Here is a 55,721-nt window from a genome sequence, read left to right as displayed (position 1 = left end):
ACCCCTGCCAGTTCGAGGGAAGTAATCAAAAATTCGTCACCTGCGAGCAATTCGACCGCGTGCTCCGTGGAGGTAGCGCAGTGCAGCAACGGCGCGGAGAGAACCTGCTCGCGACCGCAATCGCCGCAGCGGATTTTGGCTGACACCCGCTCGATCCGCAACTCGGTCCCGGCCAGTTCAGAGCCCTCGGTGACCAGTGACCAGCAATAGGCCAAGGTGTCGGGGACAATTTGTCGCAGCTGGCCGATCCGCACGTGCACGGTCCGGACCTGGCGGCCGACGGCGTGGTGTCGCACAATGGCCAGCATCGAGTTGCAGATCGAAAGCTCGTGCATCGTCAGCCTCCTGGATTCAGTCGACGACGATACCTCCTGGCCGCGTCACCGGCGCAGGGTTTCCGAGGGAGCTACTCCCCACCGCTTCCGGTACTCCGCGGCGAAGCTGCCAAGGTGATTGAATCCCCACCGGGTGGCTACTTCGGTGACCGTCACACCGTCGCCGGGCATCGCGTCGGCAAGCTCCTCGTGAACCCGCTCGAGCCGCCGGTCGCGCAGATACGTCATCGGGGAGAGGCCTAACTCGTCGCGAAAGCCCTGCTGGATCGATCGGATGCTCATGTGGACGTTGCGCGCGATCGATTCCATCGTGATGGGCTCCGCCAGGTGATTCTCGATGTAGTCGATTGCGGCCTGGACCACGCGGCGGCCGGGTTTTTTGGCCGGGCGAACAAGTTCGTCATGGTAGTTGGACGGCTGCACATGCAGCAGGCTGTTCATCAGCAGCTCCTCGATGCCGCTGATGCCGTGACCGGACTGCACCAGCGATCCGGTCTGATACACCTCCGTGTGCAGCAGTTGCACGGCCGCGTGCCAGCGGACCGCCACATCGGTCGTCAGGTCGAACTCGGGATGAAAGACCAGCGGCCGCGCTAGCCGCCGACCGCGCAGCCGGGTCAGATACTCGACCAGGGCCTGCTCCTCGATGCGGATCAGCAGCTGCGGGGAATCTTCCTCGAAATCCATGGAAAGCGGGGCTTTCGGGCTGGTCACCAACGCGCGGACGGTGTTCGCCACGAACTCGTGGCCATTGTGGCGGCATCGGGAGTACCCGTTCGTGGGCATGTGCACGCCGAAGTAGTGCCCGAGGGCGGGGACCTCGAACGTGGCGCGAATGCGCAAGTCCAGATACAGCATGCTGACGTTACGCAATCGAACACCGTGCATGGCGGCCGCGAACTCAGGCTGATTGTCCTTCAGGGTGATGCGCACCGGCGCCAGCACCTTGCCGATCAGCGAAGCCGCCTCGCGGACGTTTTCGGTGTAGAAGATCTCGCAGTCGGCCAAGGCGGGCGGAACCCCGCGGGAGCGAATCTTTCGGCGCACCGGGTTGCCGGTGCGCCGCGTGTCGATGAACCCCAGCCTTGTCAACCGGGACATCCGCGCCACCAACGACAAGCCATCATGCCCAGTTGAGATTTCGTTGAATATTTCGCGGCGATCATTCAATAGTCCTCGCTGTTTCACGCGCATCCGCGCGCATAAGTCTGCGCAATTCTGACAGCGATTGCGCGAAAGCGCTAGGCCGAACACTCACCCGCCGTTAACGTGTGTGACCACTGACACACAGGCGCAGGAGGATCGGGTGATCGCGGACACTTCGCTTATCGGGCCGTATGACATCGACGGCGTGGTAGCGCCGTCGCCGGGCGACGACCTGATCCAGCGGCTCGACGACCCGCGCATCGCATCGTCGCTGTCGGCGATCCTTGACCATGCCGATTTGCTGGCGACCATCATCGCCAGCCTCGACGGCCTGCTGAGGCGCGCCGAGGTGATCAGCGACTCGGTGGTGTGCGGTGTCGCCGAGTTGCGAGAGGCGACCGCATCGGCCAATGGGCAGCGGGCATGGCCCAGCGTGGACATCGCGGCGATCAGCGACAGCGTGACGCGCCTGTCATCGGCGTTCATCGCCTGCACCCCGGCGGTGGAACGGGTGCTGCGCTCCCCACTGGCCGATCCCCAAACCGCAGAGGTGCTCGCCCAGGTCGGCGAGGCCCTATCGGAGGGCCGGGAGGCCATCGCCGCGGACCCCCGTGGACCCAAGGGGGTCTTTGCGCTCATGCGCGCGATGAAAGACCCCGACGTGTCGCGTGGTCTCGGCTTCATGATTCACATCGCCCGAGCGTTCGGCCAGAAGCTGGCGCCGGAGGCGCCGAAGAGGCGTGCTCCCAAGCACTCCGCGGAATAACTGATCACACGAGATAACCGGATTTGCGCAATCACAACTCTTGAGAGGAGTTTTCATGGCGTCCGTGCTCTGGCTTCAAGGCGGCGCGTGCAGTGGCAACACGATGTCGTTTCTGAACGCCGACGAACCCAACGTCGTCGATCTGATCGTCGACTTCGGGCTGGACGTGCTTTGGCATCCGTCTTTGGGCCTGGAACTCGGTGATAACGCTCAAAAAATCTTCTGGGACTGCGCGCGAGGCGAGCGCCCCCTGGACATCTTCGTATTCGAGGGCACCGTGATCGAGGCGCCCAACGGCACCGGTCGGATGGACATGTTCGCCGACCGCCCGATGAAAGACTGGGTCAGCGACCTGTGCGCCGCGGCTCAGATCGTCGTGGCGATCGGTGACTGCGCGTGCTGGGGCGGGATCCCGGCAACCGAACCCAACCCGTCGGCATCGACCGGACTGCAGTTCCACAAGCGCAAAAAGGGTGGGTTCCTCGGGCCGGATTTCCGCTCGAAAATGGGCCTGCCGGTGATCAACATCCCGGGCTGTCCCGCGCACCCCGACTGGATCACCCAGATCATCGTCGCGCTGGCCACCGGCCGGGCCGGCGATATCACGCTCGACGAATTGCACCGGCCGGAGACATTTTTCAAGACCTTCACCCAAACCGGGTGCACTCGTGTGCAGTTCTTCGAATACAAGCAGTCCACGTTGTCGTTCGGCGAGGGCACCCGCACGGGCTGCCTGTTCTACGAGTTTGGTTGCCGCGGCCCGATGACCCACTCGCCGTGCAACCGGATCTTGTGGAATCGCCAGTCTTCCAAAACCCGCGCGGGCATGCCGTGCATCGGGTGCACCGAACCGGAATTCCCGCACTTCGACCTGGCCCCCGGCACGGTGTTCAAGACGCAGAAGGTCAGTGGCATGATCCCCAAGGAAGTCCCCGAAGGAAGCGACCACCTCACCTATATGGCGCACGCCGCCGCCGCGCGGATCGCAGCGCCGCAGTGGTCCAAAGAAGACATGTTCGTCGTCTAGCCCACGTCTAGCCCAGCCCCTACTTCCCGCACCGCCTGCGAAAGGACTTACCAGTGACCGCATTGGACTCGAGCACCAAATTAGACCTGTTCGTCAGCCCGCTCGGCCGCGTCGAGGGCGACCTCGACGTGCGGGTGACCATCGAGGACGGCGTCGTCACCTCGGCGTGGACCCAGGCCGCGATGTTCCGCGGTTTCGAGATCATCCTGCGTGGAAAAGATCCCCAGGCGGGCCTGGTGGTCACACCGCGGATCTGCGGCATCTGCGGCGGCAGCCACCTCTACAAGTCGGCCTATGCTCTAGACACCGCGTGGCGCACCCACGTCCCGCCCAATGCCACGCTGGTGCGTAACATCTGCCAGGCAGCTGAGACGTTGCAGTCGATTCCCCGCTATTTCTACGCGCTTTTCGCGATCGACCTCACCAACAAGAACTACGCGAAGTCCAAGCTCTACGCCGAATCGGTGCGCAGATTCGCGCCCTACGTGGGCACCAGTTACCAGCCGGGCGTGGTGCTGTCAGCGAAACCCGTTGAGGTGTATGCGATCTTCGGTGGGCAGTGGCCGCACTCCAGTTTCATGGTGCCCGGTGGGGTGATGTGCGCCCCCACCCTGGCCGATGTGACCCGGTCGATCTCCATTCTCGAACACTGGAAAGACGAGTGGCTGGAAAAACAGTGGCTGGGCTGCTCGGTAGACCGCTGGCTGGCCAACAAGACCTGGGACGACGTGCTGGCCTGGGTCGACGAGAACGAATCCCAGCACAACAGCGACTGCGGGTTTTTCATCCGCTACTGTCTTGACGTCGGGCTGGACAAATACGGCCAGGGCGTCGGCAACTACCTGGCGACCGGCACCTACTTCGAGCCGTCGCTGTATGAGAACCCCACCATCGAGGGCCGCAACGCCGCCCTGATCGGCCGCTCTGGGGTCTTTGCCGGCGGCAAGTGGCACGAGTTCGACCAGGCCCGGGTGCGTGAGGACGTCACCCACTCGTTCTACGAGGGCACCGGCGCGCTGCACCCGTTCGAGGGTGAGACCATCCCGGTGGATCCCGAAGAGGGCCGCAAGCAAGGCAAGTACAGCTGGGCCAAGGCGCCCCGCTATAACGTGCCAAAGCTGGGCCACATTCCGCTGGAGGCCGGCCCACTGGCCCGGCGGATCGCCGCCGGCGGGCCCAATGCCGCCCCGCACCAAGACGACGACCCGCTGTTCGTCGACATCTACAACAAGATCGGCCCGAGCGTGTTCGTGCGTCAATTGGCGCGCATGCATGAGGCGCCCAAGTACTACAGCTGGGTGCGGGAGTGGCTTGGCCGGCTCGAGCTCAAAGAAAGCTTCTACACCAAGCCCACCGAGCACGCCGAGGGCATGGGATTCGGCTCGACCGAGGCGGCCCGCGGGGCGCTGTCGGACTGGATCGTCATCGAGGACAGCAAGATCAAGAATTACCAAGTGGTCACGCCGACCGCGTGGAACATCGGTCCCCGCGATGGCACCGAGGCGCTGGGGCCGATCGAACGGGCAATGGTGGGATCCCCGATCATCGACCCGGAAGACCCGGTGGAGCTGGGGCACGTGGCGCGCAGCTTCGACTCTTGCCTGGTGTGCACGGTGCACGCCTACGACGGCAAGACCGGGCGTGAGCTGTCGCAGTTCGTGATCAACGGAATGGTGTGATTATCACGTCGAGTTCCTCGGACGAGGCCGCCCGGCCCGCCGCGTCAGACACACCAGTCCGGCCGCCGGGCTGCGGGGTTTTGATCATCGGCTGCGGCAACCTGTTACGCGGGGACGACGGGGTGGGGCCGGTCACGGTGCGCCACCTGTGGGAGCGTGGCATGCCCGACGGCGTCCGGCTGGTCGACGGGGGCACTGCCGGCATGGACGTCGCGTTCCAGATGCGTGGCGCGCAGCGGGTCGTCATCATCGACGCGTCGGTCACCGGCGCGGCGCCGGGCACGATCTATCGACTACCCGGCGACGAGCTGGCAGAACTCCCGCCGCTGCAGGGTCTGCACACCCATGCGTTTCGGTGGGACCACGCGATCGCGTTCGCCCGCTGGGCGTTGGCCGGTGAATGCCCAACCGATGTCACCGTGTTTCTCATCGAAGCCGGTGATGTCGCTTTCGGCGCCGAGCTCTCGGCGCCGGTAGCCGCCGCCATGGAGAAGGTGATGAACATGATCGAGGCCGTCTACGTCACTCCGCTGCGACCACCGAAGCCGACGTCGCCGAGCGAGCTGACGGTCGAATTCACCGCCGACGGCTATCTCCGGCTGGGCGCGGCGCTGTCGGCGGCACACTTTCCCGCCCACGTCGCCGCCGGCGCTCTTCGTGACGGACAACTGTGGTTGCTGCCGCTGCGCGGGCCGAGCAGCGGTGGGCTGCTGCTCAAACAACGCAACGCGGCGGGTGACCGGGCCGTGCTGGTGCGGGAAGTGCTCGGCGACAACATCCCCACCGGCGTGCGCCACGCCTACTGGGATGCCGCTCAGGGCGCACTGCGCATCCCGTTAGAGCAGCAGGCGTGATGATCGTGACCGAGGAGCCGCATACCGGCGGGCATCACCCGGCGCGTCGGGCGGCTAGCCCAGCCCCCGACGCTCTGGACGTGCAGACCGTGGTGGTCGAGGAGCGGGGCCGGTGGGCCGTGGACATCGTCGTCGTGTTCGCCGACGGCGTGCTGCGCAAACGGATTGAGACCTACTACTACACCCGGGCCCGCGCAGAGCTATCGGCCCGGCTGATCAAACGAGCCGCCGAACGTGACCTACGAGGACCACTGCATGGCTGAGGCAGACATCACCTCCACTTCGGCCGCGGCCTCGCCGAGCCCGCCGGTTCGGCCGCAGCCGCTGGGCTTGTTCCCGCTCCCGCTGGGCTACCTGCTGATCCCCGCCGGTGCAGACACCGAGGCGGTCCGCCGGGAGATGCTGGCCGGCCGGCTCCCCCAAACCTGGCCGCCGGCCCTGCACGCCCACGCGCTCGCCCTCGGCGGGCAGCGAGAGGCCGCGATCGCGGCGCTGAGGTCAGGCGCCGACGACCCAGTGACGCGGTACAACCGCTTCGTTCTCGACCCCGCCGGCGAAGATCCCGACAGCCTGCGTGGCGCTCTCGGCGAGTTCGCGGTCCTGGTGGACATCGTGCTGTTCATGCTCGGGCGGAGCGAGCTGCCACCCGAATGCGGCGCCGCAGATGGCGAATTGGCCGCGGCCGTGTTGGCGGCCCAGGCAACGCGCGCGCTCGACGACGGCGAGAGCGAGACCGCGATCGGGCTGCTCGATCGGGCGATCGAGGCTGCCCTCCCCGCCTGCGCACCGCTGGCCGGCGTCCTGCTCGGCGCCGCGGCGGCGATCTGCCGCGACACCGCCGACCCCAGCTGCGAGGCAAGGCTGCGCCGCGCGCTGCGGGCACTCGACGGCGCCGACGGCCTGCACACCGCCCGTGCCGAGATCCACCTATGCCTGGCCACCGTGCTGCACGAGCAGGCGCAGTCCAATCCGGCGCTGCTGGCAAAGGCGATCCCGCACTATCATTCGGCGCTGCAGCTGATCACCCGGGACGACGCGCCGCTGGTATGGGCGGCGGCGCATGCCGGGCTGGCGGCGGCGTATCTGACCATGCCGATGGTCGAGGCGTCCAGCCAGCTGCGACTGGGCGTGGCCGCGCAGTCGCTGCGATCGGCGCTGACCGTCTACACCCGCGACCAGCATCCGCGGGAATGGGCCAGCGTTCAGCTGAACCTGGCGAACTCCCTGGTGTACACGCCCTCGCGGCACCACGCCGACAACCTGGTCGAAGCGGTCGAACTATACGAGGGGGTGCTAGCAACCCGGGACCGCGCGACCGATCCGCTCGGCCGCGCCAGAGTGCTGGCCAATCAGGGCAACGTGCTGGCGCATCTGGGGGTGTTCGACGACGCCAAAGCCAAACTCTACGAAGCCCGGTTCTTGTTCGAAGAACTCGGCGACAACGAGTCGGTACGCGCTGTGCGCGGCGTGCTCGATGAAATCGCGCGCCAGACAATGCTTTCCAAAACGAACGGCAACGGGAGGGCATCATGACAACAGAGATAGCCGAAATGTCGCGGGCCCCAGCGACAACCCCGCCGGAACCCGGCTTCGAGGAGCTGGCCAAACGGGTCGATGACGCCATCGCCGCGGTGCGGCAGCTCGACCCGTCGTCACGTGCGGTCGCCGAAAACCTGAAAGCCGCGATCGAAGCCATTCACCGGGCGGGGCTGGTCACGATCGTGCGACGCCTGCGGGCCGATGACGCTGCCCGCGCGGTGTTGTTCGAGCTGGTGGACGACCCCGTGGTGCGCCTGCTGTTTTCGTTGCACGAGATCGTGCGGCCCGACCCGATGACGCAGGCCGGCCGGGTGCTGCAGTCGGTGCGCCCGCAGCTGCAGGGCCACGGCGGCGACGTGACCCTGGTGCGCATCGAGGACGGCACCGCGTACGTGCGGCTGCAGGGCGCCTGCAACGGCTGCTCGATGTCGTCGGTGACGCTGCGCAACATGGTGGAAACCGCACTGGTCGAGGGTGTCCCGGGGATCACCAGGGTGCAGGTGCTGCCGGATGAGCCGGAGCCCACGCTGGTCCCGGTGAGTGCGCTGTTCGCCACTCGCCACCCGGCCGAAGACGGCTGGGTCGACGCGGGCGCGGCGACAGAGATCCCCGAGGGAGATCTCGCCGCGGTGTCGTTGACCACTCCGGTGTCCGGGAGGCAGATCTCGGTTCTCGTGGTCAACATCGACGGCAGGCTGACCGCCTACGTCAACGAATGTGCCCACCAGGCGATGCCGTTGGACAACGCGGTGCTCGACGTCGACAACGGCACCCTGACCTGCCCGTGGCATGGCTTCTGCTACGACGCCGCGTCCGGCGAATGCCTCAGCGCACCCGAGGCGCAGCTCGAGCAGCTACCCCTGCGCGTCGACGGCGGCCGATTGTGGATACGGGTGGGCGCGTGACGTCGCTGACCGCTCGGATCACCCCCACAGAACCGGTGTCGGGAACCGCCGGCGCTGCGGGCGCGGATCTATGCGGCGGCTGGTCGCCGCTGGTGTGGCTGGGCGCCCCCGCCCCCGGCGGGCTGGCGCTGCCGGCCGCCACACCATCCATGGCGTGGCTGTATTCCCCGCGCGGCGTTTTCATCGACGAACGCCGCCTGGTGGTTGCCGACTCGGGCAACCACCGGGTGCTCATCTGGCATGAGCTGCCGACAGCAGACGAGCAGCCCGCCGACGTCGTGCTCGGCCAGCCCGATGGCGCCACGGAGGGCCGTGCCGCCGCGGGCCGCGGTCCCGAGAACGGGATGAACCTGCCCACCGGAGTGCTCGTGCACGACGGGCGCCTGCTCGTCGCCGACGCGTGGCATCACCGCATCTTGATCTGGAACGACATCCCTCAAACCAGCTCCACCCCGCCCGACCTTGTTCTTGGTCAACCGGACACCGGGACGGTCGAGCCCAACGCGGGCGCTGCCTGCTCGGCGTCCTCGCTGTACTGGCCTTTCGGAATCGCCGTCGTGGCCTCCCGGTTCTGGGTCGCCGACACCGGTAACCGGCGGGTTCTCGGCTGGGACGGCGGGATTCCGGAGCCGGGACGGCCGGCGGACATCGTTCTCGGTCAGCCCGACCCGGCCAGCCGCGGGGAAAACCGCGGCGATCAGGTGGGCCCGGCCAGCTTCCGGTGGCCGCACGACATCGCCGGCCGAAACGACCTGCTGCTGGTCGCCGACGCCGGCAACCACCGGGTGCTGGGCTGGTCCCCGCCTCCGGCCCACGACCGTGATGCCGATCTGCTGATCGGCCAGCCCGACTTCGCCACCGCGCGGGAATGGCCCTACGGCCCGCAGTGCGGGAACCGGTTTCGCTTCCCCTACGCGCTGAGCCTGGACACCCAAGGTGACGTCGATCGGCTGGCGGTGGCGGACACCGCCAACAACCGGATCCTGTTGTGGGACGGCGTCCCGCTCGACGGGCGCGGCGCCGATTTCGTGCTGGCGCAGCCGAATTTCGGCGCCAACGGCGAAAACCGCTGGAGTCGCGTCACCTCCGACACATTGTGCTGGCCCTATGGGCTGTGGTTGCGGGGCGATCGGCTGGCGGTGGCCGACTCCGGCAACAATCGGGTGGTTATCTGGGGGCGCGGGCCCTCCCGGGAGTGCGCTGCGCGGCACCACGATGGCTGACTTCCCGATGTGGCAGCGCTGGACCCCGGCCGGGTCGACCCGCAGCGCCGCGGAGCCACCGGCCGCCGGGCGGTGGGCGTTCTGCCACGCACCGAAGCCGACGAAAGGATAGGGATCACGCGATGTGTTTAGCCATACCGGGCAGGATCACCGAGATCTGGGATGCCGCCGACGGCGGGCGGTTCGCCAAGGTCCGGTTTCCCGGCGAGGTGAGGACCGCCTGTCTGGCGTACCTTCCGGACCTTCAGGTCGGCGACTACACCATCGTGCACGCCGGGTTCGCCCTGACTCGCATCGACGAGACCGCGGCGCTGCAAACACTGGTCACCATGCGTGAGTATGGTGTGTTTGGTGATCGGCCGACGGCATGAGGGCGCCCGTGCGGATCGAAGAGGGCCCGTCCGCTGATTTCGCCTGCGCGCCCCTGGCTTTGGCGCCATGATGTTTCGGTGGTGCGACGGGGTGGTCGACGGCGCGGCCGCGATACCCGCGGCGCTTTGCAGTGCTCGCGCATCCGGTGACTGTTGGCAAGGGCGCGTTACCGGCGCAGTGAACGCTCCGGATTTAGGCACGGTCTGCCTCGAGCGCCCCGGCCTCTCGAGCCGAACGGCCGCGCGCACGGGCGCGGCGCGGGTTCCAGACGGTGATGGGCACCCGCCACCGGCGGCTGTGGGTGGGCCGGCCGCATCGGTTCAGACCAGGGCCGGCGAGAGTGCGTGCTCTGGCGGCGGTTCGTTTGGCACCGGCACCGGCATCGATGCGCGTGGTGTGGGCGGGTTCGCAGGGTGCGCATCGCATGAGGCGGCGCCGGCACTGCCGGCGCTGCCGGCGCCTCAACCAGGGGCGAGTGTTGACGATGGATAAGGCGATCGGCCACTACAAGGCGTCGGGCCCGGGATTCGATGAGAGTCAGGTGATCGAGCGGATCGAGTCGTTTCGCCGGCGCCGTCCGCGCCTGCTTGATGAGCATGTGACCTTGGCGCACGGTGCTGGTGGCAAGGCTTCGGCGGCTTTGGTGGATGCGGTGTTTGTGGAGGCGTTTCGTAACCCGCTGCTGGAGTCGCTGGGTGATAGCGCGGTCCTGGGGTTGCCGAGTGGTGAGCGCGTGGCGATCTCCACTGATTCATTTGTGGTGCAGCCCAGGTGGTTTCCGGGCGGTTCGATCGGCGAGTTGGCCGTGTGTGGCACGGCCAACGACCTCGCGGTGGCCGGGGCGGTGCCGCAGTGGATCTCGGCGGCGTTTGTGCTCGAGGAGGGTTTTGCGATCGCGGAGCTGAAAGACATCGTGGCCGACATGGCGGCGGCGGCCGCGCAAACCGGTGTGCAGATCGTCACCGGGGACACCAAGGTGGTTCCTAGGGGCGCGGCCGATGGGGTGTTTATCACCACCACGGGCGCCGGTGTTATTCCCGAGGGTCGGCGGCTGTCCGCGGGGTCGGTGCGCGCGGGTGATAAGGTGCTGCTCTCCGGGTCGATGGGTGATCACGGGATGGCGGTGATGCTGGCCCGCGGGGATTTGGCTTTGGAGGCCGATATCCGCTCTGATACCGCCTCGGTGAGCCCGCTGGTGGAGTTGCTGCTGGCGGCGGCGCCGTCGACGCGCTGGCTGCGTGACCCCACCCGTGGGGGGGTGGGCACGGTGTGCAATGAGCTGGCGCGGGCGTGCGGCTTGGGGGTGGTGCTCGAGGAGGAGCGCTTGCCGGTGCGCCCGATGGTCGCCGGCGCGTGTGAGCTGCTGGGTATCGACCCGCTGTATGTCGCCAACGAGGGCAAGGTCCTGGCGGTGGTGGCGCCGGGGGAGGCCGAAGCCGCGCTGGGGGCGTTGCGCTCGCATCCGCTGGGCGCGGATGCGGCCGAGATCGGGCAGATCGTCGCAGAGCCCGCGGACACCGTGGTGGTGCGCACCGGGTTTGGGGGTACCCGCATCGTGGACATGCTCGTTGGTGACCCGCTGCCGCGGATCTGTTGAGAGGACGTGACGCGCATGTGTTTGGGGATTCCGGGGCGGATCGTGCAGATCAGCGATCCGGAAAACTATTTGGCGACGGTGGATGTCAGTGGTGTGCGGCGCACGATTAGCGTGCGGCTGCTGGAAGGCGACATGCCCCAACCCGACGACTGGGTGCTGGTGCATGTCGGCTTCGCGATGGCCAAGATCGACGAGACCGAGGCGTTGCTCACGCTGGCGGCGGTCCAAAAGCTCGGGGATGCCTATAGCTCCGAGGTGGCGGCCTTTGACTCCTCGGCGATCGTGTAGCCGGGAAGGGGCAGATATGAAATTCGTTGACGAGTTCCGGGATCCGGCGGCGGCGCGCAAACTGCTGGTGGCCATCGAGCATTTGGCCGGCGATGGGGGTGAGCGTTTCAAGTTCATGGAGGTGTGCGGCGGGCACACCCACACCATCTACCGGCACGGCATCGAGCATCTGCTGCCCGAGAACGTGGAGCTGGTGCACGGCCCGGGTTGCCCGGTGTGCGTGATCCCGATGGGCCGCATCGATGACGCCATGTGGCTGGCCGGGCAACCCGGCATGGTCTTCACCTGCTTCGGCGACATGATGCGGGTACCCGGCTCCACCGGGAACCTGCTGGACGCCAAGGCCCGCGGCGCCGATGTGCGGTTTGTCTACTCGCCGCTGGACGCGCTGAAGATCGCGCTGGATAACCCGGGCAAGCAGGTGGTGTTTTTCGCGGTCGGTTTCGAGACCACCGCGCCGTCGACCGCGGTGACGCTGGTGCGGGCCCGTGAGCTGGGTGTGACCAATTTCAGCGTGTTTTGCAACCACGTCACGATCATTCCGCCGATCAAGGCCATCCTGGATTCACCGGATTTGCGGCTGTCGGGGTTTATCGGGCCCGGGCATGTCTCCACGGTGGTCGGTGTGCGACCGTATCGGTTCGTGCCCGAGGTCTACGGAAAGCCGCTGGTGGTGTCCGGCTTTGAGCCGCTGGACATCCTGGCGTCGGTGGCGATGCTGCTGCGCCAGATCCGCGAGGGCCGCTGCCAGGTGGAAAACCAGTACCAGCGGGTGGTGCCCGAAAACGGCAACCCGGCGGCGCTGGCGCTGATGGGCACGGTGTTTGCGCTGCGCCCGCACTTCGAATGGCGGGGATTGGGGTTTATTTCGCAAAGCGCGCTGCGCCTGCGTGACGACTTCGCCGGCTTTGACGCCGAGCTGCGTTACCAGATGCCCGGTGTGCGGGTCGCCGACCCGAAGGCCTGCCAGTGCGGTGAGGTGCTCAAGGGTGTCCTCAAGCCTTGGGAATGCAAGGTTTTCGGAACCGCATGCACCCCGGAGACCCCGATCGGCACGTGCATGGTCTCACCGGAGGGCGCTTGCGCGGCCTACTACAACTTCGGCCGGATGCACCGCGACGCCGCCAAGCTGGTGGGATCACCAAGGCGGGCGTGACGGTGGCGGCGCCGACCGTGGACCGGTGGGCTAGCCGGGGGGCGGAGATGTTCGCCCGCTACGCCTATGCCCCCAACGCGCTGGGCTATTGCGGCCCGCCGCTGGGGGCGACGTTGCGCGACGGGTCGGTCCAAGACGTGCGAAGCGCGGCGGCGAGGTTTTCCGGCGCCTGGCCCTACCTGCAGGTGCTTTCCCGCATGACCGGTATCGCCGACCCGCTGGACTACCGGCTCGTCGAGTCCTACTGGCTCGGCGGGGGCGTCGGGGCGAGCCTCGACCGGCGCGCGTTTACCGCCGAGTTGCTCGCCATCATCGGCCCCCAGGCCGGCCACTACTGGGCGCATCTGACCCCCGAGCTGGCATGCGAGGCGGCCGCCAACCACTGCTTTCACGTCTTCGGGGTCTATCCCTGGACCAGGCTGCTGGGCCGCGGCATCGACGAGCACCCACTCAACGTGCTCGACAACTGCCGAATCACCTGGGGAAAGGTGCTGTCTGTCGACGCTACGACCGTTACGGTCCATTCTCGCCGATTATCCTGGAACGGCAGCGAACTAGGGTTGACGGCACCGATCGCCCGTGACATCGGGATCGGCGGCGACGACGACAGCGGTCTGCCTCGCCTGGCCCCCCGTCAACATGTCGCCATACACTGGGGCAGGATATGCGATGTCCTTACGCCCCAGCAGGTTGACAAGCTGGCACAGAGCACACACCGTCAGATCCGGGTCACCAACCGGCGCCTGGCAAGGCAGCGACCGTGAGACCCCGAATCGTTCAGCGTGACGGCCAGATCGGCTTCTACTGGGTGACACCGGACAACAAGCCCACCTCGTTGCCGAAGCTGGTCCTGGACGATGACGAGCCGGATCGGCTGGTGGCCACCCATCTTGAGGCCCTTGATGACGCATTGATCATCGCCGCCGCACGGTTCGGGGAATTGCTCGGCGGTGGTAAACATCCGGACGACCACGAACGTGAAGCACTAATTATCCTGTATCGCAGGCTTGATCACCTCTGTCGTGACTTTGCGCGAGCGCTCGAATCGACTGAAATAGCCGCCGATCTGCGGGCGGGGCAAATTATCGGCACGGCAGCACTGTTCTCGATCCGCGCTCGCCAGCCCCTGGGCCTTCTCGGCCCGGCCCCTTTGGACGGCCAGCTCGACGACCCGGAGATCGGAATCGCCAGCGGATTCGCGCGGATGCGTTACAGTGACCCAGCGCACCCATGGAAGGGCGGCCGATGGGTTTTAGAATGCGAGTCAGGACAACGCTTTCCGCTCACATTGTCGATGATTCTTTTCGACAGTTCCGGCGTCAACAAGGATGCCGCCCGCCGCGAGCACCGCGAGGCTATCGAATCCTGCATCGCCGCGGCAACTGCGCCCGACGTTGACAACGTTGTGTTGGCCTCTGCCCTGGACTGGCTGCTCTACGACTGGCTGATGGCCCACCGCGAAGACCCCGACAGCGCAGCGATTCGGATCCCAAAAGGCCACGCTTCGGACGCGGCGCTGATCGTTGCCGCAGCGGCCGCATCGGTCAACGCTCGATCGCAATTCGACCCGGGCCTGGCCGAGCCGGCGCGAGAAGATCTCTAAGCACGTTTTCCGGTCTCGGCCGTTGCCGGCATCGGCGCTCAAAGTGGATACAATTCCGGCACATTGACCACAATGGCCTCCTGGGTGCTGCGCGCGATCACCACCTCCGCGGGCATCGTGGGGTCGGGGTTCTCTTCCCGGTGCGGCAGGTACGGCGGGACGAAGATGTAATCCCCGGGCCGGGCCGAGATGCGAACCTCGTCGGTGCCGTCGTGAAACACAAACTCCGGGTGACCGCTTCGCACGTAGATCGCCGTCTCCGAGTCGCCATGGTGATGGTTGGCCGACACCGTGTTCGGGGCGACATGCGTCTCGCCCATCCACAGCTTCCGCGCGCCCACGGAGCGACCGCTGAGAGCGGCGAAACGCCGCATGCCGTCGCTTTGCGCCGTATCAGAATCGATCTCCGACGCCTTGACGTGATGCACACGGGGACGATTGCCCGCGGCATGCGCTGCGTCGAAGTCGAGGTGGAATCCGTCTTGGGTTCCCATGGACACTCCTAAAGATCAGGCTACGGTGTGACAACTAGTTCTTTATAAATCGGCGCTTCGCATGGTGTCTGTATGGTAGGTGCTCCTATTTTTAGGTGACGTTGTCGGAGTATGCGGCCCGGAACGGGATCAAATAGCGTGCTGCCTGGAACCGCTAGAGGGCGGGCAAGATTGCGGGCGCGTGCCTCGATGACTCGGGGCATGTGGTGGTGCCTGACCGGCAGCACGCCCTGGTCGGGAAAGCCGCTGTGTATGCCCGGGTTTCCACCCATAAGCAGCGCGAGGATCTGGCTCGTCAGGCGCAGCGGATGACCGCGTTCGCGAATGCGGCGGGATTGTCGGTGGTGGCTGTTATCAAGGAAGTCGCGTGCGGGGTGAATGACACCTGGCCGAAGGTGACTGCGGGCGCCTCGCCCCCGTCGTCGATCACCGCCGCCAGGAAGATGGCAGCGGAAGTCAGGGGCACCAGGATGGGTTGCGGTCGCGCGGGGGACACAACCACGACCCTAGCGTTCCCGCGCCCGCCGCGGTGCTAAACATGGGTGCATGGCGGCCACGGCATCGGGCCTGTGTGAATTCATCGACGCATCCCCGTCGCCGTTTCATGTCTGCGCCACCGTGGCCGGCCGGCTGCGCGCGGCCGGGTACACCGAGCTCGATGAGGTAGAGCGCTGGCCCGACCGGCGGGGCCGATTTTTCACCGTGCGTGCCGGCTCGCTGGTGGCCTGGAACACCGATGGCCCGGACGGTCCCTTCCGCATCGTCGGCGCTCACACCGATAGCCCCAATTTGCGACTCAAACAGCATCACGACCGCCAGGTCGCGGGTTGGCAGGTGGTGGCGCTGGCGCCTTACGGGGCGGCCTGGCTGAGCTCCTGGCTGGACCGCGATCTGGGGGTCAGCGGACGGGTGTCGGTGCGCGACGGCGACCGGATAGCCCACCGGCTCGTCCGGATAGACGACCCGATCCTGCGGGTGCCGCAGCTGGCCATCCACCTGGCCGAGGACCGCAACTCCCTCACCCTGGATCCGCAACGCCACGTCAACGCCGTGTGGGGAGTCGGCGAGGACAACCGCCCGTTTCTTCGCTATGTCGCCAAGCGCGCCGGCGTCCACGCCGATGACGTGCTCGGCTCCGACCTGATGACCCACGACCTGGCCCCGTCGGCGGTGATCGGCGGCGACGCCAGCCTGGTGAGCGCGCCTCGGCTTGATAACCAGGCCAGCTGCTATGCGGGGCTGGAGGCGCTGCTGGCGGCCCAGCCGCGCGGCTACCTGCCGGTGCTGGCCCTCTTCGACCACGAGGAGGTCGGCTCCATCTCTGCCCACGGCGCGCAGTCCAACCTGCTGATCAGCGTGCTGGAACGGATCGTGGTGGCCGCCGGGGGCTCTCGGGAGGATTTCTTGCGACGGCTGCCGGGATCGATGCTGGCCTCGGCCGATATGGCGCACGCCACCCACCCCAACTACCCGGAGCGCCACGAGCCCGGTCACCTCATCGAGGTGAACGCGGGCCCGGTGCTCAAGGTGCAGCCCAACCTGCGCTACGCCACCGATAGCCGCACGGCCGCCGCGTTCGCGCTGGCCTGCCGCCAGGCCGGCGTCCCGTTGCAGCGTTACGAACACCGCGCCGATCTGCCCTGCGGCACGACCATCGGCCCGATCACCTCGGCGCGGACTGGCATCCCGACCGTCGATGTCGGCGCCCCGCAGCTGGCGATGCACTCGGCGCGGGAACTGATGGGCGCCCACGACGTCGGGGCCTACGCGGCGGCGCTGCAGGCGTTTTTGTCGCCCGGCTGACACGCGCGCGCCGGGCCTGCGCCGACGCGGAATCTAGACTGTCTGTGTGACGTCCGGGCTCACCCACGCGGTCGATACCGTAGAGCGGGCCGCGGCGACGCCCGAGCATCCGCAGCCGTTTCGCGAGCTGGGCCTCAAAGACGACGAATACCAGCGCATCCACGAACTCCTGGGTCGCCGGCCCACCGACGCCGAGCTGGCCATGTACGCGGTGATGTGGAGCGAGCACTGCTCCTACAAGTCCTCGAAAGCGCATCTGCGCTACTTTGCCGACACCACCACCGAGGAGATGCGCGCCGGCATGCTGGCCGGCATCGGGCAAAACGCGGGCGTGGTGGACATCGGCGATGGCTGGGCGGTCACCTTTAAGGTGGAGTCGCACAACCACCCCTCCTATGTCGAGCCCTATCAGGGCGCAGCCACCGGCGTGGGCGGCATCGTGCGCGACATCATGGCCATGGGCGCCCGGCCGGTCGCCGTGATGGATCAGCTTCGCTTTGGCGCCGCCGACGCTCCGGATACCCGCCGGGTGTTCGACGGTGTGGTGCGCGGCATCGGCGGTTATGGCAACTCGCTGGGCCTGCCCAACATCGGCGGCGAAACGGTTTTCGATGCCAGTTACGCCGGCAACCCATTGGTCAACGCGTTGTGCGTCGGGGTGCTCCGCAAAGAGGATTTGCGCCTGGCGTTCGCCTCCGGCGCCGGAAACAAGATCATCCTGTTCGGGGCGCGCACCGGCCTGGACGGTATCGGCGGGGTGTCGGTGCTGGCGTCGGACACCTTCGACGACCACGAGGACGGACCCGGGACGGGATCGGCGCTCGATCCCGCAGCCGGGTCCCGCAAAAAGCTGCCGTCGGTGCAAGTCGGCGACCCGTTTATGGAAAAAGTGCTGATCGAGTGCTGCCTGGAGCTCTACGCCGCGGGTCTGGTGATCGGCATCCAAGATCTCGGTGGTGCCGGATTAGCCTGTGCCACATCAGAACTTGCCTCAGCAGGGGACGGCGGGATGACCATCGAGCTGGACCGCGTCCCGCTGCGGACCAACGGCATGACGCCCGCGGAGGTGCTGTGCAGCGAGTCGCAGGAGCGGATGTGCGCGGTGGTCGCGCCCGAGAACGTGGACGCCTTTCTGGCGGTATGCCGCAAATGGGAGGTACCGGCCAGCGTCATCGGCGAGGTCACCGACGGTGAGCGATTGCGAATCACCTGGCACGGCCAGACGGTGGTGGACGTGCCGCCGCGCACCGTGGCTCATGAGGGCCCGGTGTATCAGCGCCCGGTTATCCGCCCCGCATCGCAGGACGCCCTGAATGCCGACCGCTCGACGAGGCTGCCCAGGCCGGCAACGGGAGCTGAGCTGCGGGCGACTTTACTTGCCCTGCTGGGCAGCCCGCACCTGTGTAGCCGCGCGTTCATCACCGAGCAGTATGATCGCTACGTCCGCGGCAACACCGTGCTCGCCGCGCACGCCGATAGCGGCATGCTACGCGTGGACGAGTCCACCGGCCGCGGTATCGCGGTGTCCACCGACGGGTCCGGTCGCTACACGGCCCTGGATCCGTACACCGGCGCCCAACTCGCGCTGGCCGAGGCCTACCGCAACGTCGCCGTCACCGGCGCCACCCCGGTCGCGGTGACCAACTGCCTCAACTTCGGCTCTCCGGAAGATCCGGGGGTGATGTGGCAGTTCGCCCAGGCGGTACGCGGCCTGGCCGATGGCTGTGCGGCGCTGGGCATTCCGGTGACCGGGGGCAACGTCAGCTTCTACAATCAAACCGGCTCGACGGCGATCCTGCCCACCCCGGTGGTCGGCGTCCTGGGTGTCATCGCGGATGTGAGCCGACGTCTGGCGATGTCCTTCGGCGGCCAACCGGGGGAGACGCTGATCCTGCTGGGCGACACCCGCGACGAATTCGACGGCTCGGTGTGGGCGCAGGTGACCGCGGATCATCTTGGAGGCCTGCCGCCCGCCGTTGATTTCGCCCGCGAGCGGCTGCTGGCCGATGTGCTGTCCGCCGCGTCGCGCGAGGGGCTGGTGTCCGCCGCGCATGACCTCTCCGAGGGCGGGCTCGCCCAGGCCATCGTGGAATCGGCGCTCGCCGGTAAAACTGGCTGCCATATCGTGCTGCCCGAGGACGCTGACCCATTCGTCATGCTGTTCTCCGAATCGGCCGGCCGGGTGCTGGTGGCCGTGCCGCGCAGCGAGGAGAACCGGTTCCGATCGATGTGCGAGGAAAAAGGATTGCCGGCCACCACAATCGGTGTCGTCGACCGGGAGTCAGACGCCGTCGAGGTCCGGGGCTTGTTCACCGTGTCCCTGGCGGAGCTGCGCAGCACCGCGGAGGCGGTGCTGCCGCGACTGTTCGGGTGATCATGAGCATGCCCGTGTCCGACATCGCCGGGGAGGTGGTCAGCCAGCCGGCCAAGGCCCGTGGCCGGCACCCGCTGCTGGTGTGGGCTTGGAGTCTGCTGCGGCTGAAGTTCGTCGGAATTGCGTTCGGGGCGCTGTTCTTCTGCTTGTCGCTGACGCCGTCGTTGCTGCCCCGGGACTGGATGTTTCAGGGGTTGATCGGTGGCATCAATGCCGCATTCGGTTACGGCCTGGGCGTGGTGATCGGATGGCTGGCGCAGCGCGTGGTGCTGCGCAACGTCGGCTGGTGGCCGCCCTCGGCGCGGGTGGTGTTTGGGATGAAGGCGGCCGTCGTCGGGCTCTCGGCGGCCGGGTGCGCGCTGATGCTCATCCCCGCCGCCTCCTGGCAACGGCAGGTGTCGGCGCTGATGGGCATCGAGGGCCCGGCGACGCTGGGGTATCTGCGTACCCTGCTGATCGCGGTCGCCGTCGGCGCGCTGCTGGTAAGCGCGTCGCGGGCGCTCATCGACTCCGTCAGGCTGCTTGCGCGCACGTTCATCAGGCGCTGGCACGTCAACGACGAGGTGGCGTTGTTCATCGGCACCACGATCGTCGTCGCGCTGCTGGTCACGTTGATCAACGGTGTACTCGTCCGGGGTTTCTTCGCGGCGGCAAGCGCGTTCTTCCAAACGCAAAACAGCAGCACCCGGGCCGGTATCACCCAGCCGCTGCTTCCCGAAAAGTCTGGTAGCCCAGCATCATTGGCGCCGTGGGACACGCTCGGCTTCCAGGGCCGCAATTTCGTCGCCACCGGCCCGCATGCCGCGGAACTCACTCGGCTCAATGGCCGGCCCGCCAAAGAGCCCATCCGGGTGTACGCGGGGCTGCAAAGCGCCGGCGACGATCGCTCCCGGATGAAGCTGGTGGTCGCAGAACTCGAACGCACCCGGGCCTTCGACCGAAAGCTGCTGGTCATCGCCCCGACCACCGGCACCGGCTGGATCGACGCGGTGGCCCCGCGTTCGCTGGAAATGATGTACAACGGCGACACCGCGATAGCCGGTGTGCAGTATTCGTATCTGCCGAGCTGGATCTCGTTTTTGGCCGACCGTCAGAAGTCCATGGACTCTGGCCGTCAGCTGATCGACACCATCCATCAGCGCTGGGAACGTCTGCCGGCGGACCACCGCCCGAAGCTGGTGCTCTACGGGGAGAGCCTGGGCTCGATGGCCGGGCAGGCCGCGTTCGGCTTTCTGCCCGACATCGCGAGGATGGGTTTCGACGCCGTGCTATGGGTGGGCCCGCCGCACGCGAGCCCGTTGTGGCATGCGCTGATTGTGCGCCGCGATCCGGGCACCACCGAGGTGCAACCGCGCTACGACAACGGGCGAACCGTGCGGTTCTCCGAGGCCATCGATCCCGCAGACGTGGCCCGGACCGCAGCGCCGCCGTGGGAGGGGACCCGGGTGCTGTTTCTGCAACACCCGTCCGACCCGGTTGTCTGGTGGTCCTCCGATCTGCTGTTCCGCCGCCCGGACTGGCTTATCGAGCCCCCGGGCCGGGACCGCAGCGCATCGATGCGCTGGTATCCGGTTGTCACGTTTTGGCAAGTCAGCGCGGATCTGACCAACGCCATGGGCATGCCCGCCGGGCACGGCCACAACTACCGCAATACCATCCTGGACGGCTGGGTCGCGGTGGTGCCGCCGGATGGCTGGACTCCCGCCGACACCGAGCGCATCCGGGCGGCCCTGAAACAGTCACAGAGTGCTGATGGCACCGAACAGTGATGCGCGACAAGGTGTTTCGCAGCATCGTTGCCTTGGGGCTGGCTTCGGCACTGGTCGGTTGGAGTTTCGCGGGTCCCCGGTTGCCGACGCGGTGGCGGGTGCCGGCCCAGGCAATCACCGGCGGTCTGCTGGTGCTGGTCACCGGGGCGCCGCTGGGGTTGACTCCGCCGCGGCTGGGGGCGGGGTTACGGCTAGGGTCAGCGGGCGCGGTGGCGGCGGGAATCGTGGTCGCGGCGACGACCGCGGTGCGCAGGGTCCGGTTGTCGATGTCTGCCCGGGAACCCGCCACCTCGGCGCCGGTGTGGCTGGCGCTGCAGATACCCCTGGGCACGGTGTGGGCCGAGGAAGCCGCGTTCCGCGGGGCACTGGCCACCGCCGCAGCCGCGGCTTTCGGCCCCAAGGCGGGGCGGATCGCGCAGGCCGCGGCCTTTGGGCTCTCCCACATCGCCGACGCCCGCGCCCATGGCGAGCCGGTGGCGGCCACCGTGCTGGCAACCGGCCTAGCGGGCTGGTTATTCGGTTGGTTCGCCGACCGTTCCGGCGGCCTGGTGGCGCCGATGCTGGCGCACCTGGTGATCAACGAGACCGCGGCGGCGGCCGTGCTGACGATCCGGCGGCGTGCTGCGTCCTGAGGGCTGGGCGGTTTGCCAACCCGGATACGGTCGTGTCGGCTCAGCGAGTTGCTGCCCAACGCGGTCCGCACCGAACCGGGCAGCACCGGGTCCCCCGTCATGGCGGCCCCGGGCGCTTAGCCGGCCCGGCGCCGGCAGCAGACCGACGTCCTCGTGGCAGCTCGGGGTAGTTGGACGGTGGGCGCTGGGATCGCCGGACTGCAGCCGATGGCCGGTGAGGTTACCCCACAGGTCGAGCCGGCCAGCCGGGCGCAGGTGGGGCGAACAGCCCGCAAGGTAACCGATCTCGGCTGCGTACGCTCGCTGCTATGACGGTTGCCAGATCTATCCTGCTCTTCATCGTCGCGGCAATCGCGGAAATCGGCGGCGCATGGTTCGTTTGGCAGGGCTGGCGTGAACAACGCGGTGCGGCATGGATCCTCGCCGGGATAGTCGCCCTGGGCGCCTACGGCTTCGCGGCAACATTCCAATCCGACCCGCACTTCGGCCGGATCCTGGCCGCCTATGGCGGCATCTTCGTCGCCGGATCACTCGCTTGGGGCATGCTCGTCGACAAATTCCACCCCGACCGATGGGACTACCTCGGTGCGGCCATATGCCTCCTCGGCGTCGCCGTGATCATGTACGCACCCCGTACCTGAACCGTCGCCACCCGCGATCTGATCCGGTGAGCGGTGCGGTCTTGGCGTTGAGACCATAGGGGCATGGCCACCCGTCAGAAGGCTGATCCCGCCACGACCCGCCAGGCCGTCCTGGCTGTCGCGCAGTGGCTGCGCGACGACACCGTTCCCGCCCCCGACCGGGCCGAGCTGGCCGCCGCCGTTCGGCTTACCGCGCGCACCCTGGCCGCGTTGGCACCCGGGGCGAGCGTCGAGGTCAGAGTGCCGCCGTTTGTCGCCGTCCAGTGCATCGCCGGGCCCCGGCACACCCGCGGGACTCCTCCCAACGTGGTGGAGGCCGATCCCCGGACCTGGCTGCTGGTGGCCACGGGCCTGCTGCCGTTTCCAGAGGCGGTGTCGACGGGAGCGCTGCGGCTGTCGGGATCGCGCGCCGGTGCCATCGCGTCGCGGCTGCCCATCGTGAACCTCGGCGGCCGAGATTGATGACACGACACGGCGAGTGCCGGTTCGCCGTCGGCGGCTTTGCACGTAGACTCGCTGTCGTTAGCACCCCGGCCTAGGGAGTAGCGCCGACCGTGACCACACCGGAGTTCGAGAACTCCCCCCGCGAAGAATGCGGTGTTTTCGGTGTCTGGGCCCCCGGAGAAAACGTCGCCAAGCTCACCTATTACGGCTTGTACGCCTTGCAGCACCGCGGTCAGGAGGCCGCCGGGATCGCCGTCGCCGACGGCGCACAGGTGCTGGTGTTCAAAGATCTGGGCCTGGTCAGCCAGGTGTTCGACGAGCAGACGCTGGCGGCCATGGAGGGCCACGTCGCCATCGGGCACTGCCGCTACTCCACCACCGGTCACCCCACGTGGGAGAACGCCCAGCCGGTGTTTCACACCACAGCGGCTGGCACCGGGGTCGCGTTGGGGCACAACGGAAACTTGGTCAACAGCGCCGCACTGCTTGCCCGGGCCCGCGAGGCGGGGTTGATCCATCCGCGGGTGCCGGGTGCGGCCACCACCGACTCAGATCTCCTCGGTGCGCTGCTGGCCCACGGCGCCGCCGACTTCAGCCTGGAGCAGGCGGCGCTGGACCTGCTGCCGACCGTGCGGGGAGCGTTTTGCCTGACATTCATGGACGAGAGCACCTTGTACGCCTGCCGTGACCCCTACGGGGTGCGACCATTGTCGCTGGGCCGGCTGGATCATGGCTGGGTAGTGGCCTCCGAAACCGCCGCGCTCGACATCGTCGGGGCCTCGTTTGTCCGGGAGATCGAGCCGGGCGAGTTGCTGGCGATTGACGCCGACGGGGTGCGCTCCAGCCGTTTCGCCAGCCCCACCCCTAAGGGCTGCGTATTCGAGTACGTCTACCTGGCGCGGCCCGACAGCACGATCGCCGGCCGCTCGGTGCACGGCGCGCGAGTCGAGATCGGTCGCCGGCTGGCCCGCGAATGCCCGGCCGACGCCGACTTGGTGATTGGCGTTCCGGAATCGGGCACCCCCGCCGCGATCGGCTACGCCCGGGAGGCGGGCATCCCCTATGGGCAAGGCTTGATGAAAAACGCGTACGTCGGGCGCACGTTCATTCAGCCGTCGCAGACCATCCGGCAGCTCGGCATCCGGCTGAAGCTGAATCCGCTCAAAGAAGTCATCCACGGCAAGCGGTTGGTGGTCGTTGATGACTCGATCGTGCGCGGCAACACCCAACGCGCCCTGGTGCGAATGCTGCGCGAAGCAGGGGCCGTTGAGGTACACGTGCGTATCGCTTCACCACCGGTGAAATGGCCGTGCTTCTACGGCATCGATTTCCCGTCGCCGGCCGAGTTGATCGCCAACGCTGCCGACGACGAAAACGAGCTGCTGGATGCGGTGCGCCACGCGATCGGCGCCGACACCTTGGGCTACATCTCGCTGACAGGCCTGATCGCCGCGGCCGAGCAGCCCGCCTCGCGGCTCTGCACCGCCTGCTACGACGGCAAGTATCCGATCGAGTTGCCCGGCGAGACCGCGCTGGGCAAAAACGTCATCGAGCACATGCTTGCCAGCGCCGCACGCGGCGCCGGCGTTGCTGGCCGGGCGGGCGGCGAGGCCGGCCGCGAGGGTGAGGACAGCGCGCTCGACACCGAAAGCGCCGCCACGCTGCGCCATCCTTAGTGGTCTTGCTCGATGACGGGGCGGCCGACGGCGCGAAGCCGGCGGATCGGGGCTCCGGCTGGGTAGCGCCGGCCGCGCAGATCCCGCGCGGATTGCCGTGTGCGTAGGCAACCGGCGGTCGACGGGCCGGTAGCCTGTAGGGCGATGACGGACCGCGGAAAACACCCCGGCAATCAGAACATCACCTATGCCTCGGCCGGGGTGGACATAGCAGCTGGTGAACGCGCAGTCGAACTGTTCAAGCCGCTCGCCGCCAAGGCCACCCGGCCTGAAGTACGCAGCCAGCTGGGCGGATTCGCCGGACTGTTTGCTTTGCGCGGCGATTACCGCGAACCGCTGCTGGCCGCGTCCAGTGACGGTGTGGGCACCAAGCTGGCCGTCGCCCAGGCAATGGACAAACACGACACCGTTGGCCTGGACCTGGTGGCGATGGTGGTCGATGACCTCGTGGTCTGCGGCGCCGAGCCATTGTTCTTGTTGGACTACATCGCCGTGGGCCGGATCGTGCCAGAACGGCTCAACGCGATCGTCGCCGGGATCGCCGATGGGTGTATGCGCGCCGGTGTTGCGCTGCTCGGCGGTGAGACCGCCGAGCACCCGGGCCTGATCGAACCGGCCCATTATGACCTGTCGGCCACCGCCGTCGGCGTGATCGAGGCAGACGATGTTTTAGGACCTGACCGCGTCAAACCTGGGGACGTCCTCATCGCGATGGGCTCCTCCGGTCTGCATTCCAACGGCTACTCGCTGGCCCGCGCGGTGCTGCTGGAGATCGACCGGATGAACCTGACCGGCTACGTGGAGGAGTTCGGCCGCACCCTGGGCGAAGAACTTCTGGAGCCTACCCGAATCTATGCCAAGGACTGCCTGGCGCTGGCCGCCGAAACCCAGGTCCGCACGTTTAGCCATATCACCGGAGGTGGACTGGCCGGCAACCTAGAGCGTGTCATCCCCCACGGCTTGGTGGCCGAGGTCGATCGCGGCACGTGGACACCCGCGCCCGTTTTCGGGATGATCGCGCAGCGGGGGCGCGTCAGCCGGGCGGAGATGGAAAAGACGTTCAACATGGGGGTGGGTATGGTCGCTGTGGTCGCTCCGGAGGACACCGACCGCGCCCTGGCCATTCTGACCGCCCGGCACCTGGACTGCTGGGTCTTGGGAACCGTCAACAAGGGCGGTAAAGAGGGACCGCGGGCCAGACTCGTCGGAGAGCACCCCCGCTTCTAACGGGGAACCTGCGGCGACGATGGGGACCGGGACGGTCCGAGGTGGGCAGCCCCGGCCGGACAACGGCGCGAACGGCCGGCGGTTACCGGCCCTTAGCGGCGCCAGTCGTCCGCGTCGTCCCGTATCTCGTCGGAAAACCGGTAGCTGACGTCCGACCGATCCGGTTCGTCCGCTCGCGATCCCGATAGCTCGCGCTGAAGCCGCTCGAAGTCGGTCTGTGGGGAGCTGTACTTCAATTCTCGAGCAACCTTGGTCTGCTTTGCCTTTGCCCGGCCGCGGCCCATGGGGGAACCCCCTCGCACAATAACGGAGCGGCCCAACGAGCAGGCGGCTCCGATCTGTCGGTGTCGTTATTGTCCTGCCGACAGTTTACCGTGCCCCGCGGTCGGATGCCGGGATGGGCCCCGTCACGCTCATCGCGCGACGCCGCGTAACCGGTCCACGGCCAGCCGTCCGGCACCGGGCCCCTCGGCCGGCGGCAGGGAATCGGCGTCGATCACCGCGGCGGTCCGCCCCGCACCTTCGGTGACCAGGGCGGCATCGGCCGAAAGACCGCGTTTGAGCAGGGCCAGCGCCACCGGGCCAAGATCCACGTGCTCGACCACGGTTCCGAGACGCCCCACAACGCGACCGCCGGCCAGCACCGTGTCTCCGGTGGACGGCCGGTCCGCCGAGCCGTCGAGGTGCACCAGCACCAGCATCCGGGGCGGTTTGCCGAGGTTATGCACCCGCGCGACGGTTTCCTGCCCGCGATAGCAGCCCTTGTTCAAATGGACGGCCCCGACACCCGGTCCGCCGATCCAGCCCACTTCGTGTGGGATCGTGCGGTCATCCGTGTCGACGCCGAGCCGCGGACGCAGCGCCGCAACCCGGTGCGCCTCATAGGTCCAGACTCCGGCTAACCGCACCCCCACCGCCGTCAAACGCCGCTTCAACTCGACCGAGTCAGGCCGCGGCACCACGACATCCAGCTCGATCCGGTCGTCACGGGCACCGGGCATCCGGCGCACAAAACCGCCGTGGGCCAGCGCCGTCGCCGTCGCCGTGGCGGGCAGGGCATCGACGCCCAGCGCATCGAGCACCCGTGGCTCAGCCAGCCGCGGACCCAGCAGCGAGAGCACCGCCATCTCGGCAGCGCCCGGAGAGACCTCGGCCCAAAACACCATCTTGCGCAGATAGGCCAGCAGCGGCTCACCCCGCCACGGCTCGGTATCGAGATAGGTGGTGCCCCGCAATTCTGTCTGAATCCAATGGTCCTCGACCCGGCCCTGCGCATCGAGGATCAGGTTTTGCGTGCTGGCCCCTTCCGGGAGTTCGCTGACATGCTGCGTTGAGATGCTGTGCAGCCAGCTTTGGCGATCGGCGCCGGTCAACACGAGCACGGCGCGGTGCGAACGGTCGATCAGCACGGCATCGGTGTCCGCCGCGCGCTGCTCACCCAGCGGGTCGCCGTAGTGCCAGACCGCGCCCGCGTCGGGTCCGGCATCGGGGGCAAAAACTGCGGTCACATCCCCACTCTACGGGGCTGCGGGGCTGGCGCCGGATGCTTTTCCCGGGCCGTGCCGGCCCGTATCGCCGTCACGTTAGGCTTCTCGTCAATGGCAGGCCAAACGGGTGTCGTCGTTACGCTCCGCGGCGAGGTACTCGCCGCGGGCACCCCGCTGCTGTGCGCGGACGACCTCGCCGTGGTGCGTGGCGACGGCGTCTTCGAGACGCTTCTGGTCCGCGATGGCCGGGCTTGCCTGGTCGAGGCGCATCTGCGGCGCCTGGCCTACTCCGCCAAGCTGATGGATTTGCCCGAGCCGGAGCTGCCGGAGTGGCGGCACGCGATCGACAGGGCAGCAAACCAGTGGGCAATGGGCACCGCCGACGAGGGTGCGATGCGGCTGATCTACAGCCGTGGCCGGGAGAGCGGCTCGACGCCCACGGCCTACGTTATGGTCAACGCCTTGCCGCAGCGGGTCGCGACGGTGCGCCGCGACGGGGTGGCCGCGATCACCCTACAGCGCGGGCTGCGTGCCGTCGGTGCCGACGAGATGCCGTGGCTGCTTGCCGGCGCCAAAACGCTGTCTTACGCCGTCAACATGGCCGCCCTGCGGTATGCCGCCCGGCAAGGCTCCGATGACGTGATCTTCGTCAGCTCCGACGGCTACGTCCTGGAAGGCCCGCGCTCAACGGTGGTGATCGCCGCCGACGTCGATGGTGCGCCGGGCCTGCTCACCCCGCCGCCCTGGCACCCGATCTTGCGCGGCACCACCCAGCAAGCGCTATTCGAGGTCGCCCGCGCCAAGGGCTACGACTGCGACTACCGCGCCCTCCGGGTCGCCGACCTTTTTGCCGCGCAGGGGATCTGGCTGGTGTCCGCGATGACGCTGGCCGCGCGCGTGCACACCCTGGACGGCCAGCCGTTGCCCCGGGCCGTCATGGCTGCCGAGTTTGCCGAACTCGTCGACGCTGCGATCGTCAGCGACCGCTGAGGAGTGGCTTGGGAAATGCCCGTGCCGTTATCCGGCGAACCGCGACAGCCGCGCCGACAGCCGCGGCACCAGCCGGCCATCAGCGTCGACACGCTCCTCCACGTAGGCCAAGTCCCCGCCCTCGACGATGCCGTAGAGGCGCTTGGCGCCGCCGACCAGCACTCCGGATTTGCTGCGTGCCAGCACGTCGGTAACCAGCTCCCACGACGACTGCGTGCGCGGGCAGCCGTAGAACAGCTCGACGTAGCCGGCCGAGTGCGCCAGCAGTAACTCGATGGCCTGCGACTCCGTCGGGTCGGAGGGGTCGTTGACGAAGCGCCAGTAGCCGGTCTCCCGGAGGTCCGGTCCCTGGTAGTCCCCGGACGCGCTCAGCCGCCACGATCGAGCTTCCCAGTTCAGATAGTCCCCGCCGTCGTGCGAGACAACGATCTGCTGGCCGAAGCGGTAGTCGCCGTGAGCGTCACGACCTTCACCCTCGCCCCGCCAGACGCCGACCAGGGGCAGCAGCGCCAGCAGGGCATCGTGCAGGTTTGCGCCGTGGCGCAGATTGGCGGTGTCGGCGGGGACCGGGAGATCGTCGAAGACCGGGATGTTGCGGGCCGCGGTCAGTTTGGCGCGTTCCGCCGCAGCGGCGACCGCACGACTGCCCGAGCCCAGAGGGCGGGCCGGCCGGTCGGCATGCTCGTTAGCGGTCACGACTGTCGGTGATGAGTCGGTACAGCGCGTACAGCCCTAACCACGCGATCGCCCCGATCGAGGCGACCAGCATGATCTCGAAAAACAGCACCACGCGACGAGTCTAATCGGCCTGTGGCGGCGCCTGGGTTCGCCGACCGGTTCGTCAGGCGATCTTGATGTCGACCTCGTAAAGACCCGCACCCGACGGTGTCACCACGGCGTCGCCGTTACCGGCCGCCGAGAGCGCGCGCAGCCTCCAGGTTCCGGGCGCGGCGAAAAACCGGAAGTCACCGGTGGCCGACGCCACGACCTCGGCGGTGAACTCGTTAGCAGAGTCCAGCAGCCGAACGAACGCGCCCGCCACGGGCGCACCGGAACTGTCCACGACACGGCCGGTGATCACTGTCTCCTTCTCCAGGTCAACGCTGGCCGGCAGCGTCTGTCCTTGTGTTGGCGGTGTGCACATAGTCAGCTTCCCAACTCGATCGGGACTCCCACCAGGGAGCCGTATTCGGTCCAACTGCCGTCGTAGTTCTTGACATTTCGGTGTCCGAGCAGTTCGCGCAGCACGAACCAGGTGTGCGAGGACCGCTCGCCGATCCGGCAATAGGCGATGGTCTCCTTTGACCCGTCCAACCCGGCGTCGGCGTACAGCTTGGCCAGCTCATCATCGGACTTGAAGGTGCCGTCTTCGTTGGCGGCCTTGCTCCACGGCACGTTGATCGCGCCGGGAATGTGACCGGGCCGCTGGCTTTGTTCCTGCGGCAGATGCGCAGGCGCCAGGATCTTTCCGGAAAACTCCTCCGGGGAGCGCACGTCGACCAGATTCTTGACGTTGATTGCCGCGATCACCTCGTCCCGAAACGCCCGGATGCTGTTGTCCGGCTGCTTCGCCGTGTACCGCGTGACCGGCCGGTTGACCGCGTCAGTGGATAGCGGGCGGCCGTCGAGCTCCCATCTCTTGCGGCCGCCGTCGAGCAGCTTGACGCCGGCGTGGCCGTACAGCTTGAAATACCAGTACGCGTAGGCGGCGAACCAGTTGTTGTTGCCGCCGTAGAGGATCACGGTGTCGTCGTTGGCGATACCGCGCTCGCTGAGCAGTTTGGAGAACTGCTGGGCGTCGACGAAGTCGCGCCGGACTGGGTCCTGCAAATCGGTACGCCAGTCCAGCTTGACCGCGCCGGCGATATGCCCTTTGTCGTAGGCGGTGGTATCCTCGTCCACCTCGACAAAGACGACGCCGGGCGTGTCGAGATTGCTCTCCGCCCAGTCGGCAGAGACCAGGACATCGGAGCGTGCCATGGCGGGTTCCTTTCGGTTGTTTACGGGGAAAACGGGGTTACCCGGGTCGGGCCGGGACACCCCGGCTCCTTCTCGGGCCGTTGGGACTCGCGTCGCGGCCGGGCTCGACCTGGTTGCCCGGCTGCCGCACGCGCGATCGCACGTGGTGCGTCGTCAGCGCGCGCGGCGTGTCGCAGGCGCGCGATGAGGGGGTAGAGCTGACAGCCCAGGCAGATGCCAAAGGCCGCGTTCAGGAAGGCTGCCGCTAGCGCAGCCCCGGTGGCGATGACCCCTAGCAGCGGAATGCCGGCGGCGAAGCCGGCCGTGCCGGCGACCGCGAAGACAAAGCCGAGCAATTGCGCGAACTTCAGCGGGGGCACCGGTTCGCGCTCACCTACTGGGCCCAGCCGAGGCGCAACGGCGGCGCGAAACAACCACCCGTAGGGGTGTCGGCGCGGCCCATAGCGGGCGCCGATGCCAAAGACGGCGGCCTGCAAGGCCAAAACCACGGCGGCGGCCCCGCTGCTGCATCCCGAGATGGCCAACGTCCCCACCAGAACCGCCGCGGTCATCCACGCGGCAAACCGCGGCCCCCGCACGTCTACCTGGGCGATGGTGTTGGTGGTCGACACGCAGCTACTCCTGTTGATACGGGAAGGGAAAGCAGACCACAACGGCTGCTTCGAGCACGGCCCGGAAGGCGCGGCTACTCAGCAGCTACAACAACAACCCGCGACGCGGCACAAATCGATAGCGCGGCGCTTGGTGAGCATGGGCTCCAGGCGGGCTGACACGGCGGACAGCTTACCCAATGAGGTAGCGGTCACGCCAATAGGGGTTTTAGGGCCGACCGCAAATCGTCTGCGCTGGGGACGCCGACGGCGCGGTACCGCTGCCGGCCGTTGGCGTCGAAGATCACCGTCGTCGGTAGCGAGAGCACCGAAAGCCGGCGCGCGGCCAGCGGATTGGCCTGCAAATCGACCTCCACATGGGCCACGTCACCGAGGTCACCGCAGACCTGGCTGACCACCCGGCGCACCAGGGCGCATGGTCCGCACCAGGGGGCACTGAAATGCACGACCGTCGGGCCGGAGTCGGACAAGCCCAGAGTTGCGGGCTCCGCGTCGCTTGGACCCGGGTCTGGAACGGTTTCCCGCAGCCGTCCGGAATGCCGGGTGAGCAGCCAGCCGACCGCGGCCGACAGCGCTCCGGCGCCGACTATCGCGACGATGGCGGTGATCATGACTGCTTAAACTCGTCGAGCGTGATCGTGACCCCCTCGGTGATGCCTTCGATGATGACATCTGAGCCGCGGGCCCCCTGGGCGGTGGGCGCCACCGCGAATGGGAGCTTCTGATCGGGCAACCGCTGGCGGAACGCCGCGAGCACCGCATCCTTCTTATCGACCGGAACTTTCTGGTCGGCGGTGTCCGGGCCGGTCAGGATGCCGGTGGGGGTGAACACCAGGGTGGTTCGGTCGTCGCCGGCCATGGAGAGGTCGACGGACACGCTGACCCGCTTGTCGAAGTTGGCTGACTTCGGCGTTCCGGTAAACACCAGGCCATGACTGCTGGAGATCCCCGACTCGGTGGTGCCGCCGGTGGCGTCGTTGGTTTCTTGCGGCGGTGCTTCGACCATCAGGTCGCTGATACCCAGATACCGCCCCAGGTGAACGGAGTCGATGATGATGCGGCTCTCGAGTTTGCCGACGGGAAGCTTCGCATGAGGCTTGATCAGCCACGATGCATAGGCCAGGTTGATCGAGTGCATGGTGGCCTCGAGTGTGGCCTTGCCGACCATCGCATGGTCGACGGCGTTGGCCTTGATCTCCAGTTCGTTGTAGTGATGGCTGATCGCCTGGGGGATGAACGGGATTCCCAAGATGGCGACAAACGGATCCGATCCCAGGCCGGCGGCCTCCCGCACGGCGCGCGACAGCCGGTATTCGGCATAGATGCTGGTCCCAAAATCCACGACGATGGCCGCGGTGACGGCAACGGCTACCGCGAGCACCGCCCCGGCCACACCCATCAGCACCTTGCGCACCCGCATATTCTGCCGCACGGCCGCCGAACGCCGAACGGGGCTAACGGGCCGCCCGTTGCAAGTGAGTGATCTCTAGTGATCACGCGACTTGCACCCCATCTCGGGGTTGTTCTGCAGCCTTGCGGCTGCGTCCCTTCCGCGCTTCACAGCCACCTGCCGGGCGAGGCCCGGTCTTACGGTCGGCTCCACGCTTGACGGCGGCCCCAACTGGGCCGACGACGCTAACCGTTTCCTCGGAGCGTGCGAGGTTGACCGCGGCGTTGTCGTCACGCTGGTGACGTGCCAAGCAGGCGTCGCATAGCCAATGTTCGTCCCAGCCGATGTCTTGCACATGCCCACATTGATGGCAGGTTTTGCTCGACGGGAACCAGCGATCAGCGACCACCAACTGCGATCCGTACCAGCCCGTCTTGTAGTACAGGTGCCGGCGCGGGGTGCCCAGGGCCGCATCGGAGAGGCCGCGCCGGCGGGCGCGCGCCCCCGACAGGCCCTTTTGCCGCAGCATTCCCGCCGCGTCCAAACCTTCGACAACGATTCGGCCGTGGGTTTTGGCCAAACGCGTTGTCAGGACATGCAGGTGATGGGTGCGGACATCGTTGACCCGGCGGTGCAGCCGGGACAGTTCGGTGGTGCGCTCACGGTAACGGCGTGAACCTTTCACACAGCGCGACCGGGCACGGGAAACATGGCGCAGCTGCCGCAGCGCGGCATCAAGCGGGCGTGGGTTCTCAACCCGCTCGATCACGACACCGTCAGCGTCGGCGACCGTCGCCAGCCGGCGGACCCCGACATCAACACCCACCCGTGAGTCGGGCTGCGCAACCTTGGGTTGCTGCGGGCGCTGCACGAGCACCCGCACACCCGCATCCAGACGGGTGCCATTGCGCCGCACCGTAATCGCCAGCACCCGCGCCCGGCCTTTGGCGATAAGACGCTCGACGCGGCGGGTGTTCTCATGTGTGCGGACAGCGCCGATCACCGGCAGCGTCAGGTGTCGCCGATCGGGCTCGACCCGCATCGCCCCGGTCGAAAACGACACCCGATCGGCGTCGCGTCCCTTCTTCTTGAAACGCGGGAAGCCGACACGCTTGCCGGCCCGCGTGCCCGCCCGCGACGTCTGCCAGTTCCAGTACGCCTCAACCGCGCCGTCGATGCCATCGGCGTAGGCTTCTTTCGAGCATTCCGGCCACCACACAGCCCCGGTCTCGGCGTTGACGCACACCTCGTCCTTGACGATGTTCCAGCGTTTGCGCAGCACCCGCAGCGACGGCTTCGCGGTCGCGATCCCGGTTGCGTGCCACGCTTCGATGTCGGCTTTCAGGGTGGCCACGGTCCAGTTGAACGCCTTGCGTCGGGCGCCAAAATGCCTCGCCAACGCGCGGGCCTGGTCATCTGTCGGGTCCAGCGTGAACCGAAACGCCTGCACACACCAGCCGTCGGGCACCTCGAATCTGGCTATCAGGCCGCCTCCGCGTCATCGGCTGCAGCAGCAGCCACGGCACGACCAGCACGGTTGGCCGCCGCGCGTTTGCCATAGAGTCGAGCGCACATCGAGGTCAGAATCTCTGTCATATCCCGCACCAGGTCATCGTCAACCTCGGCCGAGTCGACCACCACCAGCTCACGGCCCTGGGCGGCGAGTGCGGCTTCGACGTACTCAGAGCCGAACCGGCAGAACCGATCCCGATGCTCCACCACGATTCGCGTCACCGCCGGATCGCGTAACAGAGTAAGAAACTTGCGGCGATGCCCGTTGAGCGCAAAACCAACCTCGGTCACGACCTTGTCGACGGCGATCTGCTGGGTCGTGGCCCACGCGGTCACCCGCGCCACCTGCCGATCCAGATCAGCTTTCTGATCCGCTGACGACACCCGCGCATACACCGCCGTCCGTCTACGCGGGGCCGTCTCGGCTACCGCATCGTTCACCAGAATGAGCCGACCCACTCGCTGCGCCGGGACAGGCAACAACCCAGCGCGAAACCAGCGATACGCAGTCACCCGCGCCACACCGTTTCGCTCCGCCCACGCCGCCAGATTCATGCTTCTGTTCCTACAGCACACCACCGACAACTACCGACCACTCAACCCGCAACAGCTAGCAGCCCTCCGCGGAGCGCAGCGCGGGCCGCCGGACGCCGAGCGGGGCTAATGGCCAGGTGGCACGCTATCGTTAGTTGACCTGCCGTTAACGAGGTAGCCACGAACCGGGAGACAACCGGGAGACGCCTTTCCCGGGCGCTGGAGGGGCCAGTTGGAACTGCTGTTGCTCACCGCCGAGGCGCACGCCGACTCGGTCTTGCCGTCGTTGTCGCTGCTTTCCCACACCGTGCGGACGGCACCGCCCAACGTCTCATCTTTGCTGGACGCAAAAGACGCAGACGTGGTGATCGTCGATGCTCGCCTGGATTTGGCGGCAGCGCGCGGTCTGTGCCGGTTACTGGGCAACACCGCAAGGCTGGTTCCCCTAGTGGCGGTGGTAACCGAGGGGGGACTGGTGGCGGTCAACGCCGATTGGGGGCTCGACGACATCCTGCTTCCCAGCACCGGGCCCGCCGAGATTGATGCCCGGCTGCGGCTCGTGAACGGCCGGCGCAGCGACCTGGCCGGCCAGGAAAGCGCGGACAAGGTGAGCTTAGGGGACCTGGTGATCGACGAGAGCACCTATACCGCGCGGTTGCGTGGCCGTCCGCTGGATCTCACCTACAAGGAGTTTGAACTGCTGAAATACCTGGCGCAGCACGCCGGGCGGGTGTTCACCCGCGCGCAACTGCTGCATGAGGTGTGGGGCTACGACTTTTTCGGCGGCACCCGGACTGTCGACGTCCATGTACGGCGGCTGCGGGCCAAGCTCGGGCCCGAGCATGAATCGTTGATCGGCACCGTCCGCAACGTGGGGTACAAGGCGGTGCGGCCGGTTCGTGGGCGACCGCCCGGCGGGGAGTCCGATAACACCGCAGACACCGAACCCGAACAGAACCGCGGTCACGATCCGCTGGCCCATCCGCTACCCAGTCAGTGACGCGGTATCTGTGGCGCTGCGCCCTGACCGCCGATGAGCAGCAGCAGGTGCGCGAACTTGTCGATATCGCAAGCGAATTCGATGGCGTAGCACCCGTAGGTGAGCAGGTGCTGCGCGAAGTAGCCCACGAACGCACCCAGCATCTGCTGGTCACCGACCCGCAGGCGGACGCCGCAGCCGGCATTCTCATCGGCTACCTCAATCTCAGCTCGCGTGCTGGGGTTGCCCCGATGGCGGAGTTGGTGGTTCACCCGCGGTCTCGTCGGCGCGGGATTGGCACCGCGCTGGTCCGTGCCGCGCTGGCGAAGACGGGCGGGCGGGCGCATTTCTGGGCGCACGGCACCCTGATACCGGCGCGGGCAACCGCTTCGGCGCTGGGTCTGGTGCCGGTCCGCGAGCTGATGCAGATGCGACGCTCGCTGCGCGACATCGGGGACCTGGCGGCCCTCGGCCGGGTACGCGGGGTGCGATTCCGAAGCTACGCGGGCGCGACCGATGACGCCGAGCTGCTGCGGGTCAACAATGCCGCATTCGCCGGTCACCCGGAGCAGGGCGGCTGGGTCGAGGCCGATCTAGCGGAGCGGCGCAGCGAGCCCTGGTTCGATCCGCGCGGACTGTTTTTGGCCTTCGACGAGAAAACGGGCAGGCTGCTGGGCTTTCACTGGACCAAGGTCCATTCCGACCGGCCAGGCCTGGGTGAGGTCTACATTGTCGGCGTCGACCCCGCGGCACAGGGTCGCGGGCTCGGTCGGGCCTTGACGGCGGTTGGCGTCGCGTGGCTGGCGCGCCGGCTGGCCGGTGCGGAGGCACCCACGGTGATGCTCTATGTGGCGTCGGACAACAGGGCCGCGATTCGCATCTATCAGCGCCTGGGTTTCACCCGGCACAGCGTGGATACCGCCTACGCGGCGACACTCGGCGCGGCGAGCTGAGCTGTTTACCCCCTGTTCACCGTCCATGTTGGTTTCGGCCACCAGCGCGACATACGTTCCCGATAGCCCCGGCACGCTCTCGGGCGAATTCGATATCCGAAAAGTCACGTGAAAGCCGGGCGGCCAGCGTAACGAGAGTGAGATCAGGTGAGGCTCAATACGGTTGGCAAAGCAGTCGCGGTGGTTTCGGCGGCGGCGACTATGACGTTGACCGCGTGCGGCAGCGATGACAATGTCGGCGCGGCGGCAACGAGAGCATCGGGGGCGGCTGCGCAGATCAGCTGCGGTGGCAAGAGTGAGCTGACCGCTGAGGGGTCGACCGCCCAACAGAACGCGATCGCGGTGTTCAACCGGGTGTGGGGCCAGCTGTGCCCCGGCAAGAACGTGTCGTACAACCCGACCGGCTCGGGCGCGGGCCGTGAGCAGTTCATCGCCGGTCATGTTGATTTCGCTGGCTCCGACGCGCCGCTGGCCCCCCGGCAGATCGACGCCGCGGTCAAGCGCTGCGCGGGGCATCCTGCTTGGCACCTGCCACTGGTATTCGGGCCGATCGCGCTGGTCTACAACCTGGCAGGCGTCAACCCACTCGTCGTCAACGCCGACGTGCTGGCCAAGATCTTCAGCGGTGCGATCACCACCTGGAACGATCCGGCCCTCACCGCGCTGAATCCCGGGGTTGCCCTGCCCGACGCCGGGATCACACCGGTCTACCGGTCAGACTCTTCGGGTACGACCGACAATTTCCAGAACTACCTGGCCGCCGCTGCCCCCGAGAGCTGGGGCAAGGGTGGCGGCACCGAGTTCCAGGGCGGCGTGGGCGAAGGCGCGCAGAAATCGGCGGGGGTCGTGCAAGCGGTCCGGGCGAGCCCGGGCGCCATCGGCTACGTGGAGAAAGGCTTTGCCGATCAAGCCCGCATGCCCTACGCCCGGATTCACGTCGGCGGCCAGACGGTCCAGCTCACCGAGGAAGCGGCACGCACGGCCATTGACGGCGTTACGTTCGCCGGGAAGGGTGACGATTTGATCTTGGACCTGAGCTCGCTGTACACCGCCAAAGAGCCTGGGGCCTACCCGGTGATGCTGGCGACGTACGAAATCGTCTGCTCGAAGGGCTACGATCCGGGCACCGCTGCCGCGGTGAAGTCGTTTTTGATGGCCGCCGCCAACAATGGCCAAAGCGGCCTTTCCCAGGCCGGGTACGTCCCTTTGCCCAATAACTTCAAACGCCGGCTCGTGGCTGCCATCAACGCGATCCAATAATTCGTATGAAGCAATTGACCTGTCCGTGACGGCGCCGAACGATGAAAGGCAGACCGAAACGTGTGGGAATCGATGGGACCGCAATGAGCACACCAAATCCAGCGGATGCGGGTTCGGCCGATGTCGTCGCTGTGCCCGTTCTTCAGCCCGCCCCTGCGCCACTCAGCCCGTGGGGCAAAGCCAAACCACCCTTGGGCGATCGCATATTTCGAGTGCTGGCAGTGGGCTCCGGTGTCCTGATCGTCGTCCTGATCGGCGCGATCGGCGTGTTTTTGCTGTGGCGCGCGATACCGGCCCTGGCTCGCAACGAAGAGAACTTTTTCAGCTACGGCGGCAATTGGGTCACCACCAACACCGCGGCGATGCACTTCGGAATCCTCGATTTAATCGAGGTGACGGTTTACGTGGCACTGTTCGCGCTGGCTCTGGCGATGCCGATAGCCTTGGGCATCGCAATTTTTCTTAGCCAGTACGCACCGCGGCGAGTTGTCGGGCCGCTGGCCTACATGGTCGACCTGCTGGCCGCGGTGCCGTCGATCATTTACGGCGCCTGGGGCCTATACGTGCTGGCACCACGGTTGCGGCCGATTGCAACGTGGCTCAACGAGAACCTGGGTTGGTGCTTTCTGTTCCGCTCGGGCAACGTGTCGGTGGCCGGCGGCGGCACCATCTTCACCGGAGGGATCGTGCTCGCGGTGATGATCCTGCCGATCATCACCGCGGTCACCCGCGAAGTGTTCGTTCAGACACCCCAGAGTCACATCGAGGCCGCGCTGGCGCTCGGCGCAACCCGGTGGGAAGTGGTGAAAATCGCGGTGTTGCCGTTCGGCCGGTCCGGTTACATCAGCAGCGCGATGCTGGGCCTGGGCCGTGCCCTCGGTGAGACGATCGCGCTGCTGATCATCTTGCGTGGCACCCAACAGCGGTTCGGCTGGTCGCTATTCGACGGTGGTTACACCTTCGCCACCAAGATCGCCTCTACCGCTTCGGAATTCAACGACCAGTACAAGGCCGGGGCCTACGTCGCCGCCGGCTTGGTGCTTTTCGTGCTCACCTTCGTGGTCAACGCACTGGCACGCGCCGCTGCCACCGGGAAAGGAACCCGATGACGTCGATGTTGGACCGCCCCGTCAAGGCCCGGACAATCCCCGGAGTCAGCCGGCATCGCCGCGTCGTCGACCACCTCGTGACCGTGCTGGCCACCCTGTCCATGGCCGTCGCGCTCGTGCCGCTGCTGTGGGTGCTGTACTCGGTGGTCGCCAAGGGCTTTCGGGCAGTCGTCTCCGGTGCGTGGTGGACACATTCCCAGGCCGGGATGACACCGTTCATCACCGGTGGAGGTGCCTACCACGCGATCGTCGGCACCGTGTTGCTGGGTTTGGTATGCGCGATCATCGCCATCCCGATCGGCGTCTTGGTCGCGATCTTTCTGGTCGAATACGGTGGCGGAACCCGCCTGGGCAGACTGACCACCTTCATGGTGGATATTCTCACCGGGGTGCCGTCGATTGTGGCGGCGTTGTTCATCTACGCGCTTTGCGTCGCCACACTGGGGCTTCCCCGCTCCGGGTTCGCGGTGTCGCTGGCATTGGTGTTGTTGATGATCCCGGTGATCGTGCGGGCGACCGAGGAGATGCTGCGGATCGTGCCCCTGGACCTGCGCGAGGCCAGCTACGCGCTGGGTGTGGCGAAGTGGAAAACCATTGCTATGGTTGTGATTCCCACGGGGCTGTCGGGAACTATCACCGGCATTCTGCTGGCACTGGCTAGGGTGATGGGTGAGACGGCACCGCTGTTGATCCTGGTGGGCTACTCGCCGGCGATTAACTTCAATATGTTCACCGGGTTTATGGGCTCGCTTCCGGGAATGATGTATGACCAGACATCAGCCGGTGCTGGCGTCAGTTCGATTCCCACCGAGCGGCTCTGGGGTGCCGCACTGACGTTGATCGTGCTGATCGCCGCGGTCAACGTCACGGCCAGGATAGTCGCTAAAATATTTGCTCCCAAGAGGTTTTAGGGGCTTTCGGTGGCTAAGCGGTTGGATCTAAAGGGGCTCAATGTCTATTACGGATCGTTTCATGCGGTTGCCGATGTGTCCTTGTCGATTCTGCCGCGCAGCGTGACCGCGTTCATCGGCCCGTCGGGCTGCGGGAAGACGACGGTGGTGCGCACCCTCAACCGCATGCACGAGGTCATCCCGGGCGCTCGGGTGGAGGGCACGGTCCTGCTCGACGACCAGGACATCTACGCGCCCGGTGTAGACCCCGTTGGTGTGCGCCGGGCCGTCGGGATGGTGTTTCAGCGACCGAACCCGTTTCCCACCATGTCGATTCGTGACAACGTGGTGGCCGGGCTAAAGCTGCAAGGGGTGCGCAATCGCAAGGTGCTGGATGAAACGGCGGAATACGCGCTACGAGGCGCGAACCTCTGGAACGAGGTCAAAGATCGATTGCACAAGCCCGGGGTTTGGTTGTCGATGGGGCAACAACAGCGGTTGTGTATCGCGCGGGCCATCGCCGTTCGACCCGATGTGTTGTTGATGGACGAGCCGTGTTCCTCGCTCGACCCCATCTCAACCATGGCGATCGAGGACCTGATCGCAGAACTCAAGCAGGAATACACCATCGTCATCGTCACCCACAGCATGCAGCAGGCCGCGCGGGTAAGCGACCAGACCGCCTTCTTCAACCTGGAAGCGGTCGGAAAGCCGGGCCGGCTGGTGGAGATCGATAACACCGAGAAGATCTTCTCCAACCCCACCCAGAAGGCCACCGAGGACTACATTTCCGGACGCTTCGGTTAACCGGGGCGTGATCGCCCCGGATGGGGGGCCTACCCTGAGGCCGGCACCTTGTCGTCCTCGGGGAAGCGGCCCGTCGCCTGGAACACAACCCGCCGCCCCACTTCGACGGCGTGATCGGCGAACCGTTCGTAGAACCGGCCCAGCAGCGTCACGTCGACGGCCGCCGCCACGCCGTGTTTCCATTCGCGATCCATCAGCACCGTGAACAGGTGGCGGTGCAAATCGTCCATCGCTTTGTCTTCGTCGCGGATTTGGGCGGCCTTTTGGGGGTCACGAGTCAACAGGGCCTCCTGGGCACTGTTACCTAATTCGACCGCAACCCTTCCCATTTCGGCGAAGTAACCGTTGACCTCTTCGGGCAGCGCGTGTTGGGGATGCCGACGGCGGGCGATCTTGGCGACGTGCAGGGCCAGCGCGCCCATCCGGTCGATGTCGGCGACCATCTGCAGAGCGCTCACGATCGCGCGCAGATCACCGGCGACCGGCGCCTGCAACGCCAGCAGCACGAAGGCGCTTTCCTCGGCGCGGGTGCTCAGCTCCGAGATCCGATCGTGGTCGGAGATAACCTGCTCGGCCAGCACCAGATCGGCCTGCAGCAGTGCCTGCGTTGCCCGTTCCATGGCAACCCCGGCCAGCTCACACATCTCGCCGAGCAGACCGGTCAATTCCGAGAGTTGCTCTTGGTAGGCGGCCCGCATGTGGTCCAGGGTACGTGGTCAACCGTCGGCGGTGCAGCACGTGCGCGATGAATTACCGATGAATGTCGGCAACGGAGCAGCTCCACCGTGGTACCGGTCGTCGGCGGGGCTACTTGCAGGTGGTGTCGGCGGCGTTGGTGACGGTCAGATCCTCGGGCAGCTTGGCCGGTGCGCTGCCGGGGTTGCGGTCGACGAGCACCCGCACCGACGAGCCGCTCGGCGGGGGAGCGGTAATCGAGGAGAAGTCCGGGCCCAGCACCACCTGAACGACGTGGCCGCTCCCGGTGGCCCGTTCGATTTTGGGATTGGCCAGCGTCGATGCCACCGTGACCGCCGCCTGCTCGTTGCCGGGTGAGAAGAACACCGTGGTTGATTTCAACGGGCTGGGGTAGTCATCCGGGGCCAAGACCTTAAAGCCGCGGCGAGCCAACTCGTTGGTGGCGGTGGTGGCCAGGCCGGACTTGCCGGTGGAGTTGGACACCTGCACCGTGACGTCCTGCGGAGCGGTGGTCACCGCCTGGAGCTGTTCGGGACTTTCGGGGTGGTGCGTCGGTGGTGTGCCGGCGGTCGATTTGGTGGCCGGCGCCGATCCCGCCGGCTCCGATCCGGGGCTCTGGGCGTTCTGATCGTTTTCTTTGGGCAACGGATCGTCGTTGATGATGGCGTCGAACAGCGCCCGCATGTCGGCCGTGCGGGGTGGCTCGTTGCCGTTCTCGTCGGTTTCGCCGGTTGGGACGGTCACGAACGTGATGTGCCCGGCGGTCACCCCCTGCATCGACTGGCCGAGGTCCACCAGATCTTTGGTCTTGACGTTGTCGACGTAGCTTTCGCTGATGAACATGTTGACGACGTTGTTGAGCTTGGTGAGGCTGGAAAAGGTGTTCTTGGAGATCAGTGAGCGCAGCAGCGAGGACAAGAACCGCTGCTGGCGTTTGATGCGGCCATAGTCGCCGTTGTCCTCGGTGGTGACCGAGCGAGCGCGCACATAGTTCAGCGCGGTTTGCCCGTCGATGACTTGACGTCCGCTGTGGGCGAGCACCGTGCCCAGCTTGTAGTCCTGCAGTGGGGCCGGGGTGCACACCTCGACGCCGCCGAGCGCGTCGACCATCTTGGCGAAGCCGACGAAGTCGATGGCGATGAAACGGTTGATGGAAAGGCCGGAGAGCTTCTGGATGACCTTCACCAGGCACTTCGGGCCGCCGAACGCGTAGGCCGAGTTCAGCTTGGTCTCGGTGTAAACGTATCGGGGGCCGTATTTTCCGGTGTCCGCGTCGTAGAGCGGACCGTAGGCGCCGGTGTCCGGATTCCAGGCCTCGCACCGAGTCGGGGTGATCGCGAGGTCACGCGGGAACGACACGGCGACAACACGTTTGCGGCTCGCGGGAATGTTGACCAGCATGACGGTGTCGGATCGGGAGCCCCCGGTTTCTTCGGTGTCGCCGGCGCCCATCTGACTGTTCGCCCCAGCGCGGCTGTCGACGCCGACGATCAAGAAGTTCTCGTCGCCGAGCTGCGCGCCGGGGTCGACGATGTCGTGTGACTGCGGGTCCAGCGCGACGACCGTGTTGAGGCGATTGTTCTTCGAGGTGCTCCATTGCCATGCCCCGCCGGTCAGGGCCAGCGCCGCCACCGCAAACAACGCTGCTATCGCTCTGCCGGCCAGCAAGACCGGGCGGCGCCGGGGTGCGGCTTTGGGTTCGGGTGGCGGCTCCTGGGTAGCCGCCGCCCGGATGCGCACCGGCGCCACCCGCGCCGATGCCGTCGGCAGCACGGCGGTTTGCCCGGGTTCGCGGTGGTACTGGGGGTCATCCGGGTAATCGGCGGGGTCGAGATCGGCCGGATCCGAGAGGGGGTCGGGGCCGTCAGGCGACGGGGTGATCGTGCGACCCGTGCGTTGCGGGCCATCTGGTCGGAACGATCCTCGCGGCCCGGTGTCCACTGGTTCGGCGTCCGGCACGGCGCGGCGATGTCGGGGCTGGCCGGCGGCCGGGCTCCCAAGCTTGGCGATCAGGTCGGCGACCGTGAGCTCACCGGTGGTGTGGCAGCCGGAGGCCCGGGTGTGGCCCTCTCCCCGGTCGGGCGCGGCGGCCTCCAGCCGTTGGCGGGTACCGGCGAAACCACGTGACGGGACCGCGGCGAATCGTTCCCAGGGCGCGGCGCCCAGCGATCGCCGCGGGGTGCGGGCGAACCGGTCATCCGCGTCGTCGGCACCGGGTGCGCGCCCGCGATCGGCGAAGGCGTCATGGCCGTCACTCATCGCCTGCCGGCCCCCGAAACCGCCCGCCGCTTCCGTGCGCACAACTGCGCAGTGCCGCCAACCACGCCATCCTCAGGTCGCGCCTAGCCGTCATGCTCGAGCGTGCGGCGCGGACAGCGCACCACCGCCGGAGCGAGTTGCAACAAATACCACATGGTACTGAGACTTCCACGGCGCCGCGACGTCGAGACCATCGCCGTTCAGCCACCGGAGTGCATGATGTCCGCCCGGCTCGGCACCGTGCAGTCATCGCGGTCGTTCAGCCAACCCTCGGGCAGGGCCACGCGCGCGGGTGAGCCCTGCCGGCCCCGCGGCCCGTATCCCGCGGCGGGAAACGGCGCGTTGGCGTCCAACCGGCTCAGCAGCAGCTCGAGCTCGTCGAGTGTGTTAACCAGCGCCAACGCCCGCCGCAACGCCGATCCCACCGGAAAGCCATGCAGATACCAGCCGATGTGCTTACGCAGATCACGCATCCCCTTGTCTTCGCCGAAATGCGCGGCCAGCAGGGCGCCATGCCGGCCGATGATGGCGGCTACCTCGCCAAGCGTCGGCGGGGCCGGTGCCGCGCCGCCGGTGAAGGCGGCCGACAGCTCCGCGAAGAGCCATGGCCGACCCAAGCACCCGCGGCCGACGACGACGCCGTCGCATCCGGTGACGGCCATCATCGCCAGCGCATCGCTGGGGGTGAAAATGTCCCCGTTGCCCAGCACCGGGATGGTGGTTACGTGTTCTTTGAGCCGGGCAATCTGTGACCAGTCAGCGGTCCCGGAGTAGCGCTGCGCCGCAGTACGGGCATGCAGAGTGACCGCCGCCGCGCCCTCGTTTTCGGCGATGTGACCCGCCTCGAGGTGGGTGTGGTGGTGATCGTCGAGACCGATCCGGAATTTGACGGTCACCGGTATCTCGGTGCCCGCGGTGGCCCGGACGGCCGCCGCGATGATCTGCCCGAAAAGCCGCCGCTTGAACGGCAGCGCCGCGCCGCCGCCGTGGCGGGTGACCTTGGGCACCGGGCAGCCGAAGTTCATGTCGACGTGGTCGGCCAGGCCTTCGTCGGCGATCATTTTGACGGCCGTGTACGCCGTGGCGGGGTCAACGGTGTAAAGCTGCAGCGATCGCGGTGACTCCCCGTCGGAGAACGCCGTCATCCGCATCGTGGCGGGATGGCGTTCGGCCAGGGCGCGCGCGGTCACCATCTCGCAGACGTACAGCCCGCTGACCGTGCCAACCTTGGCTTGCTCGAGCTCACGGCACAGGGTCCGGAATGCGACGTTGGTGACCCCGGCCATGGGGGCCAGCACCACGGGGCTGCGCGGCGCGATCGAGCCGATTCGCAACGGCGCTACCGGCGGCTCATCGTGAGCTTGCCCTCGGTTCTATGCAGCTCGTAGGCGGTCATCTTCTTGCCCGTGCGGGCTTCCCGCTCCAGTTGGCGCCGCTTGGAGACCTCGAACTTCTCGCAGGCCACCTCGAGTTCCTTCATCAGCACGGCAAGGTCATCGCGCAACTCGGCTGCCTTGCCGGTGAAGTCCTCACGCTCGAAGATGCGCCACTTCTTCAGCACCGGCATCACCACCTCGTCGAGGTGGATGCGCGGGTCGTATACGCCGCCGACGGCGATCATCACCGCCTTGCGGCGAAACTCCGGCACCGTGAACCCGGGCATCTTGAAGTTGCGCAGAACGCGGTGTAACGCCCGCATCGCCTTGTTCGGCGCGATCTCCAGGCCGGCTTCGCTGAGGTCGCGGTAGAAGATCATGTGCAGGTTCTCGTCGTGCGAGATCCGGGCCATCAGCTGGTCGGCGACCTTGTCGTTGCATGCTTTGCCGGTGTTGCGGTGTGAGACGCGGGTGGCGAGTTCCTGGAACGTCACGTAGAGAATCGAGTCGAAGATGTTCTCGGCGAACAGGTCACCCTGGTGGTTCTGGCCCGGGCTGAAGCCGCGGTTCACCACCTCGATGCGCAACTTCTCCAGCTCGACGGGGTCAACGGCGCGGGTTACCACCAGGTAGTCGCGCAGCGCGATCCCGTGCCGGTTCTCCTCGGCGGTCCAGCGGTTCACCCACTGACCCCAGGCGCCGTCCATGCCCATGCTCATCGCGATCTCGCGGTGGTAGGAGGGCAGATTGTCCTCGGTCATCAGATTTTGGACCATCGCCACCTGCGCGACGTCGGAAAGCTTGGACTGCTCAGGGTCCCAGTCCTGCCCGCCCAGCGCGTAGAAGTTCTTGCCGTCCGACCACGGGATGTAGTCATGCGGGTTCCAGTTCTTGTGCATGCTCAGATGCCGGTTGAGGTTCTTCTCGACAACGGGCTCGAGTTCACGCAACAGGTCCAGGTCTTGCGGGTCCGGCACGGCGCCTCCCTTTATCTGTGTCTGTTGGTGCCAGTCAATATATCTGTGTATTCCGGTAGCATACAAGTTCGGCCCGCTGTCGGCGTGCCGAGCAGTCGCAAATGTCTCCGACACGCCGAGGGAAAAGGGGCTTTTGCGACTGCTCGCCCTAGCAGGTCGCGGCGCGGGTGAGCAGCATGTCGACGCAGTAGTCGATGAACTGGCTGCGGGTGGCGGCCAGCCGCCCGTTCAGATATGCGGTGAACAGGGCGGTCAGCCCGCCGATCAAGCTGGTGGCGACCATGCTTTGCAGCACCGGGTCGCCGATTCGGGTCAGCCTGCGCTGCAGCAATTCGATGAAGTTGGGCATCCATTCGGCGCCCGAGCGGGTCAGCACCGGTTCCACCGCCGGTGCCAGCAGCAACACGCGCCCCCGAACCGGATCGTCCACCATCAGCGTGACGAACCGTTCCACGGCCTCGCGCGCAGTGCCCGCCGAGTCCAGAGCCGCCATCGCGCGCCTACACACATCGTCGTATACCGCACGCACGAATTCGTCACGGTCGGCGAAGCTTTCGTAAAAGTAGCGCTCGGTTAGGCCCGCCTCGCGACAGACGGCACGGACGGTCAGCGCCGGGCCGTTCGTGCCGCCCAGCAGCTGCACCCCGGCGGCGATGAGCCTGTCTCGGCGCAATGCCTGGCGATCTTCCAGAGGGACTCCGGACCAGCGACCCCCTCGTTGACCGGACGGCACATCACTCCTCAGCAACACTCCTCACCGTGTCTCACCGTGGTGTGTCGGCGAGAAACCTCGCCAATGACTCAACATACGTCTAGGCGCGCTCGCCGGCCAGCATGGGCACCGCCGAGGATCGGGCCCCCACACCGGGGTATCCGCGGGGCGCACCGGGCCCGCCCGCGCATCCCCGGGGCGCCCAGCAGAGCTGCGGCCCACCACCTGGTCGCCAGGTCCGGCGCGACGGCGCGGGATTACCCGTGGGTGTGGTTGTGGGCTTCCTCCACCCCCGACTGGTGCACGTGCGCATGGGTGTGCTGGGTCCCGTCGTCGTGGGTGTGAGTGTGCTCGTGCTCGACATGCTCGTGCTCGTGGGCGGTGTGGGCGTGGACGTGGGAAACGCCACCGTGCTGATGGTCGTGCGAGTGCGGCGCCTCGTGGGTGTGCTGTGTGGTCATGATCATCCTTTCCTTCTATCCTTGTGTCTGACTTACGATCTGGCGATCTAACGATGTGATGGATGTTGGCCGGCCACGATAAGCCATGGCCGTCGACGGGTCAGGCCGGCGCATGAGTGGCTCACCGGCTTTGCACGGGTTGGGCATCGGCATGTAGGGCAACTGCGTGCAGGCCGGCATCCAGACCGGACTGGCTGCGGTGGTGCCGTGGAACCCCGGGACTGGCGTGCTCGGCATTGCAGACCGCATCGATGACCAGTTGGCGCACGTGGTCGTTTTCCAGGCTGTAGAAGATCGTGGTTCCCTCTCTACGGGGGCGCACCAGGCGGGCCATCCGCAGCTTCGCGAGGTGCTGTGAGACCGACGGCGCGGGCTTGCCGACGTGTTCGGCGAGCTCGTTGACCGACATTTCGCGGTCGGTCAGCGACCACAACACCTGCACGCGGGTCGGGTCGGCCAGCATCCGGAACACCTCAACGACCAGGCTGACCTGATCCTCAGGCAACCTCCGTTCTTTATTATCTGCATGCATACGAAGATAATAGCAAAGCGGTTGCCGTTGTCAAGGCCCGCGCGGAAGTCGTCGCCGCACTCAAGGGCCCGGTGCGGAAGTTGTTGCCGCTGTCAAGGGCCGGGTGCGCCGGTGCGCCGGTGCGACATCCGCGGCAAGCCGCCGAGCCGCCGTTTGGTGAGGCCCCGGACTTCCGGGGGCCTCGAGCGGGATCAGTGCAGCCGCGGCAGCACCTTCGTGCGATAGAACTCGATAGCGGTTTTCGGATCTCGCTGGGCAAAGTGCATGAAAGGCGTTGCGCCGGAGTCGAGAACAGCCTGCACCGCGGCAATGTGAGTGGCCGGGTCGGTGCCTGTCGTCCAGCCGGCTATCACCTTATCCAGCGGGTTGGCCTGGGCGGCCTGCTGGATGGCGACGGGGTTGGGTTGGTCGACGGCGCCGGCGGTGAACCGCCACAGCTCGGCACCGTGGAGGATTTCGTCGTGGTCCCCCACGACGGCGAACATCTCGGCTCGCTTACCCAGGGTGGCGGGATCACGGCCGGACTCCTGCGCGCCCCGGGTGAACGCGGCCACCAGCTTCGGGTTTTTGATGTCCGGAGCCTCGCTGATCCAGCCATCGCCGTAGCGCCCGGCCAGGCGCGCGCTTTTCGGGCCGCTCGCGGCCACGAAGATCGGTGGCGGTGACGCCGGCAGGTCGTAGAGTTTAAGCTGGTCGGTCTGAAAATAGCGGCCCTGAAACGAAACTCGCTGACCACTCCACAGTTGGCGGATTAGCTCGATGGCCTCGACCAAGCGGTCGTGACGCTCTTGGTAGGACCCGAACTGGTTGGTGGCGGCCTGTTCGTTGAGTCGCTCTCCGGTTCCGACGCCGAGGAAGACGCGCCCGGGGTAGAGGACCGCGAGTGAGGCGAACGCCTGGGCGACCGTCGTGGGGTTGTAGCGATAGCTGGGGCAGGTCACACCGGTGCCGAAGGGCACATGGCTGGCTCGCTGGCCCACCAGCGCCAAGGTGATCCAGGGAAACATCGAGTGGCCCTCGTTGTCCTGCCACGGCTGGATATGGTCGCTGGCCCACAGGCAGCGGAACCCGGCCTGCTCGGCGGCCTGGGCCTGCTCGACCAGTTCGGTCGTCGGGAATTGCTCGTGGGATAGCACAAAACCCACAACCGGGCCCGGCGGCGGTGGCGAGCCGGCGGGGGTGGCCGGCTTGGTGGCGGGTCTTGCACCGCAGCCGGCGCCCATAGCGACGACGCCGGTGGCGCCCACCACGCCGCACCCCGCCGTGAGCCTTCCGAACGTGCGCCGTGACATATGTCCCATGGGGCTGGCTTACCCACCAGCCGACCCGACGTCAAGGTCGCGACGTGACCGTCCGGTGATCGAGGCGGGTGGTCGCCCAGCCGCCCAGCGACGCGTTGCCCGGGTCGAGCGCGGCGCGGGCGCCACGGTGCCCCCACCAGGACTCGAACCTGGGACCTGCGGATTAAAAGTCCGTAGCTCTACCAACTGAGCTATAGGGGCCGCGACCGTCAGGATACTGCCGTCGGAGCGGAGTTGGTTTGAGAGTTGGGTCGACGGTGGCCTAAGCTGGCTTGGCTCCCAACGTACCCATGTTGCGAGTACCCCGGAGAGATTCGGTTCTGGCCCCCTTCGTCTAGACGGCCTAGGACGCCGCCCTTTCAAGGCGGTAACGCGGGTTCGAATCCCGTAGGGGGTACCGCGACGCGGCGACGCGGAGCAAACATTTAACAATTATGACAAGGCCCTGTGGCGCAGTCGGTTAGCGCGCCGCCCTGTCAAGGCGGAGGTCGCGGGTTCAAGTCCCGTCAGGGTCGCCGTCACGGCCTGGCACATGGTGCCTTCCGGCCAGGTAGCTCAGTCGGTATGAGCGTCCGCCTGAAAAGCGGAAGGTCGGCGGTTCGATCCCGCCCCTGGCCACCGGGGTCGACCTGCATAGACACGGTTTATGCACTCGGTGGTTGGTTTAATTCGTCCGGTTCTTGTCCGGTCTTCCGTGTGTGAATCTCGGTTGCGTGAAGCTGATCGAGGTTGGTGGCGACCTGGTCGAGTTCATCGGCATAGAGGTCGCTGTAGATGTTGGCGGTGACGGTCGGTGTGGAGTGGCCCATGGTTTTCTGCACGTAGCGAAGGTCGGCACCGGACTTTCGGGCCAGGCTGGCGTAAGTGTGTCGTAGGTCGTGGATCGTCAGCGGGGCGAGGCCGGTCTTCTTGAGGGCTTTGTTCCAGTGCGTGTGCCGGCGCCAGTTGTTGGATCGCAATAGTTTTCCGTTGGGTGAGGTGACGGCGGGCTCGTCCAGGGCGCGGCCGGTGATTCGCCGTTTGAAGATGTCGACGACGACCTGGGGGAGCGGGATGGTTCGGATGCCGGCGCGGGTCTTCGGAGGCCCGATGACGATTCGGCCCTCGACTTCTGGCGCTGCCCTTCGGACATAGAGCCGGCGGGCGTTGAGGTCGATGTCCTTGACGCGAAGGCCGACGAGTTCGGACCAGCGCAGGCCGGTGTAGGCGAGGATCGTGACAACGTCGCCTTGATCGCCGCACTCCGTGGCGAGCATCTGAACCTCCTGAGCGGTCAGGTATCGGTGACGCTCCCGCTCGGGGATGCGTCCCGCTGAGACGCCGACGGCGGGGTTCCGGTGGATTCGGCCGTCCTGGTGAGCGACATCGAGAATCGACCGGAAGAGTCGCAGCGTCGACACCTTTGCCCACGGGCCGACTGTCAGGCCGTCAACGAACGCCTGAACGTCGGCGCGGGTGATTTCGTCGACCGGGATGTGTCCGAACCGCGGCGCGATCCGCAGCTCCCAATGTTGTGTATAACCGCTCCATGTCTTCGGCGACACAGCCGGCTTTTTGGAGTCGGAGAACTGTGTCCAGATCCTTTTGAGTGGCGTCCGACCGAGGCGGGGATCGAACCGACGCGCACCGGCCTCATTGTCGCGTTCGGATTTGAACGCCTTCGCCTCGCGCAAAGTCGAAAAGGTGGCCGAGGTCTCGACCCAGCCTGACGGTGCGTCGGGATCACGGATTAGGTACCGGACTTGATAGCGAGGCTCCCCGGCCGCGTTGAGGCGCTTTCGGATGCCGCGCGGGGTGTTGCCTGCCATTACCGGCGCACCTGCTTGAGCCAGGCCCGGACTTCGGCGCAGTCCCAGCGGCGCACCCGCTCTGACAACGTGTAGCAGGGTGGGCCGATCTGCTCGCCGGTCGTTTCGCGGATCGCCGCCCAGCGGTTAAGCGTCGCGGCTGAGACACCGAGCAGCGCCGACACCTGCTCTGCGGTCAGCAGCTCAGGAAAGCTACCTGCGGCGACGAGGGCCTCCCGGAGGCCGTTAGTGACCATCGCTTCACCTCATTGCACGGATCGAGTCGAACCAGGCTCGTGTGCGAGGCAATCCGGCATCGGTGTCGGCTTGACCGCCGGTGATTCCCCACAAGTCGAACGCCCACCGTTGCAGTGCCGAGACCGTTGTCTCGTCGCATCGCTGGAGCTCGGCGTCATCACCGAGGACCAGGGCGGTGCCGACGACTTCACCGCGCGACCAGAGCCGCCGGTACTCATCCCATCCGTGTCGGCGGACCAGATTGGCACGGTGGATCAATTCTTGAGCTTGCCGCGCCAGTTGATCCTGATCGGGTGGCTCGAAGATCGCCCAGTTGTCACTCATTGCGTTCTCCGGTTGTCTGTGACCGTCCGTATTGCTTTGCAGTGGTACGGATTTGGTCATCACTCCAAAAGTCAGATCGCACCTTGGTCACATGGCCGTCCTCGGCAATGACGTAGCCCGTGCCGGGCGCACTGGGGCTGATCCGGTGTGCGGGTGCGGCATCGGCCATGCCGTCGCCGAGAACCATCGCCACCTCGTCGCGGGATCGCAGTCGAAGCGCGATGGTTTGGGTGAACAGCCCCCGCATCGGCAGGACTTCTTTGCGGGGGTCTTGCAGGAAAGCGGCCACGACGATGCCCAGGGCGCGCCCCTTCGTGAGAATCCGCGACAACGAGGCGGCGGCTTCTTTACGCAGGGTCGGGTCGCTCATGTACGCGGTCACTCCGGCCAACTCGTCGATCAGCAGGACCACGAGAGGTGAGGCCTGGGTCGGACGGTGCTCGCGTGTGCGACCTGCCATCGCCGCGCCGCGGTTGTCCATCAACTTCTCCAGCGCGGCAAGGGTTTGCACGGCATCGACCTCGGTGGTGGCGATCTTGGTGAACAGACCGGAGCCGACCGACAACTCGATGCCGTACTTCAGATCGATGCCCACCAGGCGCACCAGGCCGGCGGCAACAGCGGGACCGAGCCCACCAGCGATGCCCCAGAACACCGAACCTTTGCCTGCACCTGAGCAGCCCACGGTAAGGGTGTGCCGGCCGCTCACAGGCAGGATCCAGGCGGACCCGTTTTCGCATCGCCCGAGTGCTACTCGTGTTGCTTCCACTGCCGCCGGTGGAGCAGCGGTACGTACCGTCGACAACTGCTCGCGCATGACCAGCTCGATCCGAAGCGTGCCGGGCGAAACGACAACCGACCGCGCCGAGTGTGCGCCCGCAGCATCGCGTATCGCGGGAACGGCGCGCTCCAAATCTTCGACGGTCTGCCCCATCCTGGCCCGCACCGTCAAACGCAGACTGGTGGGCGATACGTCCGTGCTCACGAGCTTCGGATGAAACCAACGCGTCGATATGACCTGCCGTCCCTCTTTGTCGCGGCGAGTGACCTGCTCGGAGGCGGACAAGCCGCAGCGCTTGCACAGCTTCTGCCACGAGATGTGCACCCAGAGCCGCCAACGCAGAAGCCGGGCGGGTGTCGCGAAGTGTTTCTCGTAGGTTTCCGGTGAGTGCAGCCGCCAGTAGATGAGAGCAGTGGCGATGACGCCCATGATGACCGCCGCCCACAGGGCAAAGTTGGTGAGGAAGTCCAGCAGGTGGTCGAAGGGATGTGGGGTGTCGGTATCGACCGGCGCGAACGGATCGGGATTCATGCTGATGCCAGGCTCGTGTTCGAAGCAGCCGAGGACTTGCCTGGTGCGGTCATGCCCGAGGCGCGGAACGACCACGCGATCCGGGAGAAATCGCCGGACCGCTCGATGTAGGGCAGGGCCATCGGGCCCTCGAACACCACAGGCGTGAGCGGTGTCCCGCTGGAGTTGGTGGGAACGACCGGTTGCGTTTGCGCGGCGAACTTGACGGTTACCGTGCGGCTGCGCTTCGGTGCGGACGGATCGCCATCGAGCACCTCGACCTGCCACATCGGCGAGCCGCTGTCGCGGTCGGTGGCCTGTACGCGGTTGTCGCCGGATGACTTGTCGAAGTCGATCATCGGCGTCACCTCTGAGACGAGGAACGCGCCGTACGGGAACACCTGGTCGTGGGTGAGGTGAAGCCATTTGGGGATAGACATGGGGAGGCCTTTCAGTAGTCATATGAACTAGATGACTAGGTACCATAGTCGTCTAGAGGAGTATGCCAAGTGATGGGAGTTTTTTCTTGTTTCGTTTGGGCTCAGCGTGCGGGGAACTCGTATTCGAGCAGGTAGGCCGATGCGACCTTTACGGTGTCGCAGACCTCGACTGCCACGTCGTTGGTGTCGTAAGCCGTCCGCACCACTGTCAGAACAGGCACTCCGGCCGGGAGCTGCAAGGCCCGGCGTTCTTCGGGGGTGGGCATACGCGCGCCGACCTCCTCGGTGAAGCGAGCGAGTTTGTGACCCTCCTCTTCGAGTCGGGCGTAGATCCCGCCAGGTCCAGTGTCGACCTGTTCGATCTGGGTCCCTCCGGCAAATTCCGCAGGGATGTAGGAGACTGCTGTCTCGATTGGCCGACCATCGGCAAGGTAACGTCGCGATCGCACGACAACGTCATCGTCTGGTGATAGCCGAAGTCGTTCGACGACATCGGAATCGGGCTTCACGCGGGTCACGGTGATGTGGTCGACTTGTGGTGTGAAACCGGACTTCTCCGCTTCGACCGTGAACGCGGACTTGCCGGCGGCGCGATGTTGGCGAGCGAACCGGTCAGATGCGAGGCGGCGAATCGGGGGCGAGGGCCGGACGAATACTCCGCGGCCGTGTTCGGAGACCACCAGTCCCTCTGAGCGCAGTTCTTGGACGGCTTGGCGCACTGTCATGCGGGCGACCCCGAAGTGCTCGATCAGGGCAGCCTCTGACGGCAGACGTTCCCCCGCGGCCAGCTGGTTTGAATTGATAGCTTCGCGCAACATGCTGGCGATTTGCCGATATGGCGGCCTGTCGTCCGCGCGGTCGATCTGGCCAAGTTGCAGCACCGTGAGCCTTCCCTTGCATGTCTAGACGACTAGTCTATGAGAACGACACGCCGATGTCACGACTGGAGTCGGACGCAGAGGATGGAGTCTCGCTTGGCAGCCACGCCGAAACACTCGGTCAGCGTCGCCGGCATCGTGGTCCGCGACGATGGCCGGGTCCTGGTCATCAAACGCGATGACAATGGTCACTGGGAAGCGCCGGGCGGTGTGCTCGAACTCGACGAATCGTTCGAGGCTGGCGTTCAGCGGGAGGTGCTGGAAGAGACAGGACTTGAGGTGACTGTCGAGCGCCTTACGGGTGTCTACAAGAACCTGACTCAAGGCATCGTTGCGTTGGCGTACCGCTGCCGGCCAGCCGGGGGAGAGCCACACACGACCGAGGAAGCTCGTGAAATCCGTTGGATGACAAGGGAGGAAGTACAGTCGGCGATGGTACCGGCGTTCGCTATGCGTATCTTGGATGCGTTCGAGCAAGCGCCCCAGTCGCGGGCGCATGATGGGGTCAATCTCATATAGGCGGTGCCGGGTTTCATGCCTTTACATTTCTCCGCCGACCAGGCGGCGCAGCGGGCCGGAGCGTAATGAGGCGTCACGCGGAGACGGTGTTTCGCACTTCGCCGTGATTGTTTCTAGGCCTCTTTGGCCACGACTGTGTCGTACAAGCCAAAGTGACTGAGACCTTCGTGGCTGTCGATGTACAGCAAACCGAAGACCACGGGCACAATGCGCTCGACACCGCCCAGTTCGCCCAAGCTCTTGCCAAGCCGTTCTCGGCGGCTAGTGGCCACGTTGTCAGGCATCAGTACCTTCCACTCATCGACGTATGACCTTAAAGGGAGGTGTTCCTCCTCGATCTTGTTGATCACCGCGAACTTGACCGAGTTGAGCCTCCGGTACGCGCGGAGAAGGAGGCACCAGCACACGGACCCCGCGACACCAGCCACGCACACTGCGATGAACCGCACGGTGGAATCCGGCTGCGTGGTTGACAACCCGACGACCGCAACAAGGGTGGTATTAACGGTAAGAAAGAAGGCATTGGCCAGCGCCCGCCGGGCAGAGACACGGTCCGCCATCTCGACCGCCAGCTTGTAGATGTCCAGCACCCGCGGGTCAGGCAGTGCTTCACCTGATCCATTCATCGCGCACCGTGCACAAGCTTCTTGAGGTTCTCCCAGGTCCAGTCGTACATCCTGTCGGTCGTCCTCGCCGTTGTCGGACGTGTTGAGCCTTGCTGGTATCCGGCGAGGAGGAAGTAGTCCACGGCCTCGGCCTGGGCGATGCCCAGCTCAACGCCAACACCCGTCGCATGGTGTGTGTACTTGCCGCATAAGACGATCACCAACCCGCTCGCCCGGATGCGGCGTCGTGCCTCTTCGCGCCACGTCGGAGAGGCCGTCTTGATGGACCAGTCATGCACGGCGAACGGCGAGTCAGGATTCTTTGACTGGCCGATCAGCAGGTCCTTCAACCGCGCGTCGTTGTCGTAGTCGAAGCTGATGAAGGCTCGTTGCACCACGGCGTGCTCCCCTCGGCTGAAAGTCCTCCCGGCATTGCGGCCGGCTTACGGCCAAACACTGCCAGCGGCCACCGACAAGATGAGGCCTGCCATCTCCGCTGTTGTTTTGGCGACGCGAAGGGTGCACAAGTCGAATCCAACGTCTGCTCAGCCAGCGTCTTGCGGCTGCCGCGGTTCGTCTGTGCGTTGCAGTGCCTGAGTTGCACTTCCGAAGCGCTCGCCCAGCCGGCGACGGGCGGCGCGTCGGCGTCTGCGGTTGCATATGGTCTCCGCCGGCGATACTCGGTCAGCTGCCGCGATTACTAACGCCAGGACGCTTTCGTTGTACTGATCGGCGAGCACCCGGATGCCTTCAACGTAGTGCTCTATCTCCTCAGGGCTTTGCATGTCGGGCGCGTCGACCCTCGCAGCCATCGCGCGGCGCAGGCAATTGAGCGCGATGTAGGCGGCCCCCATCGCTTCCCAACACGGCGCGTCGACAATGGTCAATCTTCCCATCTGGAGCGCCCGTTCTGCGTCGAGAGTCGCTTTACCCAGCGCTGCGGCCGTGGCCCAAAGCTGCCCTACGAGCTGGCTGCTAGGAAGTACATCCCGGCGAACGTCCTGGAGCATTCCGGCCTGGGTCGTCCGCGATTCGAGCTCGCGGAGCATAAGCTCGTGGGTCGCGGCGACGATGTCGCCGATGGCTTCGCGCTGCGGTGCGCGGTAAGCGTCGAGGGTGCGTCGCCGTTCACGAACCCAGGTCAGCCCGTACGTCACCGCAGCACCAAAAACGCCGCCGCCGACGTAAGGCAGGGCAGCTGAGAGCCACGTCATCAGGTATTGAGCCTACTATTCACGAATGAGCCCGGTTGT

General features: G+C 66.5%; 61 protein-coding genes, 4 tRNA genes and 1 pseudogene (1 of these 66 cut by a window edge). 34 read left to right on the top strand and 32 right to left on the bottom strand.

What is annotated here, in order from left to right; all coding sequences use genetic code 11:
* Together MSM1_RS04255 and MSM1_RS04250 are read right to left on the bottom strand one after the other, a co-directional pair.
* Nucleotides 1-335 carry the 5' portion of a hydrogenase maturation nickel metallochaperone HypA gene (locus MSM1_RS04255; RefSeq protein ID WP_213440325.1) on the bottom strand. The gene continues 4 nt to the left of window position 1, outside the view, so only the first 335 of its 339 coding nucleotides appear in the window; it begins with the start codon at nt 333-335; its stop codon lies off the left edge, out of view.
* 45 nt (nt 336-380) lie between these two features.
* Nucleotides 381-1,436: an AraC family transcriptional regulator gene (locus MSM1_RS04250; RefSeq protein WP_213440324.1), complete on the bottom strand. Its 1,056-nt coding sequence runs from the start codon at nt 1,434-1,436 to the stop codon at nt 381-383.
* Between the two features lie 172 nt (nt 1,437-1,608).
* On the opposite strand from MSM1_RS04250, the gene MSM1_RS04245 reads away from it, so the two are divergent.
* The 14 genes from MSM1_RS04245 (at nt 1,609) to MSM1_RS04180 (ending at nt 14,490) form a co-directional block, all read left to right on the top strand.
* Nucleotides 1,609-2,247 (top strand): DUF1641 domain-containing protein, encoded by a 639-nt coding sequence (locus MSM1_RS04245; protein WP_307857279.1) that lies wholly within the window; start codon nt 1,609-1,611, stop codon nt 2,245-2,247.
* Between the two features lie 55 nt (nt 2,248-2,302).
* Entirely contained in the window at nt 2,303-3,274 is a 972-nt protein-coding gene (locus MSM1_RS04240; protein WP_213440323.1) for a hydrogenase, read from the top strand.
* A gap of 53 nt (nt 3,275-3,327) precedes the next feature.
* Nucleotides 3,328-4,953: a nickel-dependent hydrogenase large subunit gene (locus MSM1_RS04235; RefSeq protein ID WP_307857278.1), complete on the top strand. Its 1,626-nt coding sequence runs from the start codon at nt 3,328-3,330 to the stop codon at nt 4,951-4,953.
* Nucleotides 4,950-5,807 (top strand): hydrogenase maturation protease, encoded by an 858-nt coding sequence (locus MSM1_RS04230; protein ID WP_307857277.1) that lies wholly within the window; start codon nt 4,950-4,952, stop codon nt 5,805-5,807. The genes MSM1_RS04235 and MSM1_RS04230 overlap by 4 nt, the downstream gene beginning before the upstream one ends.
* Nucleotides 5,804-6,070, top strand: a complete 267-nt coding sequence (locus MSM1_RS04225; protein ID WP_307857276.1) for a hypothetical protein — start codon at nt 5,804-5,806, stop codon at nt 6,068-6,070. Before MSM1_RS04230 ends, MSM1_RS04225 begins: the two co-directional genes overlap by 4 nt.
* Complete coding sequence (locus MSM1_RS04220; RefSeq protein WP_213440321.1) at nt 6,063-7,340, top strand: hypothetical protein; 1,278 nt, start codon at nt 6,063-6,065, stop codon at nt 7,338-7,340. The genes MSM1_RS04225 and MSM1_RS04220 overlap by 8 nt, the downstream gene beginning before the upstream one ends.
* Nucleotides 7,337-8,251 (top strand): NifU family protein, encoded by a 915-nt coding sequence (locus MSM1_RS04215; protein ID WP_213440320.1) that lies wholly within the window; start codon nt 7,337-7,339, stop codon nt 8,249-8,251. Before MSM1_RS04220 ends, MSM1_RS04215 begins: the two co-directional genes overlap by 4 nt.
* Entirely contained in the window at nt 8,248-9,474 is a 1,227-nt protein-coding gene (locus tag MSM1_RS04210) for an NHL repeat-containing protein (RefSeq protein ID WP_307857275.1), read from the top strand. The genes MSM1_RS04215 and MSM1_RS04210 overlap by 4 nt, the downstream gene beginning before the upstream one ends.
* A gap of 122 nt (nt 9,475-9,596) precedes the next feature.
* Complete coding sequence (locus MSM1_RS04205; RefSeq protein ID WP_213440318.1) at nt 9,597-9,845, top strand: HypC/HybG/HupF family hydrogenase formation chaperone; 249 nt, start codon at nt 9,597-9,599, stop codon at nt 9,843-9,845.
* A gap of 485 nt (nt 9,846-10,330) precedes the next feature.
* A complete protein-coding gene (hypE, locus tag MSM1_RS04200) occupies nt 10,331-11,443 on the top strand; it encodes a hydrogenase expression/formation protein HypE (protein ID WP_213441392.1) in 1,113 nt (370 codons plus the stop codon).
* 15 nt (nt 11,444-11,458) lie between these two features.
* On the top strand, nt 11,459-11,731 hold the full coding sequence (locus MSM1_RS04195) for a HypC/HybG/HupF family hydrogenase formation chaperone (protein ID WP_213441224.1): 273 nt from the start codon (nt 11,459-11,461) through the stop codon (nt 11,729-11,731).
* Nucleotides 11,732-11,747: 16 nt separating this feature from the next.
* Nucleotides 11,748-12,887 carry a hydrogenase formation protein HypD gene (gene hypD / locus MSM1_RS04190; protein ID WP_213440316.1) on the top strand — a complete coding sequence of 380 codons (1,140 nt, stop codon included), beginning with the start codon at nt 11,748-11,750 and terminating at the stop codon, nt 12,885-12,887.
* 47 nt (nt 12,888-12,934) lie between these two features.
* Complete coding sequence (locus tag MSM1_RS04185) at nt 12,935-13,651, top strand: DUF6390 family protein (RefSeq protein ID WP_213441390.1); 717 nt, start codon at nt 12,935-12,937, stop codon at nt 13,649-13,651.
* The gene (locus MSM1_RS04180) at nt 13,648-14,490 is read left to right on the top strand and encodes a hypothetical protein (RefSeq protein ID WP_213440314.1); all 843 of its coding nucleotides are present in this window, start codon (nt 13,648-13,650) and stop codon (nt 14,488-14,490) included. Before MSM1_RS04185 ends, MSM1_RS04180 begins: the two co-directional genes overlap by 4 nt.
* 38 nt (nt 14,491-14,528) lie before the next feature.
* On the opposite strand, the gene MSM1_RS04175 is transcribed toward MSM1_RS04180, so the two are convergent.
* Nucleotides 14,529-14,984 carry a cupin domain-containing protein gene (locus MSM1_RS04175; RefSeq protein ID WP_213440312.1) on the bottom strand — a complete coding sequence of 152 codons (456 nt, stop codon included), beginning with the start codon at nt 14,982-14,984 and terminating at the stop codon, nt 14,529-14,531.
* A gap of 203 nt (nt 14,985-15,187) precedes the next feature.
* Between MSM1_RS04175 and MSM1_RS22870 the strand changes: the two genes are divergently transcribed.
* The 9 genes from MSM1_RS22870 (at nt 15,188) to purM (ending at nt 25,550) form a co-directional block, all read left to right on the top strand.
* Nucleotides 15,188-15,520: a recombinase family protein gene (locus tag MSM1_RS22870; RefSeq protein WP_374101654.1), complete on the top strand. Its 333-nt coding sequence runs from the start codon at nt 15,188-15,190 to the stop codon at nt 15,518-15,520.
* A gap of 10 nt (nt 15,521-15,530) precedes the next feature.
* Nucleotides 15,531-16,787 carry a M18 family aminopeptidase gene (locus tag MSM1_RS04160; RefSeq protein WP_213440310.1) on the top strand — a complete coding sequence of 419 codons (1,257 nt, stop codon included), beginning with the start codon at nt 15,531-15,533 and terminating at the stop codon, nt 16,785-16,787.
* A 46-nt stretch (nt 16,788-16,833) separates the two neighbouring features.
* A complete protein-coding gene (purL, locus tag MSM1_RS04155; protein ID WP_213440309.1) occupies nt 16,834-19,161 on the top strand; it encodes a phosphoribosylformylglycinamidine synthase subunit PurL in 2,328 nt (775 codons plus the stop codon).
* Between the two features lie 2 nt (nt 19,162-19,163).
* Nucleotides 19,164-20,930 (top strand): alpha/beta hydrolase, encoded by a 1,767-nt coding sequence (locus tag MSM1_RS04150; protein ID WP_213440308.1) that lies wholly within the window; start codon nt 19,164-19,166, stop codon nt 20,928-20,930.
* Complete coding sequence (locus tag MSM1_RS04145; RefSeq protein ID WP_213440307.1) at nt 20,930-21,562, top strand: CPBP family intramembrane glutamic endopeptidase; 633 nt, start codon at nt 20,930-20,932, stop codon at nt 21,560-21,562. Before MSM1_RS04150 ends, MSM1_RS04145 begins: the two co-directional genes overlap by 1 nt.
* A gap of 308 nt (nt 21,563-21,870) precedes the next feature.
* Nucleotides 21,871-22,203: a YnfA family protein gene (locus MSM1_RS04140; protein WP_213440305.1), complete on the top strand. Its 333-nt coding sequence runs from the start codon at nt 21,871-21,873 to the stop codon at nt 22,201-22,203.
* A gap of 63 nt (nt 22,204-22,266) precedes the next feature.
* Nucleotides 22,267-22,665 carry a sterol carrier family protein gene (locus MSM1_RS04135; protein ID WP_213440303.1) on the top strand — a complete coding sequence of 133 codons (399 nt, stop codon included), beginning with the start codon at nt 22,267-22,269 and terminating at the stop codon, nt 22,663-22,665.
* A 92-nt stretch (nt 22,666-22,757) separates the two neighbouring features.
* On the top strand, nt 22,758-24,323 hold the full coding sequence (gene purF / locus MSM1_RS04130; protein WP_213440302.1) for an amidophosphoribosyltransferase: 1,566 nt from the start codon (nt 22,758-22,760) through the stop codon (nt 24,321-24,323).
* A gap of 144 nt (nt 24,324-24,467) precedes the next feature.
* Nucleotides 24,468-25,550, top strand: coding sequence for a phosphoribosylformylglycinamidine cyclo-ligase (gene purM / locus MSM1_RS04125; RefSeq protein WP_213440301.1), 1,083 nt, complete (start codon nt 24,468-24,470; stop codon nt 25,548-25,550).
* 92 nt (nt 25,551-25,642) lie between these two features.
* On the opposite strand, the gene MSM1_RS04120 is transcribed toward purM, so the two are convergent.
* Nucleotides 25,643-25,834: a DUF3073 domain-containing protein gene (locus MSM1_RS04120; RefSeq protein WP_213440299.1), complete on the bottom strand. Its 192-nt coding sequence runs from the start codon at nt 25,832-25,834 to the stop codon at nt 25,643-25,645.
* Nucleotides 25,835-25,963: 129 nt separating this feature from the next.
* Entirely contained in the window at nt 25,964-27,058 is a 1,095-nt protein-coding gene (locus MSM1_RS04115; RefSeq protein ID WP_213440298.1) for a folate-binding protein YgfZ, read from the bottom strand.
* Nucleotides 27,059-27,148: 90 nt separating this feature from the next.
* Here MSM1_RS04115 and MSM1_RS04110 point away from each other — a divergent pair, with 90 nt between their 5' ends.
* Nucleotides 27,149-28,027, top strand: a complete 879-nt coding sequence (locus tag MSM1_RS04110; RefSeq protein ID WP_213440297.1) for an aminodeoxychorismate lyase — start codon at nt 27,149-27,151, stop codon at nt 28,025-28,027.
* 27 nt (nt 28,028-28,054) lie between these two features.
* Here MSM1_RS04110 and MSM1_RS04105 read toward each other — a convergent pair whose 3' ends face one another.
* From MSM1_RS04105 to MSM1_RS04070, 9 genes and pseudogenes are all read right to left on the bottom strand, one after another.
* Nucleotides 28,055-28,723, bottom strand: coding sequence for an FABP family protein (locus MSM1_RS04105; protein ID WP_213440296.1), 669 nt, complete (start codon nt 28,721-28,723; stop codon nt 28,055-28,057).
* Between the two features lie 145 nt (nt 28,724-28,868).
* Nucleotides 28,869-29,171: a DUF1416 domain-containing protein gene (locus MSM1_RS04100; protein ID WP_213440294.1), complete on the bottom strand. Its 303-nt coding sequence runs from the start codon at nt 29,169-29,171 to the stop codon at nt 28,869-28,871.
* 2 nt (nt 29,172-29,173) lie between these two features.
* Complete coding sequence (locus tag MSM1_RS04095) at nt 29,174-30,007, bottom strand: sulfurtransferase (RefSeq protein ID WP_213440292.1); 834 nt, start codon at nt 30,005-30,007, stop codon at nt 29,174-29,176.
* A 155-nt stretch (nt 30,008-30,162) separates the two neighbouring features.
* Nucleotides 30,163-30,618 (bottom strand): annotated as a pseudogene (locus MSM1_RS04090) (DUF4395 domain-containing protein); the annotation flags it as partial.
* A gap of 78 nt (nt 30,619-30,696) precedes the next feature.
* Nucleotides 30,697-30,780: an Ms5788A family Cys-rich leader peptide gene (locus MSM1_RS22865; RefSeq protein WP_374101689.1), complete on the bottom strand. Its 84-nt coding sequence runs from the start codon at nt 30,778-30,780 to the stop codon at nt 30,697-30,699.
* Between the two features lie 29 nt (nt 30,781-30,809).
* Nucleotides 30,810-31,229, bottom strand: coding sequence for a thioredoxin family protein (locus tag MSM1_RS04085; protein WP_213440290.1), 420 nt, complete (start codon nt 31,227-31,229; stop codon nt 30,810-30,812).
* Nucleotides 31,226-32,038 (bottom strand): mannan chain length control protein LmeA, encoded by an 813-nt coding sequence (lmeA, locus tag MSM1_RS04080; protein ID WP_213441388.1) that lies wholly within the window; start codon nt 32,036-32,038, stop codon nt 31,226-31,228. Before lmeA ends, MSM1_RS04085 begins: the two co-directional genes overlap by 4 nt.
* A gap of 73 nt (nt 32,039-32,111) precedes the next feature.
* Nucleotides 32,112-33,491, bottom strand: a complete 1,380-nt coding sequence (gene tnpB / locus MSM1_RS04075; protein WP_213441386.1) for an IS607 family element RNA-guided endonuclease TnpB — start codon at nt 33,489-33,491, stop codon at nt 32,112-32,114.
* On the bottom strand, nt 33,491-34,075 hold the full coding sequence (locus tag MSM1_RS04070; RefSeq protein WP_213440289.1) for an IS607 family transposase: 585 nt from the start codon (nt 34,073-34,075) through the stop codon (nt 33,491-33,493). Before MSM1_RS04070 ends, tnpB begins: the two co-directional genes overlap by 1 nt.
* A 211-nt stretch (nt 34,076-34,286) precedes the next feature.
* Between MSM1_RS04070 and MSM1_RS04065 the strand changes: the two genes are divergently transcribed.
* The 6 genes from MSM1_RS04065 (at nt 34,287) to pstB (ending at nt 40,052) form a co-directional block, all read left to right on the top strand.
* Entirely contained in the window at nt 34,287-35,054 is a 768-nt protein-coding gene (locus MSM1_RS04065; protein WP_213440287.1) for a response regulator transcription factor, read from the top strand.
* Complete coding sequence (gene mshD / locus MSM1_RS04060; protein WP_213440285.1) at nt 35,051-35,986, top strand: mycothiol synthase; 936 nt, start codon at nt 35,051-35,053, stop codon at nt 35,984-35,986. Before MSM1_RS04065 ends, mshD begins: the two co-directional genes overlap by 4 nt.
* Nucleotides 35,987-36,133: 147 nt before the next feature.
* Nucleotides 36,134-37,246, top strand: coding sequence for a phosphate ABC transporter substrate-binding protein PstS (gene pstS / locus MSM1_RS04055; protein ID WP_307857273.1), 1,113 nt, complete (start codon nt 36,134-36,136; stop codon nt 37,244-37,246).
* Between the two features lie 83 nt (nt 37,247-37,329).
* On the top strand, nt 37,330-38,355 hold the full coding sequence (pstC, locus tag MSM1_RS04050; RefSeq protein ID WP_213440283.1) for a phosphate ABC transporter permease subunit PstC: 1,026 nt from the start codon (nt 37,330-37,332) through the stop codon (nt 38,353-38,355).
* Nucleotides 38,352-39,266: a phosphate ABC transporter permease PstA gene (pstA, locus tag MSM1_RS04045; RefSeq protein ID WP_213440281.1), complete on the top strand. Its 915-nt coding sequence runs from the start codon at nt 38,352-38,354 to the stop codon at nt 39,264-39,266. Before pstC ends, pstA begins: the two co-directional genes overlap by 4 nt.
* Before the next feature lie 9 nt (nt 39,267-39,275).
* Nucleotides 39,276-40,052 (top strand): phosphate ABC transporter ATP-binding protein PstB, encoded by a 777-nt coding sequence (gene pstB, locus MSM1_RS04040; protein ID WP_213440280.1) that lies wholly within the window; start codon nt 39,276-39,278, stop codon nt 40,050-40,052.
* A gap of 29 nt (nt 40,053-40,081) precedes the next feature.
* On the opposite strand, the gene phoU is transcribed toward pstB, so the two are convergent.
* The 9 genes from phoU to MSM1_RS03995 all read right to left on the bottom strand — a co-directional run bounded on the left by phoU (nt 40,082) and on the right by MSM1_RS03995 (nt 48,567).
* A complete protein-coding gene (gene phoU, locus MSM1_RS04035; RefSeq protein WP_213440279.1) occupies nt 40,082-40,750 on the bottom strand; it encodes a phosphate signaling complex protein PhoU in 669 nt (222 codons plus the stop codon).
* A gap of 109 nt (nt 40,751-40,859) precedes the next feature.
* Nucleotides 40,860-43,007, bottom strand: a complete 2,148-nt coding sequence (locus MSM1_RS04030) for an LCP family protein (RefSeq protein WP_213441382.1) — start codon at nt 43,005-43,007, stop codon at nt 40,860-40,862.
* 200 nt (nt 43,008-43,207) lie between these two features.
* Complete coding sequence (gene dusB, locus MSM1_RS04025; RefSeq protein WP_213440278.1) at nt 43,208-44,341, bottom strand: tRNA dihydrouridine synthase DusB; 1,134 nt, start codon at nt 44,339-44,341, stop codon at nt 43,208-43,210.
* A 5-nt stretch (nt 44,342-44,346) separates the two neighbouring features.
* Nucleotides 44,347-45,360 (bottom strand): acyl-ACP desaturase, encoded by a 1,014-nt coding sequence (locus MSM1_RS04020; protein WP_213440276.1) that lies wholly within the window; start codon nt 45,358-45,360, stop codon nt 44,347-44,349.
* Between the two features lie 148 nt (nt 45,361-45,508).
* Nucleotides 45,509-46,093, bottom strand: a complete 585-nt coding sequence (locus tag MSM1_RS04015; protein ID WP_213441380.1) for a TetR/AcrR family transcriptional regulator — start codon at nt 46,091-46,093, stop codon at nt 45,509-45,511.
* 236 nt (nt 46,094-46,329) lie between these two features.
* Nucleotides 46,330-46,533: a zinc transporter Slc39a7 gene (locus MSM1_RS04010; RefSeq protein WP_213440274.1), complete on the bottom strand. Its 204-nt coding sequence runs from the start codon at nt 46,531-46,533 to the stop codon at nt 46,330-46,332.
* Nucleotides 46,534-46,654: 121 nt separating this feature from the next.
* The gene (locus MSM1_RS04005) at nt 46,655-47,065 is read right to left on the bottom strand and encodes a metalloregulator ArsR/SmtB family transcription factor (RefSeq protein ID WP_213440273.1); all 411 of its coding nucleotides are present in this window, start codon (nt 47,063-47,065) and stop codon (nt 46,655-46,657) included.
* 191 nt (nt 47,066-47,256) lie between these two features.
* On the bottom strand, nt 47,257-48,366 hold the full coding sequence (locus tag MSM1_RS04000; protein WP_213440271.1) for a F420-dependent hydroxymycolic acid dehydrogenase: 1,110 nt from the start codon (nt 48,364-48,366) through the stop codon (nt 47,257-47,259).
* 128 nt (nt 48,367-48,494) lie between these two features.
* Nucleotides 48,495-48,567, bottom strand: a tRNA-Lys gene (locus MSM1_RS03995).
* Between the two features lie 122 nt (nt 48,568-48,689).
* Here MSM1_RS03995 and MSM1_RS03990 point away from each other — a divergent pair.
* From MSM1_RS03990 to MSM1_RS03980, 3 genes are all read left to right on the top strand, one after another.
* Nucleotides 48,690-48,763, top strand: a tRNA-Glu gene (locus MSM1_RS03990).
* A 44-nt stretch (nt 48,764-48,807) separates the two neighbouring features.
* Nucleotides 48,808-48,881, top strand: a tRNA-Asp gene (locus tag MSM1_RS03985).
* A gap of 29 nt (nt 48,882-48,910) precedes the next feature.
* A tRNA-Phe gene (locus tag MSM1_RS03980) sits at nt 48,911-48,984 on the top strand.
* 26 nt (nt 48,985-49,010) lie between these two features.
* Here MSM1_RS03980 and MSM1_RS03975 read toward each other — a convergent pair.
* From MSM1_RS03975 to MSM1_RS03950, 6 genes are all read right to left on the bottom strand, one after another.
* A complete protein-coding gene (locus MSM1_RS03975) occupies nt 49,011-50,174 on the bottom strand; it encodes a site-specific integrase (RefSeq protein ID WP_213440269.1) in 1,164 nt (387 codons plus the stop codon).
* Nucleotides 50,174-50,410 carry an AlpA family transcriptional regulator gene (locus MSM1_RS03970; protein ID WP_213440267.1) on the bottom strand — a complete coding sequence of 79 codons (237 nt, stop codon included), beginning with the start codon at nt 50,408-50,410 and terminating at the stop codon, nt 50,174-50,176. Before MSM1_RS03970 ends, MSM1_RS03975 begins: the two co-directional genes overlap by 1 nt.
* A 4-nt stretch (nt 50,411-50,414) precedes the next feature.
* The gene (locus tag MSM1_RS03965; RefSeq protein WP_213440265.1) at nt 50,415-50,735 is read right to left on the bottom strand and encodes a hypothetical protein; all 321 of its coding nucleotides are present in this window, start codon (nt 50,733-50,735) and stop codon (nt 50,415-50,417) included.
* On the bottom strand, nt 50,728-52,047 hold the full coding sequence (locus MSM1_RS03960; protein WP_213440264.1) for an FtsK/SpoIIIE domain-containing protein: 1,320 nt from the start codon (nt 52,045-52,047) through the stop codon (nt 50,728-50,730). Before MSM1_RS03960 ends, MSM1_RS03965 begins: the two co-directional genes overlap by 8 nt.
* Nucleotides 52,044-52,466: a plasmid replication, integration and excision activator gene (locus MSM1_RS03955; RefSeq protein WP_213440263.1), complete on the bottom strand. Its 423-nt coding sequence runs from the start codon at nt 52,464-52,466 to the stop codon at nt 52,044-52,046. Before MSM1_RS03955 ends, MSM1_RS03960 begins: the two co-directional genes overlap by 4 nt.
* A gap of 101 nt (nt 52,467-52,567) precedes the next feature.
* Complete coding sequence (locus MSM1_RS03950) at nt 52,568-53,347, bottom strand: GntR family transcriptional regulator (RefSeq protein WP_213440262.1); 780 nt, start codon at nt 53,345-53,347, stop codon at nt 52,568-52,570.
* Nucleotides 53,348-53,440: 93 nt separating this feature from the next.
* On the opposite strand from MSM1_RS03950, the gene MSM1_RS03945 reads away from it, so the two are divergent.
* Nucleotides 53,441-53,863: an NUDIX hydrolase gene (locus tag MSM1_RS03945; protein ID WP_213440261.1), complete on the top strand. Its 423-nt coding sequence runs from the start codon at nt 53,441-53,443 to the stop codon at nt 53,861-53,863.
* A 113-nt stretch (nt 53,864-53,976) separates the two neighbouring features.
* Here the strand turns inward: MSM1_RS03945 and MSM1_RS03940 are convergent, their stop codons facing one another.
* From MSM1_RS03940 to MSM1_RS03930, 3 genes are all read right to left on the bottom strand, one after another.
* A complete protein-coding gene (locus MSM1_RS03940; protein WP_213440259.1) occupies nt 53,977-54,453 on the bottom strand; it encodes a hypothetical protein in 477 nt (158 codons plus the stop codon).
* Nucleotides 54,454-54,485: 32 nt separating this feature from the next.
* Complete coding sequence (locus MSM1_RS03935) at nt 54,486-54,866, bottom strand: TIR domain-containing protein (protein WP_213440257.1); 381 nt, start codon at nt 54,864-54,866, stop codon at nt 54,486-54,488.
* 147 nt (nt 54,867-55,013) lie between these two features.
* Nucleotides 55,014-55,682 (bottom strand): hypothetical protein, encoded by a 669-nt coding sequence (locus MSM1_RS03930; protein WP_213440256.1) that lies wholly within the window; start codon nt 55,680-55,682, stop codon nt 55,014-55,016.
* Nucleotides 55,683-55,721 lie beyond the last annotated feature (39 nt).

It is taken from the genome of Mycobacterium sp. SM1, from assembly GCF_018361265.1.
Classification (GTDB): domain Bacteria; phylum Actinomycetota; class Actinomycetes; order Mycobacteriales; family Mycobacteriaceae; genus Mycobacterium.
This window is presented reverse-complemented; position numbering and strand designations above follow the sequence as displayed.

Coding starts and splice junctions, on each gene's coding strand:
- MSM1_RS04250 (WP_213440324.1), bottom strand. CDS start 1,436: ATGTCCCGGTTGACAAGGCTGGGGTTCATCGACACGCGGCGCACCGGC.
- MSM1_RS04240 (WP_213440323.1), top strand. CDS start 2,303: ATGGCGTCCGTGCTCTGGCTTCAAGGCGGCGCGTGCAGTGGCAACACG.
- MSM1_RS04220 (WP_213440321.1), top strand. CDS start 6,063: ATGGCTGAGGCAGACATCACCTCCACTTCGGCCGCGGCCTCGCCGAGC.
- MSM1_RS04215 (WP_213440320.1), top strand. CDS start 7,337: ATGACAACAGAGATAGCCGAAATGTCGCGGGCCCCAGCGACAACCCCG.
- MSM1_RS04205 (WP_213440318.1), top strand. CDS start 9,597: ATGTGTTTAGCCATACCGGGCAGGATCACCGAGATCTGGGATGCCGCC.
- hypE (WP_213441392.1), top strand. CDS start 10,331: ATGGATAAGGCGATCGGCCACTACAAGGCGTCGGGCCCGGGATTCGAT.
- MSM1_RS04195 (WP_213441224.1), top strand. CDS start 11,459: ATGTGTTTGGGGATTCCGGGGCGGATCGTGCAGATCAGCGATCCGGAA.
- hypD (WP_213440316.1), top strand. CDS start 11,748: ATGAAATTCGTTGACGAGTTCCGGGATCCGGCGGCGGCGCGCAAACTG.
- MSM1_RS04185 (WP_213441390.1), top strand. CDS start 12,935: ATGTTCGCCCGCTACGCCTATGCCCCCAACGCGCTGGGCTATTGCGGC.
- MSM1_RS04175 (WP_213440312.1), bottom strand. CDS start 14,984: ATGGGAACCCAAGACGGATTCCACCTCGACTTCGACGCAGCGCATGCC.
- MSM1_RS04160 (WP_213440310.1), top strand. CDS start 15,531: ATGGCGGCCACGGCATCGGGCCTGTGTGAATTCATCGACGCATCCCCG.
- MSM1_RS04150 (WP_213440308.1), top strand. CDS start 19,164: ATGAGCATGCCCGTGTCCGACATCGCCGGGGAGGTGGTCAGCCAGCCG.
- MSM1_RS04145 (WP_213440307.1), top strand. CDS start 20,930: ATGCGCGACAAGGTGTTTCGCAGCATCGTTGCCTTGGGGCTGGCTTCG.
- MSM1_RS04140 (WP_213440305.1), top strand. CDS start 21,871: ATGACGGTTGCCAGATCTATCCTGCTCTTCATCGTCGCGGCAATCGCG.
- MSM1_RS04135 (WP_213440303.1), top strand. CDS start 22,267: ATGGCCACCCGTCAGAAGGCTGATCCCGCCACGACCCGCCAGGCCGTC.
- purM (WP_213440301.1), top strand. CDS start 24,468: ATGACGGACCGCGGAAAACACCCCGGCAATCAGAACATCACCTATGCC.
- MSM1_RS04120 (WP_213440299.1), bottom strand. CDS start 25,834: ATGGGCCGCGGCCGGGCAAAGGCAAAGCAGACCAAGGTTGCTCGAGAA.
- MSM1_RS04110 (WP_213440297.1), top strand. CDS start 27,149: ATGGCAGGCCAAACGGGTGTCGTCGTTACGCTCCGCGGCGAGGTACTC.
- MSM1_RS04100 (WP_213440294.1), bottom strand. CDS start 29,171: ATGTGCACACCGCCAACACAAGGACAGACGCTGCCGGCCAGCGTTGAC.
- MSM1_RS04095 (WP_213440292.1), bottom strand. CDS start 30,007: ATGGCACGCTCCGATGTCCTGGTCTCTGCCGACTGGGCGGAGAGCAAT.
- MSM1_RS04085 (WP_213440290.1), bottom strand. CDS start 31,229: ATGATCACCGCCATCGTCGCGATAGTCGGCGCCGGAGCGCTGTCGGCC.
- lmeA (WP_213441388.1), bottom strand. CDS start 32,038: ATGCGGGTGCGCAAGGTGCTGATGGGTGTGGCCGGGGCGGTGCTCGCG.
- MSM1_RS04070 (WP_213440289.1), bottom strand. CDS start 34,075: ATGAATCTGGCGGCGTGGGCGGAGCGAAACGGTGTGGCGCGGGTGACT.
- pstC (WP_213440283.1), top strand. CDS start 37,330: ATGAGCACACCAAATCCAGCGGATGCGGGTTCGGCCGATGTCGTCGCT.
- pstA (WP_213440281.1), top strand. CDS start 38,352: ATGACGTCGATGTTGGACCGCCCCGTCAAGGCCCGGACAATCCCCGGA.
- phoU (WP_213440279.1), bottom strand. CDS start 40,750: ATGCGGGCCGCCTACCAAGAGCAACTCTCGGAATTGACCGGTCTGCTC.
- MSM1_RS04030 (WP_213441382.1), bottom strand. CDS start 43,007: ATGAGTGACGGCCATGACGCCTTCGCCGATCGCGGGCGCGCACCCGGT.
- MSM1_RS04010 (WP_213440274.1), bottom strand. CDS start 46,533: ATGACCACACAGCACACCCACGAGGCGCCGCACTCGCACGACCATCAG.
- MSM1_RS04005 (WP_213440273.1), bottom strand. CDS start 47,065: ATGCATGCAGATAATAAAGAACGGAGGTTGCCTGAGGATCAGGTCAGC.
- MSM1_RS04000 (WP_213440271.1), bottom strand. CDS start 48,366: ATGGGACATATGTCACGGCGCACGTTCGGAAGGCTCACGGCGGGGTGC.
- MSM1_RS03975 (WP_213440269.1), bottom strand. CDS start 50,174: ATGGCAGGCAACACCCCGCGCGGCATCCGAAAGCGCCTCAACGCGGCC.
- MSM1_RS03970 (WP_213440267.1), bottom strand. CDS start 50,410: ATGGTCACTAACGGCCTCCGGGAGGCCCTCGTCGCCGCAGGTAGCTTT.
- MSM1_RS03965 (WP_213440265.1), bottom strand. CDS start 50,735: ATGAGTGACAACTGGGCGATCTTCGAGCCACCCGATCAGGATCAACTG.
- MSM1_RS03960 (WP_213440264.1), bottom strand. CDS start 52,047: ATGAATCCCGATCCGTTCGCGCCGGTCGATACCGACACCCCACATCCC.
- MSM1_RS03955 (WP_213440263.1), bottom strand. CDS start 52,466: ATGTCTATCCCCAAATGGCTTCACCTCACCCACGACCAGGTGTTCCCG.
- MSM1_RS03930 (WP_213440256.1), bottom strand. CDS start 55,682: ATGACGTGGCTCTCAGCTGCCCTGCCTTACGTCGGCGGCGGCGTTTTT.